Source organism: Microcystis sp. BLCC-F209 (assembly GCF_041928595.1).
Classification (GTDB): Bacteria; Cyanobacteriota; Cyanobacteriia; order Cyanobacteriales; family Microcystaceae; genus Microcystis.
Genome location: NZ_JBHFLL010000021.1, coordinates 1 through 50058 on the forward strand (window position 1 = coordinate 1; position 50058 = coordinate 50058).

At 42.9% G+C, this 50058-nt stretch carries 41 protein-coding genes and 2 pseudogenes; 22 read left to right on the forward strand and 21 right to left on the reverse strand.

Annotation, left to right across the window (positions count from 1 at the left end):
- The 6 genes from ACE1AQ_RS00880 to ACE1AQ_RS00905 all read right to left on the reverse strand — a co-directional run.
- A partial coding sequence (locus ACE1AQ_RS00880; RefSeq protein ID WP_374807672.1) for a WD40 repeat domain-containing protein occupies positions 1–2501 on the reverse strand: 2501 nt, incomplete at its 3' end.
- A gap of 31 nt (positions 2502–2532) precedes the next feature.
- Positions 2533–2937 carry a hypothetical protein gene (locus ACE1AQ_RS00885; RefSeq protein ID WP_374807674.1) on the reverse strand — a complete coding sequence of 135 codons (405 nt, stop codon included), beginning with the start codon at positions 2935–2937 and terminating at the stop codon, positions 2533–2535.
- Positions 2938–3405: 468 nt separating this feature from the next.
- A complete protein-coding gene (locus ACE1AQ_RS00890) occupies positions 3406–6192 on the reverse strand; it encodes a cation-translocating P-type ATPase (protein ID WP_374807675.1) in 2787 nt (928 codons plus the stop codon).
- Between the two features lie 223 nt (positions 6193–6415).
- Positions 6416–7522 carry a response regulator gene (locus ACE1AQ_RS00895; protein ID WP_374807676.1) on the reverse strand — a complete coding sequence of 369 codons (1107 nt, stop codon included), beginning with the start codon at positions 7520–7522 and terminating at the stop codon, positions 6416–6418.
- A 132-nt stretch (positions 7523–7654) separates the two neighbouring features.
- Positions 7655–8065: a hypothetical protein gene (locus ACE1AQ_RS00900; protein ID WP_374807678.1), complete on the reverse strand. Its 411-nt coding sequence runs from the start codon at positions 8063–8065 to the stop codon at positions 7655–7657.
- Between the two features lie 53 nt (positions 8066–8118).
- On the reverse strand, positions 8119–9678 hold the full coding sequence (locus tag ACE1AQ_RS00905) for a hypothetical protein (RefSeq protein WP_374807679.1): 1560 nt from the start codon (positions 9676–9678) through the stop codon (positions 8119–8121).
- A gap of 212 nt (positions 9679–9890) precedes the next feature.
- Here ACE1AQ_RS00905 and ACE1AQ_RS00910 point away from each other — a divergent pair, with 212 nt between their 5' ends.
- Positions 9891–10382: a hypothetical protein gene (locus tag ACE1AQ_RS00910; protein ID WP_008205059.1), complete on the forward strand. Its 492-nt coding sequence runs from the start codon at positions 9891–9893 to the stop codon at positions 10380–10382.
- Here ACE1AQ_RS00910 and ACE1AQ_RS00915 read toward each other — a convergent pair.
- Positions 10379–11413 (reverse strand): M42 family metallopeptidase, encoded by a 1035-nt coding sequence (locus tag ACE1AQ_RS00915; protein WP_374807681.1) that lies wholly within the window; start codon positions 11411–11413, stop codon positions 10379–10381. The two genes, ACE1AQ_RS00910 and ACE1AQ_RS00915, sit on opposite strands and share 4 nt — an antisense overlap.
- Before the next feature lie 89 nt (positions 11414–11502).
- A complete protein-coding gene (locus ACE1AQ_RS00920; RefSeq protein ID WP_008205055.1) occupies positions 11503–12840 on the reverse strand; it encodes an OB-fold nucleic acid binding domain-containing protein in 1338 nt (445 codons plus the stop codon).
- Between the two features lie 780 nt (positions 12841–13620).
- On the opposite strand from ACE1AQ_RS00920, the gene ACE1AQ_RS00925 reads away from it, so the two are divergent.
- From ACE1AQ_RS00925 to ACE1AQ_RS00975, 11 genes and pseudogenes are all read left to right on the forward strand, one after another.
- Positions 13621–13908 carry a hypothetical protein gene (locus tag ACE1AQ_RS00925; RefSeq protein WP_008205053.1) on the forward strand — a complete coding sequence of 96 codons (288 nt, stop codon included), beginning with the start codon at positions 13621–13623 and terminating at the stop codon, positions 13906–13908.
- Positions 13909–15040: 1132 nt separating this feature from the next.
- Positions 15041–15682, forward strand: a pseudogene (locus ACE1AQ_RS00930) (ISNCY family transposase).
- 1171 nt (positions 15683–16853) lie between these two features.
- Positions 16854–17069, forward strand: coding sequence for a gas vesicle structural protein GvpA (gvpA, locus tag ACE1AQ_RS00935; protein ID WP_002735503.1), 216 nt, complete (start codon positions 16854–16856; stop codon positions 17067–17069).
- A 374-nt stretch (positions 17070–17443) separates the two neighbouring features.
- Complete coding sequence (gene gvpA / locus ACE1AQ_RS00940) at positions 17444–17659, forward strand: gas vesicle structural protein GvpA (RefSeq protein WP_002735503.1); 216 nt, start codon at positions 17444–17446, stop codon at positions 17657–17659.
- A gap of 441 nt (positions 17660–18100) precedes the next feature.
- Positions 18101–18739 (forward strand): gas vesicle protein GvpC, encoded by a 639-nt coding sequence (gene gvpC / locus ACE1AQ_RS00945; RefSeq protein ID WP_008204983.1) that lies wholly within the window; start codon positions 18101–18103, stop codon positions 18737–18739.
- 537 nt (positions 18740–19276) lie between these two features.
- Positions 19277–20317: a gas vesicle protein GvpN gene (gene gvpN, locus ACE1AQ_RS00950; protein WP_008204981.1), complete on the forward strand. Its 1041-nt coding sequence runs from the start codon at positions 19277–19279 to the stop codon at positions 20315–20317.
- Between the two features lie 29 nt (positions 20318–20346).
- Complete coding sequence (locus ACE1AQ_RS00955; RefSeq protein ID WP_106909987.1) at positions 20347–20757, forward strand: gas vesicle protein; 411 nt, start codon at positions 20347–20349, stop codon at positions 20755–20757.
- Positions 20714–21025, forward strand: coding sequence for a hypothetical protein (locus tag ACE1AQ_RS00960; protein ID WP_008204895.1), 312 nt, complete (start codon positions 20714–20716; stop codon positions 21023–21025). The genes ACE1AQ_RS00955 and ACE1AQ_RS00960 overlap by 44 nt, the downstream gene beginning before the upstream one ends.
- 375 nt (positions 21026–21400) lie before the next feature.
- Positions 21401–21874 carry a gas vesicle protein K gene (locus ACE1AQ_RS00965; RefSeq protein WP_110544607.1) on the forward strand — a complete coding sequence of 158 codons (474 nt, stop codon included), beginning with the start codon at positions 21401–21403 and terminating at the stop codon, positions 21872–21874.
- 15 nt (positions 21875–21889) lie between these two features.
- Positions 21890–22624, forward strand: a complete 735-nt coding sequence (locus tag ACE1AQ_RS00970) for a GvpL/GvpF family gas vesicle protein (RefSeq protein ID WP_103112399.1) — start codon at positions 21890–21892, stop codon at positions 22622–22624.
- Between the two features lie 14 nt (positions 22625–22638).
- Positions 22639–22899, forward strand: a complete 261-nt coding sequence (locus tag ACE1AQ_RS00975; RefSeq protein WP_008204889.1) for a gas vesicle protein GvpG — start codon at positions 22639–22641, stop codon at positions 22897–22899.
- Between the two features lie 127 nt (positions 22900–23026).
- Here the strand turns inward: ACE1AQ_RS00975 and ACE1AQ_RS00980 are convergent, their stop codons facing one another.
- Positions 23027–23359, reverse strand: a complete 333-nt coding sequence (locus ACE1AQ_RS00980; RefSeq protein ID WP_008204887.1) for a gas vesicle protein — start codon at positions 23357–23359, stop codon at positions 23027–23029.
- 92 nt (positions 23360–23451) lie between these two features.
- Between ACE1AQ_RS00980 and ACE1AQ_RS00985 the strand changes: the two genes are divergently transcribed.
- The 3 genes from ACE1AQ_RS00985 (at position 23452) to ACE1AQ_RS00995 (ending at position 27976) form a co-directional block, all read left to right on the forward strand.
- On the forward strand, positions 23452–24135 hold the full coding sequence (locus ACE1AQ_RS00985; RefSeq protein ID WP_008204885.1) for a GvpL/GvpF family gas vesicle protein: 684 nt from the start codon (positions 23452–23454) through the stop codon (positions 24133–24135).
- Positions 24136–24147: 12 nt separating this feature from the next.
- Positions 24148–26049, forward strand: coding sequence for an ArsA family ATPase (locus tag ACE1AQ_RS00990; RefSeq protein WP_008204882.1), 1902 nt, complete (start codon positions 24148–24150; stop codon positions 26047–26049).
- A gap of 82 nt (positions 26050–26131) precedes the next feature.
- Complete coding sequence (locus tag ACE1AQ_RS00995; protein ID WP_110544596.1) at positions 26132–27976, forward strand: AAA family ATPase; 1845 nt, start codon at positions 26132–26134, stop codon at positions 27974–27976.
- A gap of 126 nt (positions 27977–28102) precedes the next feature.
- Here ACE1AQ_RS00995 and ACE1AQ_RS01000 read toward each other — a convergent pair whose 3' ends face one another.
- Positions 28103–29677: a B12-binding domain-containing radical SAM protein gene (locus ACE1AQ_RS01000; RefSeq protein WP_008204878.1), complete on the reverse strand. Its 1575-nt coding sequence runs from the start codon at positions 29675–29677 to the stop codon at positions 28103–28105.
- A gap of 887 nt (positions 29678–30564) precedes the next feature.
- On the opposite strand from ACE1AQ_RS01000, the gene ACE1AQ_RS01005 reads away from it, so the two are divergent.
- The gene (locus tag ACE1AQ_RS01005; protein ID WP_008204874.1) at positions 30565–31665 is read left to right on the forward strand and encodes an alkene reductase; all 1101 of its coding nucleotides are present in this window, start codon (positions 30565–30567) and stop codon (positions 31663–31665) included.
- A gap of 40 nt (positions 31666–31705) precedes the next feature.
- A pseudogene (locus ACE1AQ_RS01010) lies at positions 31706–31888 on the forward strand (DUF2887 domain-containing protein); the annotation flags it as partial.
- Here ACE1AQ_RS01010 and grrA read toward each other — a convergent pair.
- The 6 genes from grrA to ACE1AQ_RS01040 all read right to left on the reverse strand — a co-directional run bounded on the left by grrA (position 31851) and on the right by ACE1AQ_RS01040 (position 37211).
- Positions 31851–32225, reverse strand: coding sequence for a GrrA/OscA1 family cyclophane-containing rSAM-modified RiPP (gene grrA / locus ACE1AQ_RS01015; RefSeq protein ID WP_008204872.1), 375 nt, complete (start codon positions 32223–32225; stop codon positions 31851–31853). The pseudogene ACE1AQ_RS01010 and the gene grrA sit on opposite strands and share 38 nt — an antisense overlap.
- Positions 32226–32239: 14 nt before the next feature.
- Positions 32240–33139, reverse strand: coding sequence for an extracellular substrate binding-like orphan protein GrrP (gene grrP / locus ACE1AQ_RS01020; protein WP_008204870.1), 900 nt, complete (start codon positions 33137–33139; stop codon positions 32240–32242).
- Between the two features lie 88 nt (positions 33140–33227).
- Positions 33228–34397 (reverse strand): PQQ-dependent sugar dehydrogenase, encoded by a 1170-nt coding sequence (locus ACE1AQ_RS01025; RefSeq protein ID WP_110544609.1) that lies wholly within the window; start codon positions 34395–34397, stop codon positions 33228–33230.
- Positions 34398–34470: 73 nt separating this feature from the next.
- On the reverse strand, positions 34471–35430 hold the full coding sequence (locus ACE1AQ_RS01030; RefSeq protein ID WP_106908760.1) for a NodZ family protein: 960 nt from the start codon (positions 35428–35430) through the stop codon (positions 34471–34473).
- 95 nt (positions 35431–35525) lie between these two features.
- Complete coding sequence (locus ACE1AQ_RS01035) at positions 35526–35813, reverse strand: hypothetical protein (RefSeq protein ID WP_008204865.1); 288 nt, start codon at positions 35811–35813, stop codon at positions 35526–35528.
- A gap of 327 nt (positions 35814–36140) precedes the next feature.
- Positions 36141–37211: a type I restriction endonuclease gene (locus ACE1AQ_RS01040; RefSeq protein ID WP_008204863.1), complete on the reverse strand. Its 1071-nt coding sequence runs from the start codon at positions 37209–37211 to the stop codon at positions 36141–36143.
- Between the two features lie 199 nt (positions 37212–37410).
- On the opposite strand from ACE1AQ_RS01040, the gene ACE1AQ_RS01045 reads away from it, so the two are divergent.
- Positions 37411–37860, forward strand: a complete 450-nt coding sequence (locus tag ACE1AQ_RS01045) for a DUF29 domain-containing protein (protein WP_008204861.1) — start codon at positions 37411–37413, stop codon at positions 37858–37860.
- Between the two features lie 12 nt (positions 37861–37872).
- Positions 37873–38622, forward strand: a complete 750-nt coding sequence (locus ACE1AQ_RS01050; RefSeq protein WP_002784428.1) for an amino acid ABC transporter ATP-binding protein — start codon at positions 37873–37875, stop codon at positions 38620–38622.
- 235 nt (positions 38623–38857) lie between these two features.
- Here ACE1AQ_RS01050 and ACE1AQ_RS01055 read toward each other — a convergent pair whose 3' ends face one another.
- From ACE1AQ_RS01055 to ACE1AQ_RS01070, 4 genes are all read right to left on the reverse strand, one after another.
- The gene (locus ACE1AQ_RS01055; RefSeq protein ID WP_008204855.1) at positions 38858–40423 is read right to left on the reverse strand and encodes a sodium:proton antiporter; all 1566 of its coding nucleotides are present in this window, start codon (positions 40421–40423) and stop codon (positions 38858–38860) included.
- Between the two features lie 167 nt (positions 40424–40590).
- Positions 40591–43893: an efflux RND transporter permease subunit gene (locus ACE1AQ_RS01060; RefSeq protein ID WP_110544598.1), complete on the reverse strand. Its 3303-nt coding sequence runs from the start codon at positions 43891–43893 to the stop codon at positions 40591–40593.
- A 6-nt stretch (positions 43894–43899) separates the two neighbouring features.
- A complete protein-coding gene (locus tag ACE1AQ_RS01065; RefSeq protein ID WP_008204851.1) occupies positions 43900–45099 on the reverse strand; it encodes a hypothetical protein in 1200 nt (399 codons plus the stop codon).
- Between the two features lie 251 nt (positions 45100–45350).
- Positions 45351–46484, reverse strand: coding sequence for a glycosyltransferase (locus ACE1AQ_RS01070; protein ID WP_008204849.1), 1134 nt, complete (start codon positions 46482–46484; stop codon positions 45351–45353).
- Between the two features lie 285 nt (positions 46485–46769).
- Between ACE1AQ_RS01070 and ACE1AQ_RS01075 the strand changes: the two genes are divergently transcribed.
- From ACE1AQ_RS01075 to nblS, 3 genes are all read left to right on the forward strand, one after another.
- On the forward strand, positions 46770–46949 hold the full coding sequence (locus tag ACE1AQ_RS01075; RefSeq protein WP_002800600.1) for a hypothetical protein: 180 nt from the start codon (positions 46770–46772) through the stop codon (positions 46947–46949).
- Positions 46950–47024: 75 nt separating this feature from the next.
- Positions 47025–47372, forward strand: coding sequence for a DUF4359 domain-containing protein (locus ACE1AQ_RS01080; RefSeq protein ID WP_002737573.1), 348 nt, complete (start codon positions 47025–47027; stop codon positions 47370–47372).
- Between the two features lie 115 nt (positions 47373–47487).
- A complete protein-coding gene (gene nblS / locus ACE1AQ_RS01085) occupies positions 47488–49479 on the forward strand; it encodes a two-component system sensor histidine kinase NblS (RefSeq protein WP_008204843.1) in 1992 nt (663 codons plus the stop codon).
- Here the strand turns inward: nblS and ACE1AQ_RS01090 are convergent.
- Positions 49460–49819 (reverse strand): hypothetical protein, encoded by a 360-nt coding sequence (locus tag ACE1AQ_RS01090; RefSeq protein ID WP_110544600.1) that lies wholly within the window; start codon positions 49817–49819, stop codon positions 49460–49462. The two genes, nblS and ACE1AQ_RS01090, sit on opposite strands and share 20 nt — an antisense overlap.
- Positions 49820–50058 lie beyond the last annotated feature (239 nt).

Consider the following 50058-nt stretch of genomic DNA (forward strand, 5'->3'; position numbering starts at 1 on the left):
TTGATAGTGTTGTCCCAACTACCGCTCACCAAAGTCTTGCCGTCGGGACTAAAATTAACGCTTGAGACATAGCCATCATGCCCCTTGAGGGTGCGGATTTCTTTGCCTGTCTTTACATCCCAGAGTTTGATAGTTTTGTCATCACTACCGCTCACCAAAGTCTTGCCGTTAGGACTAAAATTAACGCTTCTGACAGGGCCATCATGCCCCTCGAAGGTGTGGATTTCTTTGCCTGTTTCTACATTCCAGAGTTTGATAGTCTTGTCAACACTACCGCTCACCAAAGTCTTGCCGTCGGGACTAAAATTAACGCTTGAGACATAGCCATCATGCCCCTTGAGGGTGCGGATTTCTTGGCCTGTTTCTACATTCCAGAGTTTGATAGTGTTGTCCCAACTACCGCTCACCAAAGTCTTGCCGTCGGGACTAAAATTAACGCTTGAGACATAGCCATCATGCCCCTTGAGGGTGCGGATTTCTTTGCCTGTCTTTACATTCCAGAGTTTGATAGTGTTGTCATCACTACCGCTCACCAAAGTCTTACCGTCGGGACTAAAATTAACGCTATTGAAACCGCTATCATGCCCCTTGAGGGTGCGGATTTCTTGGCCTGTTTCTACATTCCAGAGTTTGATAGTCCTGTCAACACTACCGCTCACTAATGTCTTACCGTCGGGACTAAAACTAACGCTCCAGACAATGTCATCATGCCCCTCTAAGCGATTGCGTTCACTTTTGCGGTTGAGAAGTTCCTGTAAGGCATTAGTCACCTCCTTGTTGTACGTCTGCTGCTTTTGTAGAATTTTTCCCGCTTTAATCGCTTCGACGAAAGCCTCCAAGTTTTTATGTTCATTCAATAGAGATAAGGAATATCTACCAAGAGACTCAGCTTGATTAAATTCTGCCTGTCTCGTCTTTTGCCAAGCCATCCAACCCAAACTACTACTAACCACCACCGCCACCAAGGAACCCGCCGCAATCCCCCAAGCGGTTCTAATTTCGCGCCGCCTGCGGGCTGCTTCGGCTTGTTTTATCCGTTCTCGCTCTTGGAGACTCTGCCTGATAAAATCCTGTTCACTTTGGCTGATATCTTCTGGGCGTTGCTTCAATTGTTCTTCTGCCTCTGCCAACGCCGCCCCGCGCAACCATGAGCCTTCATCCCCTTGCGTCTTTTGCCATTGCCCCATCGCCCCCCGCAAACGCTCTTGCCAAGCGCGAAAAACCCTGTCTGTATCCATCCAGCCCCGCAATTCCCCCCAATTGCGAATCAGTGCTTCATGCACCACTTCCACCGTCTCCACCTGTGCCTCTTCACTGCGACTGGTGACAACTAAACGCGCATCCGCCAATTGTTTCACCAGCGCCCAATTTACCGCCCCCAATTCCGCTTTTGTCGCCAGCCGCCGCGTATCTTCTGTGCCTTCTCCTGGGCGCACCAATTGGATGAAAATGCGCCGCATCTGTTCCCGTTGCGCCTCACTCAGCTTGTGATATTCTTCATTGGCATGGCGGGCCAAAGCACCCTGCACTTGGCCAATTTCTGTATATGCCAGATGGGTTAACTGTTGGCCCTGTCGCCGCTGCCACAATTCCGTTAAGGCAAACTCTAGTAATGGCAAATTCCCCGGCTCACTCTCCACATCATCGAGGATGCGCTCCACCAGTCCCGCTTCAAATGTCACCCCCAATTTTTGCGCCGGTTTTTCAATAACTTCTGTGAGTTCTTCTCGGTTCATCGGCCCCAATTTCAAGTCGGTATTTTGCAAGACATCAGCAAAGGGACGATAGGAAAGAGCATTCCCCAAGAAATCCGCCCGCATCGTTAATACCAACACCATTCCTACCCTTTCAAAAGGGGATGTAGTTAATTTATCGAGAAAATTACGACGGATTGTTTCATCAGGACAGAGGGTATAAAGTTCCTCAAATTGGTCGGCAATTACCAGCACCCGTTCACTGGGATAATTCTGTTGGATTTGGGCAACAACGTCAGCTAAAGAAATATCGCCATCACGCAAATAATTGGCTAACTGACGCGCTTGGGCGAGGCGTTCTGTCTCATTTAGATTAGTTGTATAAAGGGGAACTAATGCTAAAGCTAGGGCATGAAAAGGGTCAGAACCGGGACGAAAATGGGTAAACTGCCAGTGACTTTCTTGTTGCAATTTTGGGACTAATCCCGCAAAAACCACCGAAGATTTACCACTTCCCGACGCACCTAATAGGGGGATAAAATTACGGGTTTGGGTTGCCTGAAATAGGGTTTTAATAAAGCTTTTGCGCCCAAAAAAGTATTCTGCATCTCCTGGCCCAAAATGAAACAAGCCACGATAGGGACAGGGCAGATTATCATCAGCAACATCGGCAGAATCAGCAGGGGCTATTCTTGCTTCTTCTCGATAATAGTAATTGGTAATCGTGATGGTTGCATTGCCAGTCCCAGAGGCAGCAGCATATTGAGCTTCTGTAATATTTTGTTGAATTTCGCTTGGTTCTGACATATCAACCATCCTGATTAATTAAAATACAGTCTCAGTCATCCTTAGATGTGCCATGCTCGGTGATGCCGCTAATACTAGCATTACCCGTGCCAGAGGCAGCAGCATATTTAACATTACTGATATTTTGGGTGATAATTTGTTGTCCACCGGGTTGTTCTTGGAGCTTGTCTAGTAAATCTTGGGCTAATTTAGTGATTTCATTATCTTTATCAACCCCCGCTTCGACAATTTTATCTTTTAACAAACCTTCAGCTTTCTTGATATCCTCTGGTTTTGCCTCTACCATTGCCTGTGCTAAAGCATCATTAGCAAACTTACGCTTAATCAAGGTTTTCAAACCTTGATATGTATCTTTAACACCTTTTTCCGCCGTATCTTTAGCCGCAGCAACCGCACCGGCAGTCAAGGCGGCGACAATCAGAGAAACTGGTTCCATTGTTTGATACTCCCAATACAATATTGCTGATTCAATCTTAGATCAAAACAATTTTTAATAGTAAGCCAAACCGCAATCAGCTAGAGAACTGGAATTTCACGGCCAAGGCACTAAACCTTAAAATTATTACTATGTAGGATTTGCTGAATAAATGTGAAATGTAGGCAAGGTAGGGGCTTTCTGGCTTTTCTCTGGAAACAGGTGCAAGATTTTGAGAGAATCGTGCTTCAAAACCTTGCGTCTTCATCGGCCCGCGTCCTGTAGGGGCGAAGCATTCGGGCAATAACCTATCGATGAAACCGTAGATTTTCTATCCGAATGCTTCGCCCGTACTTTTTGCCGCAAACCCTATATAAGGATCGTAGCTGAAAAAGCCAAACTACGGTTTTCCCTGTGGATGGGGTTTATCAGTTATCAGATTTGAGTTTTCAATTCACTGTTTACTGAACAATGAAAAAAGCTCCCTGATTATCGCCGATGATACCAACGGGTAAATAATTTTTCTAACTCCACCCAAACGAATAATAAGGTACTAAATCCCAAACAGATTAATAATTCTTCTTTAGTTAAAAATTGAGTACCGAAAAAATCCCGCAGGGCAGGAACATAGATTAACATCAGTTGAAAAATTGTCGTCAGGGTTACTGCTACCCAGAGATAGGGATTAGTCAAAGGATTCATTTCTATGGTAAGATGATCGCTTGATCGCACGGAAATGGCATGACCCATCTGAGCTAAACAGAGAGTAGTAAAAACCATAGTTTTCCATGAACCAGTATTACCAAAAAGCGGATCCAAGCGCACAGCAATTAACATTTGAGTGATATTAATAATCGAAAAAATAATCCCAATTCTCACAATATAACTGCCCAAACCGCGAGCAAAAATACTTTCTTGGGGACTAAAAGGAGGGCGACGCATAATATTAGGAGAAGCGGGTTCCACTGCCAAAGCTAAAGCAGGTAAACCATCAGTAACTAAATTCATCCAGAGAATTTGTAGGGGAGTGAGGGGAGTAACTAAACCCAAAAGAGGCGAAGCAGCGATAGTAATCACTTCCCCGATATTACTGCCGAGAATATATTTAATAAAACTGCGAATATTGTTATAAACCACTCGCCCTTCTTCCGTGGCAGCGACGATAGTGGCAAAATTATCATCGAGGAGAATCATATCACTAGCCTCTTTGGTGACATCGGTTCCGGCGATTCCCATGGCAATGCCGATATCTGCTTGTTTCAGGGCCGGAGCATCATTCACCCCATCTCCGGTCATAGCAACAAATTTACCCTTTTTTTGCAAGGCGCGGACAATAGTTAATTTATGTTCGGGAGAAACACGGGCATAGATGTTAGTTTTGTCAATGATGTTTTCTAGCTGAATTGGTGATAATTTATCTAATTCTTGCCCTGAGATGACTAAAGCTCCCGCTTGGGCAATACCAAGACTTTTAGCCACCGCTAGAGCGGTTAATTGATGATCGCCGGTGATCATGATTGGACGGATTCCCGCTTCTCGACACCTAGCCACGGCGATTTGTACCTCTGGTCGCGGTGCGTCGATCATACCGACCATTCCTAACCAAATTAGCTCATCTTCGCTGATTTCAGTTGATTCTGGCGGATAAATTAGTGTTTTATAGGCTAATCCTAAGACTCGTAAACCCCTGTTAGCCATAGCATTGTTAGCGACTAAGACTTTTTCTTTTTCCCTATCCCCAAAAGGAAGACTTTCTAATCCCGATTGGTAGGAGAGACACTGTTCAAGAATTAATTCCGGGGAACCTTTGGTAAATAGTACGCGATTGACTCCTTGACAAATGACCGACATTCGCTTTCTTTGAGAAGAAAAGGGGATTTCAGCGATTCTAGGGAACTCTTGCTTGGTTAGGGATAAATTTAAGCCCGCTTTCGCCCCTAAAACTAATAAGGCTCCTTCCGTGGGGTCGCCTAAAATGCTATCGTGACCGTTATCGAGGTCTAAACTGGCATCGTTGCAGAGGACACTGGCAATTAAAAGATGATGTAATTCTAGATCGGTTTTGGGATCGATCGCCCGTTGCTCGGTGTCTAAAAATTGTCCTTTTGGGCTATATCCTTCCCCAGTAACTAAAAAACTGCGATTAACTGTCTCTATCTCCCGTACAATCATTTTATTTTCCGTTAGCGTCCCAGTTTTGTCGGAACAGATCACATTAACAGAACCAAGGGTTTCTACTGCCGGCAGTTTGCGAATCAAGGCCTGACGCTTGACCATGCGTTGGGTACCTAGGGCGAGAGTTAGGGTGATAACTGCGGGTAATCCTTCGGGAACGACGGCTACTGCCATACTAAGGGAAACTTCCACTAATTCCTCTAGGGCCGACCAACCGGCATTGATCAGGCCGATGGTAATAGTCAGGGCCACTAGAATGAGAGAACCAGCAACAAGGACATTGCCCAAGTGAGTCATTCTTTTTTGGAGAGGAGTGGGTTCATTGCCGACTGTTGCTAACATTTGAGCGATTTTGCCTAATTCCGTTGTCATCCCCGTATTGGTAACGATGACCTTGGCCCGGCCTTGCAGTACCTCTGTTCCAGTAAAGACAAAATTCAAGCGATCGCCAAGGGGAGTATCCCTGTCTAAGGGGTCAATGGAGGCGGATTTATTAACACTATTTGCCTCTCCTGTCAACGCCGATTCGCGAATTTGCAGGTTAAAAGCTTCGATAATTTGGCCGTCGGCGCTGATTTGGGTTCCCGCTTCAATCAGCATGATGTCTCCGGGGACGAGATTAACCGCATCTATTTCTCTGCGTTGGCCCTCGCGGATAACATTAACTTGGGGAGAGGAAAGTTTTTTTAAAGCGGCCAGAGCTTTTTCGGCGCGACTTTCTTGCAGATAGCCGAGGATGCCATTGAGGATGACAATTGTTAAAATAGCGATCGTATCTTTGAAGGGAACACCAATTTTAGCCAGATGACCGCGCTGCAATGCCAGTAAATCCAGTCCTCCGGAAATTATGGCCACGGCAATTAAGAGGAGGAGCATAATATTGGTAAACTGATCTAGGAGAATTTGCCAATTACTGCGCCCTGGACGTTCTTTTAGTTCATTTTTGCCATAATATTTAATTCTTTGGGCGATTTGCTCCCTATTGAGGCCATTAACAGCCGAACTACCGAGGATAGATAGGGTGGTTTCCACCGGATAGGTATGCCAAGGTTGTTGCAAGTTAAGGCTAGAATGGGCAGAATAGTCGGCATTAGCGGCCATGGCAATTTAAGATAGTTGATCTAGATAGATCTTAGCCCTTTCTTTCCCCGGTCACGGAAAAAAACAAATGTTTAAACTGCCTCTCCCTGCTCATAGACAGTCTTAACGAGTAATGTAGATAAGTAGCTGGTTATAATTAAATTGAAGATAGATCCCCCCTTAATCCCCCCTTGATAAGGGGGGTGTCTGAAAGTTTTTAACATCTACCTACTTAGTCAACAGCTTAGTAGGGTAAAGTAAACCAAAATTGTGAACCTTTTTCATCATTATTCATAATGCCAATTTCACCCCCGTGAGCATGGATAATTTGACGACATAGATATAAACCTAGTCCTAAACTAATCTGATTATTATTGTTGCCTCGTTGATAGCGATCAAATAATTGTTTTCTCTGGGTTTCGCTAATTCCCACCCCATTATCGGCAATAGTACACCAGAGATAATTGCCCTCTAGTCTAGCGGATAAAGTGATAATTATCCCCTGGGGATTGTGTTTAAGGGCATTGGCTAATAAATTCTCAAAAACTCGCCAGAGATGATGAGCATCGGCATTAACTAAGGGTAAATCGGGGGAAAAATTATTAATTAAAGTTGCTTGATTTTCCTTTAATCTTAACTCCCATTCCTGGCCGATCTGTTGACCGATTTCGTAGAGAGATAAAGGCTTTAGTTCTAGGGAAACTCCCCAAAGATCATTTTGTCGGGTTTCGACAAGAGAATCAATTAAAGTTAATTGTCGATCGCAACTGTTGGCCATCTGTTGTAAAATCTTCCGGGATACTTCTTTAGTTTCTCCCTGAGAATTTTTAATTAAATTATTTAAGATCATTAACATCCCGATCACGGGATTGCGGAGATCGTGAGAGACAGCATGAAGATAAATTTCTAAAGTTTCCTCAGTTTTTTGACGTTCTTTGATTTCGTTTTGTAGTTGTTTTTTTTGACGAGAAATAGTTAATTGATTTTCGATGCGGGCCATCACTTCTTCCCCTTGAAAAGGTTTAGAAATATAATCGACACCTCCCACTTGAAAAGCTTTGACTTTATCTAAGACATCATCAAGAGCGCTGATAAAAATCACGGGAATTTCTCTGGTTTTTTGATCAGCTTTTAACTGTTCACAAACTTGATAACCATTGAGATCGGGCATATTAATATCGAGGAGGATCAGGTCGGGAATTAGCGATCGCACTGTATTCAGGGCCATCTGTCCATTAATCGCTTTCCGTACCTGATATCCCTTCTCGGTGAGCATAATCGACAATAGCCGCACATTATTGGGCAAATCATCGACAATTAAGACACTAGGGCGCGGTGTGAGTTGAGTCATGCCGGTTATTTTATAACTCAAACTGTTTGACTAAAGTGTATAAAAAAACAGGGGCTTGCCGAAAAAGTTTTTCCTGGGGGCAGCCTGTCCGGTGGGACAAGCGAGAAAGTCTCCTTACCCTACAGCAATCCCCTAGGGATTGTTGCCCATAAAAAAAGCACGGAATCCCACAACAATCAAGGAAGCGCTCAAGAGAGTTATTAATGTCCAAATTTGGTTACTTTGGGTTCCTTCCACCTTGATCAGTCGATTATCGATACTATCGGCTTTCTCTGTTAAAGTTGCTAGTCCTATCTTCACATCGGTGACATTTTTCTGTAGGTTGTCTAGCTTTTGATCGACATTTTTCTGTAAGGTTTCTAGCTTTTGGTCAAAACTTTTGGCGAGATTATCTAGCTTTTGGTCAAAACTTTTTTCGAGATTGTCTAGCTTTTGGTCAACATCTTTCTGGAAAGTGTCTAGCTTGCGATCAACACTTTTAATACTATCTTTAATTTCCTTGAGGACAGATTCGAGGGAATAGGTAACGTTTTCTGCTGTCATTGCGGTTAACTCCTATCAGTCGAGAGATAATTTCATTATCGATAAAAATCCTCTTAATTCTCCACTTGATTTTTTTCGGGAAATATCGCCTCATCTTCCAATTTATCGCTGATTTCCGGTAGTTTTAGCAATATTCCAGCGAATAACCAATAGTAAATAGAAACGGGATCGACGGAGAGAGGATAATAGTAGGGGTTATAGCTAATAAAAAGTAGGAAAATCCAGATACAGAGACCCCAATGCTTTAAAGCCGCATTTTTCACCTTTAAATAGGACTTAAAGGTGAGAATACAGAGAATTGTCACCAGTGCCATAAAAGCGATAAAACCGACAATACCGATTTCGTAGAGGAGTTTAGCGTAGTAGGTCTCAATTAGTCTTATCCCTTCTTCTCCCACTATATGACGAGAGCCAGTGGTGGCTGTGCCTAAACCAAAACCAAAAAGCTGTACATATCTGAAGATCCACTGGATTTGATTGACTACAAAGTCAATGGGAGATGAATATAGCCAGCGACCGATAAAATTTAGCCCTCTTTCCCGAATAAAGGGAATTAACGTCACCGCAAGCAGGGAAAGCAGCCCCAAGATTCCCAATTTTAATGGTAACTTTTGTTTATTTTTGCTAGTAGCAATAAAAAGAACCAAGTAAAACAAAGGTACTAGCAATAAAGGTAATCTTTGTCCAGAAACCAGAGTCGCAAGGAAGACTAAAACCATTGCTACCCAACTGGCGACGCGCCATCTTTTTTGTGAATCACTAAAACTGGCTGCGTAACTGATGACGCTACTAGATACTAAAAACCAACCCCATTGCCAAGGATCGGAAAATGTGCCGGGGAGACGAATTAAGCCTCGATCGGGATTATACAACACCGAACCCCCGACAAAACATTGAGCTTTCAAGGTGGCTTTGTCGGTAATATCTGGATAAAATTGGGTGTCGGATTTCGGGGCAACAACTTCCAGTTGATTGAGGAATTCATTATCGGGACAGATACCTTGGACGAGTAAGAAGTATTGAACTAGAGCTAAAACGCAACAGACTAAGATCATCACGATTAAAAGCCGATTAACCACGAATAAATCCCGTTTTTCCTTGATTAGATAGTAGCCACAGAGAACCAGGGGAATATAACCGAGGAGGGTTTTTAATCCCACAATTCCCACGTCAATTGCTCCTTCGGGTAGATTGACAAAAAGAAAAGTTATCAAGCTGCTGACAATTAAAATCAAAGCTGTGATGAGAAAAGGCTTGATTTTGGGGCTTAATTGCTTAAAAGTTTTGGTTTTAATTAAAATTGCCGCTAAAGCGGGAAAATAAAAGGCATCCTTGGCGATTTTGTAGAGAGCATAGGATGGCTCTTCACCAATAAAGTTGCCCTTTACCTGAAAAACTCTCGCCACGGCAAAAGTGACGGTACTACTCAGGGGAAGATAGATGATTAGGGCTAATAATCCCAGACGGGGATGGATAAAAGAAGCGACCATGGCAGGAACTGCGAAAATTCCCAACAAGGCGGCTTTTTTGTCCAATACAATCCCTAAAACTAGACTAATTATTATGGTAGAGATCGCTAGTATATTTAGTAAGAGATAGTTTCTCTCTTTCATATTGTGCAGCTTTGAGCAGGTTTAGGAGAAAGTGTACCAGATTTTTGCCGAGATTCTCATTCTCAATGGGGAAGTGGGGAGCTTTTCAGTCATCAGTTTACTGATAACTGAAAAGCTGATCACTGATTCAAGGCTGATGGCCGAGAGTTTCCTTTTGCTTCTTAGCTTTTGCTATACTTATGTAAAATTTTATTGATCTCGATCTTGACTCCGTGGCCGAAAATCTTTCTTTTCAAGACCTTTATCAAGCTGGCATCAGTGCTTTTGAGCGTGGACAATATCGTCTTAGTATCGAGCAATTAAATGCGGCTTTAGCCTTAATTTCCTTAGGCTCCCGAGAAGGGGGTGAGATCCAAATTTGGTTAATTTCTGCCCATCAGGGGTTAGGAGAGGGGGAGAAAGCTAGTGAAATCTGTAAGCAACTTATTACCCATCCTATCTATCAAATTCGCGAACAGGCCAAGCGTCTGCTTTATATTATCGAAGCTCCCCGTCTCAAACGCCCAGATGAGTGGATGACGAAGATTCCCGATTTGGAGAAACTTCCCGACAGTACAGCGCAATTTAAAAAGGGAACAAATAAACAGAAAAAAGAAGAACCCCCCGCACCCATGCAGTTAGAGCATCATAAAAATACTGTTTTTAGCGGACTAGCGATCGCTATTGTTCTATTGATGCTCTGGTTTTTTGCTAAAAATAGCTAAATTAGTTGACAATAGGCTTCTAATATGCTAATGCAGTTAGCTATGGCTCCTAGATGGGCGATTTCATAACCGTGGGTGTTTTGGGTGGGAAAACCTAAGCAAGCGGCCCTAGCTATATGACCAAATTTCATGGCAATGGAGGCATCGCTACCAAAACCACTAATAACGGCTAATTGCAGGGGGATCCCCGCCTTTTCGGCCGCTATTCTCAATTCTTGATTTAATTGCTCATCATAGATACCGTAACCATCCTGAGACAATAACACAGGACTGCTGCCATCCTGAATCGGATATTCAGGAGCGAGGGGACAGATTTCTAGGGCAATTAAAGCATCTAAGCGGTTATTTGCGGTGAAAAATAAGGACCCTAAGGCTCCTACCTCTTCCTTGGCTGAGGCAACCAGATATAGATCCACCGCAGGGTTAATTACTCTGGCCGCTAGTTCTAAAAGAATCGCCACGGAAGCTTTATTATCGAGGGTATAACTGGCAATGTAGTCTTTTAGTCGAAAGGGTTGTTTTCGGTGTTTTCCCACCACGACTCGACTACCGACGCGCACCCCGCAAGCGTCTAATTCTTCTGGAGTCAATTTCGTCTCTATCCATGCGGATTCCCAGGTGACGGGTGTGTTTTCCTGCTGCACTTTTTGCGGGGATTGATGGGAAATATGACGGGAACCAAAGGAGAGAATCCCCGCTCTGGTTTCTTGATCACCGATAATATCTACCACCCCCTCTCCGTAAATCCAAGGAAAAGCTCCCCCAAGTTGGCGAATTTGCAGAGTACCATCGGGATTAATTGCCTTGATAATAGCGCCAATTTCGTCTTTATGACCAGTAATAGCGATTTTTTGGGTCGAATCCCGTCCTTTAATCTTGCCGATGACATTTCCCGCTTGATCTTGCCATGTTTCTAATCCTAACTCTTGAAAGCGTTCTAGTAACAGGCGATCGATTTCCGTCTCCATTCCACTAGGAGAATGATGAAGGACAAGAGTGGCAATATTGTCAAAGAGGTGATCAAAATCCATATTTGTCTTGATTTGTGGGTCGAAAGAGAATTATTATCGAAACTGGAAGCCGAGAAGGTTTTACAGTAACAATAATTGCTAGTTACCATTTAATGATTAATCAGAGGTGCAGAATTAGCCAGAAAACCCGCAACTTTTAGAGACTCTAGCACCGAATTGTCGTCCTCTACCCAATAGTTTTGTCCTAAACGCACAAATTGACGCTGAGTTCCCGCACCGATGCTGGCAATAACGGGAACTTTTGCCTTTTGTTTGTCTCCCGATTGCAGAATACTTTTAAGAAGATTTTGACGATTTTGGTTGACGACATCTTGCAGGGATAAGTTAACCATCACCATTTTAATGGTTTCGATCGGTTCCGCATCTTCGATAATTAATTGTACCCGATCATCTCGGCGATCAACTTTTCCCCACACCATTAAAGTTGCTTCCTCCACTAATAATTTTTGCAGACGTTCGTAGCTATCGGAAAAAACCACCGCTTCCGACTGTCCCGAGGCATCTTCTAGGGTTAAAAAGGCCATAGGAGTCCCCTTTTTGGTCATAATTTTCTTGACAGCATTTAATAAGACAATGGCACTGACTTTTTTTCTGGTTTTGTGTTCTTCTAAGTCAGCTAAATTGATGGGAGATAGGACTTGAGCCGCTCTTTGTAAAGCTTTTAAAGGATGTTCGGAAACATAAAAACCCAAATGCTCTTTTTCCAGTCTTAACTTTTCCTGTAGGGAAAAATCTTCCACTGCGGTGGCACTGGGAGACTGTTCAAACTCCGATTCTTGTTTATTTTCTATGCTCCCTCCTAGCATATCAAAAATATTCATTTGACCACTTTCTTTCTCTTTGGTGCGTTTTTGCGCCCAAGCAACTACTAATTCTAAATCTTCAATTAATTGATGGCGATTCGGTTGAATTTTATCAAAAGCACCAGAATAAATTAGCGTTTCTAAAGCTCTTTTATTGATCACTCGTAAATCAACACGCTCGCAAAAATCTCCTAGGGAAGTAAACTTTCCTCCCGTTGCTTCCCGCGCTTTTAAAATAGCCTCGATCGCATTTTCGCCCAGATTTCTAACTGCGGACAAACCAAAGAGAATTTTGCGCCCAATCGGGGTAAAATGTTTTTGCGATCGATTGATGTCGGGAGGTTCGACATCGATATTCATTTTCTGACAGTTTTCTCGATACTTTTCCACCTTATCCTGATTATCGCTACTAGCAGTTAGTAACGCTGTCATATATTCCACAGGATAATTAGCTTTTAAATAAGCGGTTTGATAGGTGACGTAAGCGTAAGCGGTAGAGTGAGATTTATTAAAACAATTGGAGGCAATTAACCCGTTGCCCAGCAAAAAATTATGATCTTTCTCCACACCAATATCATAAACTGGTTTCCTTCCCAGGGATTGACGACCGATAATTTTAACCATATTAGTAACCCAACTCTCCAGAGATTTTGACAACGGTGCTAATAGAAATATAGCATTTATTTGTTCCCTCATGCTCCCCAGGGCAAAAAAATTACCATATTGATAACTAAAGTGTATATTCTACTGACAATAGATTAGGATCAAATTAAACAAGAGCATCGAAAATTCGGGTCGAAAACACCGCCGTTTGGCTCTTCTGGTTTTTGTGTGGAAGTAAGAAGAATAGGGATAATTTGGGTGCATCTCAATTTGGTTGAAATATCTATAGGACATTTTGGGCGCACGCGGTGCGCCCCTACCATTGGCGCATTATTGTAGGGGCGAATTGCCTTCGCCCTCTTTGAATAACTGCTGCTGCTCACCTATAGGTGACGGAAAGTCATAAATAGGAGATGCAGCCGATAATTTTCGGGAAATACAGTCTTTAAAGCCTTGTGGCCAGACTACTAGGAATGATAAACACTGATTATCACACAAAGTCGAGGAGAGCCGCCGTTTTAGGTTGGATTTACTATTAAATAGTAGCGCATTTAAACGATCTGCTTCGAGAGTGGTAGTGCCAGTAAAAATATTTTGGACCCAGGGCCTGGGGTGTCGGTGTCAGTCTGTAGAGCCACTATGCAAAGCGGGACAAAATGCAGCAGTGGAGATAGCCAAGAAACCTGGCCACTGACGGCAAGGACTTATATCGCACCTTGACCAGAGGTCAGCAATGGGTGGTTCAGGGATTGTGTTATAATTCTGGCCAGGCCATCAAGGGATTTGAAAAGGAGTAACACCATGAGTCTATCTTCAGAAGCCTATCGCCAAGCCCTCGTGCGGGATGGAGAACGGCGCTATCAGGAATGGCACCAAAATTATCACAACCAATGCCGTCAATCAACGGCTGAATACCAAGCTCGTTCGGCCCAACAACGCCCAACAAACCAACAACGTCCAACAAAGCCTTGGATTTCCTCGGAAGCCTACCGCCAACTTTTGGTCAAAGATGGGGAGCGGCGCTTTGCGGAATGGCATGGCCAGTTTTTAGACTATCAACGACAATTTCTGGCCAGTCAATCCACCTAAACGGATGTCAACGAATCCGCATGACAGCAATCTCTGAAAATAGTGGCCAGAGTCCACGAAAAAATAGCTAATACCATTTTTCTTTATTCGGGGCAGGCATCCTACTCCCCCCCACCCCCCCTTGCCCCCCCGAAGTCGGGGGGTTGGGCGTGAGGGTAATTAACCGTCTCTGGCATTACTTTTGAAAAACGATATAACACCAGACAAGATTTACTACATAACATCTCAAGAAAGCTCGTTGATGAAAACGAAATCATAGTAGCAGAGAGCCTTTGTGAAAAAGGATTAGCGCCTACCAAATTAGCTAAATCAATACATGATGCTGGTTGGGGAATGTTGCTAAATTTCTTAAGCTGCAAGCTAGATAGAGAAGAAAGATTCTTTGACGTTAAGTAAGCTAAGACGTATTTAGGGTTTGCTGAATAAATGTGAAATGTCGGCAAGGTAAGGGTTTTGTGGCTTTACGAGCGAAACAGGTGCAAGATTTTGAGAGAATCGTGCTTCAAAACCTTGCGTCTTCATCGGCCCGCATCCTGTAGGGGCGAAGCATTCGGATAGAAAATCTACGGTTTCACCGATAGGTTATTGCCCGAATGCTTCGCCCGTACTTTTTCAGCCAGCCCTATTTAAAGCTCTTATTCTTGGATTGGCCGAATCTCCTCCAATCAGGGTGAGGGCATCTCAAACGCTATTGACAATTGGCCAATTTTGTGATAGGCGTGGGCATCTCAAGTGATACCAGTCAATCAGAATAGTTACGAAATCTTAACATTTGGTCGATTTTTGCTTAACAATTGAGATGAGAAATTCTACTCAAATATGCCTGAATCGCCCTCTGGGTAAGCAACTCACACGAAGTTCATTTTGTCAAGGGTTGTTAAGATGCGCTTACTTTCCCCTGTTGCTTATCTGGTATGAACTGTGTAAAATACCTATTACTCTCGGTTCCCAGATCACCATAGGTGGTGTTTTAATAACTGATAAAACTACCCGCAGTGATATTGGTTCAACTTATGTCACGACAGGCAGTGGACAGCTTAATCCAAAAACACTATGTGTGGAAAATGAGCGAACCGTCAGTTATTAATAAAAATCCCTGCTTCCAATCATTTCTTAAACCTCTGCCTTGATGATGAATTTTCTGATCAATATTTTTTTGTGGCTCGTGTCCGGCTTACTTAAATATCAGCCTAGCAGAGAACAAAATCTCCGCCCTAGTTCCCCTGTATATACTTGTCCTAGTTGTGGTTCTCACCATACTATCAAGAACGGTTCTACTCATAATGGGAAACCCAAACGTCAAGAGCAAGAATGTAGTCAACCGTTTGTGAGCAATCCCACTAATAAAACTATCTCTCCCGATACCAAACAATTAATCCCTCAACTCTTGCTCGAACGAATTTCCTGAGGAGGAATTGTGAGAGTAACAGGGGTAAGTTGCTCATGGTTACAAAATTATGTCAACAATAAACTGGCGGCTGTTCTGCGTCAAGTAAAGGTTTCGGACAAACCAAAAGGTAAATTGCTCATAAAATGTGATCAGATGTGGTATTTTCTTTTTTCTAAGACGATAAAGGTGTATATTTGGCTGGCAATTGATAGAAAGACAAGAGAAATTATTGGTGGCTATTTAGCAGATAGGAGTCGCCAATCAGCCCAAAAACTTTGGGCAGGTTTACCCGGTGTTGACCGACAATGTGCTGTTGCTTACACTCATTTTTGGGAGTCATATAAGACAGTAATTCGGGAGCATCTCATTTATGCAAGTGAGTAATTATACTTGTCCCTAAAACTGGTTTCTAGTAAGGCTTTCAAAATAGTTTGACATAAAACCTGATTTAGGGGTTACAGAGGTGAGATGCTCCCCAGTAATTCCGAGTAAACGTCATCGAGCGGTAGGAAAAGAAACTGGTCAAACTAATCCCATTGAAAGACTTAATAATACCTTTCGACCAAGGGTTTCTCTGTTGGTGAGAGAGATTCTATCTTTCTCTAGAAAAATGTAGAATCACGTTGGGGCCGCTTGGTATTTTATCCATGGCTACAATGCACAGTAAAGCAAAGCATTAAGGCTCCATCACCACTACCGAATCACCACCCAGAAAAGTCAAAAGGTAAATTAGTCAGAGAGTGTGATGAAATGTAGTCATTGGTTTTTTTAAGACGATAAAGGTTTATATTTGGCTGGCAATTGATGGAAAGACAAGGGAAATTATTGGTGGCTATTTAGCAGATAGGGGTCGCCAATCAGCCCAAAAACTTTGGGGCTAGTTTACCCGGTGCTGACCGATAATGTCCTGTTACTTACACTGATTTTTGGAAGTTATATAAGACAGTAATTCTGAGTAAACATGATCGAGTGCTAGGAAAAGAAACTGATCAAACTAATCCCATTGTAAAGACTTAATAACACCTTTCGACCAAGGATTTCTCTGTTGGTGAGAGAGAATCTATCTTTCTCTAAAAAAACGGAGAATCACCTTGGCGCTGCTTGGTATTTTATCCATGACAACAATGCACAGCAAGGCAAAGCATTAAGCCTCCATCACTACTACACTAACCACAACCAGAAATTTTTGTAAAGTAAAAATTGTACCAAATTTATAAGATCACATTTTATTCTCTTTTCAACTTCAATCTAATTCAATCTAAAAATCGAGAAAAAAGCAAAACCGTCCATCATACCATAAAAAAATTATGCAATAGGTCTAATGTATCGGACTTATCTGAGAAATCACTACACACTTCTTAACGAAAAAAACTGAGAATTACTACATACTTCTTAACGAAAAACATCTAACTTAGGTATTGACAACGACAAAACAAGGGTGTTATCTTTGAAAGTGCGGAAGTGATGAAGGCAGAAAACCCAAATAGATTTCTGAATCCTCCATGACATCAGCACTGTACAAACTCTATGAAAACAACAAAAAGGTACACCTACCATGGCAGTTGAAAAAACTAACTCTTCCTCTAGCTTGGCTGAAGTTATTGACCGTATTCTTGACAAAGGTATCGTTATTGATGCCTGGGCTCGCGTATCTCTGGTGGGCATCGAATTATTAGCGATTGAAGCTCGTGTAGTTATCGCTTCGGTTGAAACCTACCTCAAATATGCTGAGGCCGTTGGTCTGACTCAATCTGCGGCGGTTCCTGCTTAAGGATCGATCACAGATTCTCCCATCTGCTGAGTGAAAACCCAACCAGGTTTTCCAGATTCTCGGATTTTTTTTGATCCCTATTGAGTTTAGTTACCCGTCTCTTGGGGCGCAATAGTCTGTAATTGACAGGCTTGGCACGGCAACGGATAGCGGAAACAAGGCTAGACACAGACAAATTATTTTTGTCACCGTGTTTTTAGCCCTTGCTGCTACGTTTACCGCCTATCACCGGAATGTAAGGCTCGCTGTTTTTTGCGATAGAAACCCATTCTTTGGCTAGGAGGCCACGCCCCTTGGTCTGGTGTAGTTTGCTATCTCAACTTTTGGATCAGCACTGTACACTTTCTATACAAACAAAAAAAGGTATATCTACCATGGCAGTTGAAAAAACCAACTCTTCCTCTAGCTTGGCTGAAGTTATTGATCGTATCCTCGACAAAGGTATCGTTATTGATGCCTGGGCTCGCGTATCTCTGGTGGGTATCGAATTATTAGCGATTGAAGCTCGTGTAGTTATCGCTTCGGTTGAAACCTACCTCAAATATGCTGAAGCTGTTGGTCTGACCCAATCTGCAGCGGTTCCTGCTTAAGGATTGATCCCAGATTCTCCTATCTGCTGAGTTAAAACCCTACTGGGTTTTCCAGATTCTCGGCTTTTCTTTAAATCCCTATTGAGTCTAGTTACCCCTCTCTTGGGGCGCAATGGTCTATGATTGACAAGGTTGGCACGGCAACGGATAGCAAAAACAAAGCTAGACCCATACAAGTTATTTTTGTAACCGTGATTTTGACCTTTGTAGCTAGGTTTACCGCCTATCGCCAGAATGTAAGGCTGACTATTTTTCTGAGTAGAAAGCCATTTTGGGGGTGGGAGGTTGCGCCCCTCAGTCTGGGGTGGTCCCCTACCTCAACTTTGGGATGATAAGAAAAGTCGAAATCTGCTGTCTCTCCCCCCAGTCTCCGTGAAGGTTTTTCTAACGGGTGATTGGGTCAAATCCATTCCATAGTATTTAGTAATTGAGGACAACCCCATGCCTGCTCTCATGGAACAGTTCCGCCAGGATCGTTTATCGATTGCTGAAGAAGTAGCTAAACTCTCGCGAGAAGTACAATCTTTTCTGTTGGATGTCAAAACTGAAAGACAAAAACAAGCGCAAGAACAGGCAACTGCTTTGCGCCAATCTTTCCAAAAAGTTCAACAGGAAAGCCACTTGTTTTTAACAGCTACCCAAAAACAGCGTTTAGCTCAAGCGGAAAAGCAAAAAGAGGATTTACGTCAATTTCAAGAACAACGTTTAGCGGAAGCCAAACGGCTAGACAACGATTTACGTCAACAGCGTCTAGATCGAGCCAAACAGCTGAAAGAGGATTTAAGTCAATTCCAAGAACAACGTTTAGCAGCAGCAAAACAGCTGGAGAACGACTTACGTCAACAGCATCTAGATCGAGCTAAACAGCTGAAAGAGGATTTAAGTCAATTCCAAGAACAGCGTTTAGCGGCAGCGAAACAGCTAGAGGACGACTTACGCCAACTTCATCTAGATCGAGCTAAACAGGTGAAGGATGATTTAAGTCAATTTCAAGAACGACGTTTAGCTGAAGCGAAACAGCTAAAAGACGAATTGCGTCAATTTCGTCAAGATTTGTCTATCTACGTTTTTGGCAAATAAATCTCTAGGTTAATTCCAACCCACTTAACCCTAGGGCTAGAGTAAAAACCCTCTAGTCCCTTTTCCTGGCTAAACTAGAGGACTATCTGAGAATACAACAATAAGCCTTTGGTTTTAAACCTGCCATGCTGATCCTGCTTTTTTAAGTTTCTAGACTCAACGTAGGGGTGGTCGGTTCCTGTATGGGCGACTCTAGGGTTCTGGTAAATTAAGAAGTATTATAGAACTTCGCTTAATTTATAGTTAATGTTGTCATTATTAGTCTTTTATTGACAAAGGAGGTAAGTGAAAAGGACTGCATCTGCCCAGAGCTTGTCAAGGTTCTAGAGCTAATTGATGACAGTTCCTAATCTTTTGCGATATTATGTAGGTAAGCCTTAAAAGCCAAAGACGATTAAACTTGCCGTAAAATTCGGGTAACACGAGCGTCCTTGCCGACTCGGTTATGAAAGGTAAACCTGAACCAGCAGTTGTTAGCTCGAGAATATCCGTCCGCTTCAGGCGGGGATTATCAATGGTATTTACTAGATTTCGACTATGACATTTACTGAAACTCAAACAAGAAGAGCCGTCCTCTGCCTTCGCCCCGGTCAATTTGTTGTTACGCCTTCGATTGATCACATTGCCACTCGCGCCCTACGTTATCTAAACTCTGGTTTTTCCATTCATCTATGTGGTCCAGCAGGAACGGGAAAAACCACCTTGGCAATGCATCTGGCCAATTGTTTGGCCAGACCTGTAATGCTCATCTTTGGCGATGATGACTTTACCAGTTCCGATTTAATTGGTAGCCAGTCTGGTTATACCCATAAAAAGCTGACGGATAACTATATCCACAGCGTTCTCAAAGTTGAAGACGAGCTAAAACACAATTGGGTGGATTCTCGCTTAACAATGGCCTGTCGAGAGGGTTTTACCCTAGTTTATGATGAGTTCAATCGTTCTCGACCTGAGGTCAACAACGTTTTACTCTCTGCCTTGGAAGAAAAAATTCTCACCCTGCCGCCCACTAGCCATCAACCCGATTACCTACAAGTCAATTCTCAATTTCGGGCAATTTTCACCTCCAACCCAGAAGAATATTGTGGGGTTCATGCTACCCAAGATGCTTTAATGGATCGGTTGGTAACCATTAATATGCCTGAACCAGACCAACTGACTCAGACTGAAATTCTTGCCCAAAAAACGGGGATTGGTCGAGAAGATGCCTTATTTATTGTCAACCTCGTCAAAACCTTTCGGGTGAAAACTGAGGCTGAAAAAACCTCAGGTTTGCGCTCTTGTTTAATGATTGCTAAAGTCTGTGCCTCTCACGATATTGTGGCTAGTCCCTCTGATGCGGATTTCCGTGATATCTGCGCCGATGTTCTTTTGTCCCGCACGAATTTATCTATTGATAAGTCAAGAGCAATTTTATGGGAAATCCTCGACGACAATCCGGTAGAATCCTTATCCGTTCTAGAGGAAACGGAGCCTTCCGAAGACCAAGCGTCAACTTCTGAGCCTTCGACGGGAAATCAATCGTTCAAAGCCATTCAATCTTTACTGCGAGGCAACTTGCCCCAGCGGAAAGACTAATTTTATACTCTTATTGAGTGAAACCAACCGTGACTTCTTCCACTTTTGCTGGCTCGCTCAAAACCCAATCAAACAACGCCCTGAAAACAGCAACTCAAGGTTCGGGTTTAGCGGATATCCTCGAGCGAGTTTTAGATAAGGGAATTGTGATTGCTGGCGATATTTCCGTTTCGATCGCCTCCACTGAACTTATAAATATCCGCATTCGTTTGTTAATTGCCTCTGTTGATAAAGCCAGGGAAATGGGAATCAACTGGTGGGAAGGAGACCCCTACCTCCATAGCCAATCCCAAGCTTTACTGGCAGAAAATCGGCAGCTTTCACTCCGACTCCAAACCCTAGAAACTGAGCTTGAAACCTTAAAATCCTTAACCCAATTGAGTGCAACGGAGAGCCATGATACCAGTCCGAACGATGAAGCACATTCCTCAGATGCGTGAAATTCCTCACTTGAATCCTCAAAGGGTAGGAAATTTACACGAGTTGACGATTGCCCCCCTTGATAAAGCCAGAGAAACGGCGATTAACGGCTTGCAAGGTTATCCCTACCTCCCCAGCCAATGCCAAGCTTTATTCGCAGAAAACCTGGAACTTTCACGCCGACTGCAAACCTTAAGATCCTTAGGAAAATTGAGTGCAATGGAGAGCCGTGATAGCAGTCAGAACGATCAGTCACATTCTCCATATACAGTGAAATTTCTCAATTGAATCCTCAAACGGTAAAGAAGTTTACACGGTTAATGATTGCCTCTGTTGATAGAGCAAGGGAGATGGCAATTAATGGGTGGGAAAGCGACTCCTATCCCTATAGCCAATCCCAAGCTTTATTAACAGAAACCCCGGCAGCTAAACTTTAAGCCTTAAAATCCCTACCCCAATCGGGGGCAATGGAGAGCCATGATACCAGTCAACAATGATCAAGCACATTCCTCCTGTCGGCGAAGTTCCTTACTCGAATCTTCCCAAGGCAGAGGAAATTTGACATGGTTTAATTACATCATTTTTTCCCTCGGATAAAACTTCTTGGCCCGGCTCCCCACTGGGGACTCACTGTTAAAAACTGAAACTTTACCAATTCCAACCATGACCCTTGCTTGCACACCTTACGATTCTGATAATCAAGCCTTGCTGACCAGTCCAGAAAGTAGTAGCCAAGCCGGTTTAGCCCCTTTACTGTTAACTGTTGTGGAACTGGTACGCCAACTGCTCGAAGCCCAAATCATTCGCCGGATGGAAAAAGGGGTTCTCAGTGAGTCTGATTTAGATAGAGCCGCAGAAAGTATCCAAAAATTGCAAGAACAAGTTCTCTATTTGTGTGAAATTTTTGAGGTCGAGCCAGAAGAGTTAAATGTCCACCTAGGAGAGTTTGGAACTCTTTTACCGGAAGCAGGGAGTTATTACCCAGGAAAGGAGGGTATTAAGCCTTCTGTGTTAGAATTAGTGGATAGACTCCTCAATACGGGAGTTGTTGTGGAAGGAAATGTTGATCTGGGTTTAGCTCAACTAGATTTAATTCATCTAAAGCTTCGTTTGGTTTTGACTTCTCAGCCGCTTTAATTTGGGAGAATACTGATGACAGTGGGTCTTTATTTATATGGAATATTTCCCGAACCTGTTCCTGACGGACTGGTTTTGCAGGGTATTGATAATGAGCCAGTTCACAGTGAGATGATTGATGGTTTTAGTTTTCTCTACTCCGCTGCTCATAAAGAGAAGTATTTGGCATCCCGTCGCTATTTAATTTGCCATGAAAAAGTATTAGAAACTGTCATGGAAGCAGGGTTTACAACGTTGTTGCCCCTGCGGTTTGGCTTAGTTATCAAAACCTGGGAATCTGTCACCGAACAACTAATTACTCCCTATAAAACCCAACTGAAAGAATTATTTGCTAAACTGTCAGGACAACGAGAGGTTAGCATTAAGATTTTTTGGGATAATAAGTGGGAATTACAAGCGGCTTTGGAGTCTAATCCTAAGTTAAAACAAGAACGGGATGCGATGATGGGGAAAAACTTAAATATGGAAGAAATTATCCATATAGGTCAACTCATTGAAGCCACTGTATTGCAACGGAAACAAGACATTATTCAAGTCTTTAGAGAGCAATTAAATCATCGCGCCCAAGAGGTGATTGAAAGCGATCCAATGACGGATGACATGATTTACAATGCAGCTTATTTAATTCCCTGGGAGCAAGAGCCGGAATTTAGCCAAAACGTTGAAGCGATCGATCAGCAATTTGGTGATCGCCTAAGAATTCGCTATAACAATTTAACCGCACCCTATACCTTTGCCCAACTTGTCTAAGGAGATTATCAGTTATGTTTCTCGATCTTTTACTTCTTCCTGTTACCGGTCCTATTGGGGGTCTGATCTGGATTGGGGAAAAAATTCAAGAGCGTGCAGATATAGAATATGATGAGGCGGAAAATTTGCACAAATTATTATTATCCTTACAACTATCTTACGATATGGGCAATATTTCTGAGGAAGAGTTTGAAATTCGGGAAGAAGAACTGTTATTAAAAATTCAAGCCTTAGAAGAAGAGGCAGCAGCAGACCAATCTGAATCTTCTCTCTAAACTGGCAATCTTTCCCACCCTACAAGTCAGGAACAAAATCACAAGTTGTAGCAGCACTTAGTAAGGGCGGCTTTGACAGGCTCAAGAACTCGTTGAACCTCGGTCAGAACTAGCCCTTGATCAAGACTTAATATTCTAGGTAAAAAGCTTGGAAATTACTAGAATTATTAGAGGATTGAGCAACAGTTTTGGGGGAATCAGGTTTTTTAGCTACACTAGGAGGATTGACTGTACGCATATTTTGAATACTTTGTTCTGTGATCTCAATTTGATCTGTCACAAACGTCAGACGACTTTTTAACTGCTGAATCTGCCGCTCCATCATTTCTAATTTTTCTTGGATACGTTGTTTTTCAGTAATTAACTTATAAAGCTCAAGTTGCTGATCTGCTTCAGATTGCTTCCGAGGCATAGTGCTAATTTTAGATCTAATTGGTCTGGGTGGACGAGTGGTTGTCATAACAATCCCTGAATAACTTAGAGTATTCTAGCATATCAACGGCCCAATATAAAAATTCGTAAAAAATCGTAAATTTTCTTTCGATCAACCTTATGAAATTGTACAATCTATATACTTACGCTTTTTTGAAAACCCCAATAGAAAGCCTAAAATTACCCGTTGGAATGGCTAACCCGTTGTTACTGATAACCGGCGGAGACCTCTCGGCCGTAGTCGAACCTGAAGTTAGTTTAGACACTTTACAAAATGATGATGAACGCTTGATTCAATCGGTTTTATGTCATGATCGAGTCATCTGTGAATTATTTCAACAAACCACTATTTTACCCTTACGTTTTGGCACATCTTTTTTAGAGACAGAAAATTTACTGACTCATCTTTGTTCCCATGCCCAAGAATATCAAGAAAAAATTGAAGAACTTGAGGGAAAAGGAGAATATCTTTTAAAATGTATTCCCCGTAAGCTAGAGGAGCCTGTACTCTCTTCTGAAAGCAGGGGCAGACAATATTTTTTAGCCAAAAAACAGCTTTATGAAGCCCAACAAGATTTTTATACTTTGCAAGGTTCAGAATGGCAAATTATCGTGGATTTAGTGAGCCAAAGCTATCCGTCAACGAGGATTATTAATGCTCCAGGGACAGAATCACGAATTTATCTTTTAGTTGATTTTCAAGAAGAACCTTTACTAATCGAGCAAGTCTTGCATTGGCAGAAAGCCTGCCCCCGTTGGGAATTACAATTAGGACAAGTTTCTCCCCCCTATCACTTTACTTAACTTGATTTCTCTATGACTAACTTTAACTTGGTAAATAACTCTCTAAGTTGCTATGACACTCGACATTTAGTTATGTTTAGTGGCAAAGGAGGAGTGGGAAAAACCACCCTTTCCTGTGGATTTGCTCGCCGTTGGGCTAAATTATTTCCCGAGGAACAAATCCTATTAATCTCAACCGATCCTGCTCATTCTTTAGGGGATGTATTGCAAACAGAAGTTAGCGATGAGGCATTACCTGTAAAAGACTTACCTAACTTAAAAGTTAGGGCATTAGATGCGGAAAAATTGCTCTTAGAATTTAAAGAAAAATACGGAAAATTTTTAGAAACTTTAGTAGAACGGGGCAGTTTTGTTGAAGGAGAAGATTTAACTCCTGTTTGGGATTTAGACTGGCCAGGTTTAGATGAAATTATGGGTCTATTAGAAATTCAGCGATTACTTATTGACAATGTTGTAGATCGAATTGTTGTTGATATGGCTCCCTCTGGTCATACCTTAAATTTATTGGAAATTAAAGACTTTTTAGAGATTATTCTCAATTCTTTAGAGTTGTTTCAAGAAAAACATCGTGTTATTTCGCAAACTTTTTCAAAAACCTACAATGCCGATGATGTGGATGACTTTTTAGTCAAAACACAAGCAGAATTAACCGAAGGCAAACGAATCCTACAAGATCTGGATTTTACCCTTTGTTTAATTGTGGCAATTGCCGAACCGATGAGTTTATTAGAAACCGAACGATTACTCAATAGTTTGCATCACTTAAATATTCCCTGCGGCAGATTATTTATTAATCGCATTCTAACGGATCCTAATCAAAATTTAGATCGCTACAGTGAGCAACAGCAACTCCTCGATAAATTCCTAAAAATTCCAGGTCAAGAGACAATTTTCACCCTGCCCCAACAGGCAAAAGAACCCCTAGGAGGTGAAGCATTAGATCAGATCATGAGTCAAATTGAAATTATCGAAAAAGTAGAATTTATGGCCCCGCCTCCTATTCAATGGCCGCAAAAAATTCTGCCGAGTTTTAGTGATTTTATTGACGACAAACGCCAACTCATTATCATTGGTGGCAAGGGAGGGGTGGGAAAAACCACCGTTGCCGCAGCTATTGGTTGGGCGTTAGCTAATCGTCATCCCGAGCAAAAAATTAGAATTATTTCTATTGATCCTGCTCATTCTTTGGGAGATGCCTTTGGGACAAAGTTAGGACATCAATCCACACAATTAACTGCTAATTTAAGTGGTCAAGAAGTTGATGCTAATATCATTTTAGAAAAATTTCGGGATGATTATTTATGGGAACTGGCAGAAATGATTAGTGGTGAAGGTAAGGAAGAAGGGAACATCAAACTAGCTTATACTCCAGAAGCTTGGCGACAAATTGTCGCTCAATCTCTGCCAGGAATTGATGAAATGTTGTCCCTAGTAAAAGTAATGGAGTTATTAGACCAGAAACAACAAGATTTGATTATTTTAGATACGGCTCCTACCGGTCATCTCCTGCGATTTTTGGAAATGCCAACGGCTTTAGGAGATTGGTTAAGTTGGATTTTTAAGCTTTGGATGAAGTATCAAGATGTCTTAGGGCGTGTAGATTTAATGGGACGATTGCGAATCTTAAGACAACAGGTGATGTCTGCCCAGAAAAAACTCAAAGACCCCCAACATACAGAATTTATTGGAGTTTTGCAAGCCCAAGATGCCATCGTTGCCGAACAACTGCGATTGACAGCATCTTTGCAAAAAAAGGGAGTCTATCAACGTTACGTCGTGCAGAATCGTTATCATGCTAATGAGGAAATTGATCGGGATTTATTCCCAGATCAAACTTTGATCCGCTTACCCAGTTTACCTCGGTCTGTAGAACCGCTAGCCCGGGTCAAAGCCGCGGCAGATCTGTTATTTTAAAGGTAATTAGTCTTTAAAGTCGGACTTCTTAACCCCATCTATCACCCAGTCCCCATCCTTCACTTGACTCAGGAGAAATTTTATGGTAGAACTATTCAAAGGCTTTGAGCAATTAGTCGAACTGGCTAAAACCTTAGAGGAAAAACTGGAAAAAGGGGAAATTAAAACCGAAGTGCAGTTTAACTCTCGTCCCTTGAGTAACATCCCCCGTGCTGGCGGTATTCCCCGTTCAGGGGGAGTTTCTCGCCCGAGCAATGCTGGTGGGGATGATTTTGAGGTGAATCGCAATCGCGATACCCCCACCGATTCAGGGGTTGAAGACAGTGTGACACCACCCGAAGGACCGACCACGGCTTCCCTGAAAGATGTTGGTGGCTTGACGGAAGTGATTAAAGAACTCAAGGAACTAATTGCCATTCCTCTGAAACGCCCCGACTTATTGGCCAAGTTAGGACTTGAACCCACTCGCGGCGTTCTCTTAGTCGGCCCCCCTGGAACCGGTAAAACCCTGACTGCCCGTGCTTTGGCCGAAGAACTCGGTGTTAACTATATTGCCTTAGTCGGACCAGAGGTGATCAGCAAATATTATGGGGAGGCTGAGCAAAAACTGCGGGGAATTTTTGAGAAAGCCAGTAAGAATGCGCCTTGTATCGTTTTTATTGACGAAATTGATAGCATGGCACCCGACCGCAGTAAAGTTGAAGGGGAAGTCGAAAAAAGACTGGTGGCCCAATTGCTCGGTTTAATGGATGGCTTTGCCCAAAGCCAGGGGGTGATTGTTCTAGCGGCGACAAACCGTCCCGACCATCTTGACCCCGCCCTCCGTCGCCCCGGACGGTTTGACCGAGAAGTCCTCTTTCGGGTGCCTGACCGCAAGGGCCGTTTAGAAATCCTGCAAATTCTCACCCGTTCCATGCCACTAGATGAATCAGTTTCCTTAGATCTGATTGCCGATAATGCGGTGGGATTTGTCGGGTCAGATTTAAAAGCCGTTTGCCAGAAAGCGGCCTATAGTGCTTTGCGGCGCCAGGTTCCTACGATTGACTCGCGAATTCCAGAAACAATGACGGTAGTCCAAGCCGACTTTTTGCAAGCCCTTAAAGAAGTTAAACCGGCGGTATTGCGCTCTGTGGAGGTGGAATCTCCCCATGTGGCCTGGGACAATATTGGCGGACTTGAACAGATTAAACAAACCCTACAGGAGTCTGTGGAAGGGGCATTACTCCATCCGCAATTATATACGCAAACCAAAGCCCAAGCTCCCAAAGGTATTTTACTTTGGGGTCCCCCTGGAACGGGAAAAACCTTATTGGCCAAAGCGGTTGCATCTCAGGCGCGAGCTAATTTTATTAGTATTAATGGACCTGAGCTTTTGAGTAAATGGGTGGGGGCGAGTGAACAGGCGGTGCGTGAGTTGTTTGCCAAAGCTCGTCAGGCAGCCCCTTGTGTGGTTTTTATTGATGAAATTGATACTTTGGCACCGGCAAGAGGTCGTTATAGTGGGGATTCAGGCGTGAGTGACCGGGTTGTGGGACAAATCCTCACGGAGTTAGATGGGTTGCAAACGGGGGCAACGATTTTAGTGATTGGAGCCACTAATCGCCCAGATGCCTTAGATCCAGCCTTATTGCGAGCGGGACGTTTGGATTTACAGTTAAAAGTTGATTTACCGAATGCCTCTAGTCGTTTAGCAATTCTGGGGGTCCATAATGATGAACGTCCTTTAGAGGATGTGGATTTAGGCCATTGGGCCGAGGCAACCGAAGGCTGGAATGGCGCAGATTTAGCGTTATTATGTAACCAAGCGGCACTGATGGCAATTCGTCGTTATCGTCATCAGGGAATGACTGACCCAACTGAGATTCGCATTACAACGGCTGATTTTAATCATGCTTACCAACTGTTGATTGAACAGCGTGCCAATTGATTTTTTTTCCCCCTTACTTTAAGTAAGGGGGGAGAATCTCAACTCAGGAAAACCATCCTAAAAAGGAAAATTTGCCAAAATCTCTGCGATCAAATGAGCCACCACCCATATTGGTATAAGTTTAGTTTATGCCGCTATCGGTGGATTTAAAGGGCCAGCTTCTGTCATCCTTGCTTTCTGTTGCTTCAAATCGGCTAGTTGTTTTAGCAATTGTTCTCTTACTTCATAGCGATAGGCAAAAAAATGCTCACCTATCCCTAGGGTCGCTAGATACTCTTCTAGCAGACGGGGCTTGACCCAAGCAATCACCGCCAGTTGCCACCAGAAACGGAACCGCGTCGGTCGGACAATCCCCTGCCGCCAGAGCAAGGAACGGAACAATTGCCACTGTTGCCAATCTAATTTACGGTTCGATTTGCCGCGCCATCCCCCCATCATCATGAAATGGTTGAAGGTTCGTTTCAGGTAGTTAACAGGCTCGTAGATTTCCCAGAAAGCATCGATGTATTCTTCGGTAATCTCTTCCACCGGGCGAGTTGGCTCAAAGTTCATCATCGCTCCCTGATGGAAAGTACCCATGCCATCCACCAGACGACCTTCCCGTTGCAGGCGATTCCACAGGGCAGTATTTTGCAGTGCCTGGAGCAGGCTAAACTGCCCCTGGGGAATACTCGCCTCCATAATAAAATCTTTGATCCGCTGCCCTGCGCCAGATTTCTCATTGTCAAAACCGATAATGAAGCCAGACATAATCTGCAGCCCCATGCGGGTAATTTTGTGACAGGATTCGATCAGGGATTGGCGGGTGTTTTGAACCTTGTTAATGCCCATTAAGCTATCGGTATCTGGTGTCTCAATCCCCATAAACACCAGCACAAAGCCGGCCTTGACCATTAACTCAATCAGTTCGCTGTCTTCGGCCAGATTAAGGGAAGCTTCCGTAATCAGTTTAAAGGGATACTGGTGTTGTTCCATCCAGGGGATCAACTCCCGCAGAAACACCTTGGCATTCCGCTTATTGCCAATGAAGTTGTCATCGACAACAAAAATGTAGCGCCTCCAGCCCAGTTGGTATAACGTCTCCAACTCAGCCAACATTTGTTCTGGGGTTTTGGTGCGAGGTTTGCGGCCATAGAGGTTGATGATGTCACAAAATTCGCATTGAAAGGGGCAACCGCGAGAAAACTGCACGGTAATCGCCAGATAGGCATCCAGATCTAGTAGATCATAGCGGGCGATCGGTGTCATGGTGACATCGGGTTTCTCACTGGCTCTAAAGACACCACTCGGTTCACCCCGCTCCAGGGCCGCCAGGAACAGCGGGATTGTCAGTTCTCCTTCATCCAGAATCAGGTAATCTGCTCCAGCTTTTTGGGCAACTTCTGGATAGGAGGTGGGGTAAGGCCCGCCCACCGCCACTTTTTTACCCAACTGCAACCCTTTGGCAATCAATTCTTGAAAGTCCTTTTTCTGAATGATCATGGCGGAGATGATGACCAAATCGCACCACTCCCAATCGGAAGCCGTTTCTAATCGGACATTGCGATCAACAAACCGGATTTCCCAATCCGATGGCAATAGGGCTGCCACCGTAATCAAACCCAGGGGCGGATTGGTTGATCTTAAACCGGCTAGATCTAAAGTCTCTTGATAGGACCAAAAGGAGTTGGGCATCAGCGGCCACAGTAATAGGGCTTTCATTCAGGTGTCTCCAATGAAGAAGCTAGATGCTTTACATACTAGCCACAAAGCCCAAGTCGATCAAGACTTTTTTTTTACTCATAAATTAGTTCTAAATAAATTGTGAAAAAATAGCTATTTTTTGGAGATTAGCACAATTGAATGCACGATGCTTGCTAAAAACCCGTGTTTTACCATTTTTATCAACGCAATGTAGAGGCTGTTTGCCTCTTTTGGGTATTTTTGGGTAGGTTTGCTAAAAAATCCTGATTCTGACAAACCCTCTTAAAATTCGCAAGCTCCGAATAGTAGAGGTTTCAGTCCCTAGTCAGTCTGTTTTATCGGTAAAACACGAGTTACTAGACATCTCGACCATGACTATTTATGGTCAGGTAAACATAAGCGTAGTTAGACAATTTTATACCGACATGGACAAAAAATTTTCTCCTATTAATTTTCGTCTTTATGACAAGCGGCAGGGAAAAACCAAGAAGGATGACTTGAGAGAAATGGTCAAGGAGGTGATGGAATGGGGGTAGTTCCCTCATACATAATTTGGGATAGATCGATCTGTAGTATTATTTGGCCGATTGGATAGTTTAGGTTCCTATCTCTTGAGATTTAAGCAATATTTATGATCCCAAAATTACCAAGAAATTTATCATAAATCAACTATAAAAAATATAGTTTATGTCTCTTTAATTTTCGACAATAAATAAATTAAATAACTGGTAATTATAGTCAAATTTATGACCAAAATCAATTATATTCAGCTATTTGTCCGATTAATTCTCCTCCCTTAGGAGAGGGACAATCTCGCAGATAGACAGTCAATCATCTTCGGGTGCGATTGTCTGGTTTTAACTAATTGCGGTAAAATTAACCTAAATTCTCTATCGGCAAATTCGATGACTGCCTTCACTACTTCCCTAGCTCTTTTAAGTCAATTTAAATTGGGAGATTTAAACTTAGAAAATCGTCTTGTGCTTGCTCCCATGACGCGAGCGCGAGCCGGAGAAAAACGTCTGGCCAATGAGATAATGGCCGAGTATTACCGGCAAAGGGCCAGCGCGGGATTAATGATTACGGAAGCGACGGTAATTTCTCCCCAAGCTAACGGTTGGCAAAATACCCCCGGTATCTACACCGATGAACAAGCGCAAGCATGGCAAATGGTGACAAAAATCGCCCAAAGAAAAGGAACACCACTTTTTTGTCAATTGTGGCACTGTGGTCGCGCTTCTCATCCTAGTTTTCAGGAAAATCGGGCTTTACCCGTTGCCCCTTCCGCAATTAGGATTAAGGGGGAGTCGTACACACCCATAGGTAAACAGCCCTACGAGACCCCTAGAGCCTTAGAAACCGAGGAAATCCCCACAATTGTCGCCGATTACCGCCAAGCCGCTCAGAGGGCAAAATTAGCGGGGTTTGATGGCATAGAAATCCATGGGGCTAATGGTTATTTAATCGATACTTTTCTACAATCGGCCACTAATCAGCGTCAGGATAAATACGGTGGCAGTTTAGAAAATCGCTATCGTTTTTTACAGGAAGTAGTCGAGGCAATTTTAACTGTTTTTCCCAGTCATCGGGTGGGGGTGCGTCTGTCTCCCAATGGGGTTTATAATGACATGGGTTCCGAGGATTTTCGAGAAACTTTTCTCTATGTTGCCCAAAGATTAAATGAGTACAATTTAGCTTATTTGCATCTGCTAGATGGCTTGGCTTTTGGTTTTCATGAAAAGGGTCAACCGATGCTTTTATCCGAGTTTCGGGCTGTTTTTAATAGTGCTTTAATCGGCAATTGTGGTTATACAAAAGAAACTGCTGAAGCCGCTATTAAGTTAGGAGATGCGGATTTAATTGCTTTCGGTCGCCCCTATATCAGTAATCCCGATTTGGTGGAAAGATTCGCCAATAATTGGCCCCTTAATCCCGATGCTGAGATGAAAGATTGGTATTCTTTTGACAAGGAAGGTTATATCGATTTTCCCAGTTATAAACCCTAGTTAGATATGTGCAATCAATTGTGTCTAGCTACTTATCCATAATAACTACCGCTTTGACTCAGTGGAAGTCAAACAACTTCCCTTTCGCCTTGATGGAGTCTTTCAGCCTCAAAATAATAACCCGAGATTTCATCGTCAAACCGGGGTGGGGACGAGGATAAAGTTATCCCCTCACCCAACCTTACTTACCAACGATTTAAGAAACCGCCACCATTACCCCAGCGCGGTCGGGAATTAAAGAAACCACCACCGTCAGACCAACCATTGCGCCAAGGCCGCGCATTAACGAAACTACCACCGCGACCATCTACCCAACCACCGGCACGACTATTCCCCCAACCGCGATTGCCACCATCTCCCCAGCCTAAAGCTTGTAAACTAGGGTCGGCAGTACCTTCTGGCAGTTGGTTAACTCGTTCGCGTACAGCGCTAGATAGACGACTTAAACGCGCTTCAATGGGATTAGCCTCCTCTGAGGCAGCCTGGGCAGTGCTAGTCAGACCGAAGGCAGATAAAGCGAGAAGAAAGCCGACTAAACCGGTTTTATTGCTGATATTCACCTGAATTTCTGCTCCTATTTGGCTTCTTGGGGATTAATTTGGGCGTGTTCGATAACTTTGAAGGCAAAAAACCCCTTTAATAATTCTGGGGGGATGGGAACCATGCCTTGACTACCGAACCAGCGATCGATTTGACTAACGGTGGCCGTATCATTGGTGATGTAATCCTGCATCATTTTAACAATGGCATAGTTGACATCATCCAAAAAAGTAGAGTTATTTTCAGGAACCATGCAAGCAATGCCAAAATTAGCTAGAGCTTCTTCGGGGACGATTTCGTAAGCTTGAGGGTTATCTCTGAGGATTGTTCCCGCTAAAGAAATGCTATCCCCCGCTATTGCGTCAATTTTACCAGTTTTTAAAGCTTCGATCGCTTCTTCTACGGTGCTGTAGGTAGTAACAATTGTTGCCTGCGGTTGTACTAATTTAATCACATCCACGGCCGCAGAAGTGGGAACCAAGGCGATGCGTTTACCGATTAGGGATTGAGGAGTGGAGAGATTGCTACCCTTTTTGGCTAAAATCCTAATCCCAGAAATGCTGTAACTGATGGAAAAATCGACCACTTTCGCCCTTTCCCAAGTAAAAGCCGTACTACAGGCGATATCGATGTCCCCGCTACGAATGAGATTAATTTTCTCTCCGGGTTGGTTCGCTTCCACCATTTGCAGGGTGACGGGACGACCGAGACGAGTTTGCAATCGTTTTCTAATTCGTTCCAACACATCCATAGAATAGCCGACTAATTCCCCCTTATCATTGATGTAGGAGTAGGGAATCGCATCAAAACGGGTTCCTACGGTCAAAAATCCCGTGCGAGCCACTTTTTCCACCACTGTTTCCGCTAAACTTGCACTGGCGAGGAACATAGGTAATATGCAACCCAGTCCCACTAACTGTAAAATTTTCTTCATAAATCGAGTGCTTGCTCCCGTACAAACATAACTATACTAGAATTCACTAAAAAATCTTCAGGGCTTCCATAATAATTTCTGTGAACTTTTACAAATTAGATGGCGGTTCAAGGCGAATTAATTGACCGTTACCTTCATCGGTGAGCAGGTATAAAAATCCGTCGGGACTTTGACGCACATCCCGCACCCTCTGACCGATGGGAATCGCTTCTTGATTGATAATTTCACCCGATTTATCCACTGACAGACGGCGAATATCCCTGGAAACTAAACCACCGGCGAATAAATTTCCCTGCCAATTAGGAAAGCGATTACCGGTATAAAAGACCAATCCCGAAGGAGCGATCGCAGTTGTCCAAATTGTTTTCGGATCAATCAGACCGGGTCGAGATTCTTCGCGGGAAACCGGGGTATTAGTGCCGTACTCTTGACTAGCAGAAACCACTGGCCAACCATAATTTTTACCTTTTTCAATTAAATTTAATTCATCCCCTCCTTTCGCTCCGTGTTCTGTTGCCCAGACTCTTCTAGTCATCGGATCAAAGCTGATTCCTTGAATATTCCGATGGCCATAACTCCAAATTTTAGAACCCGCAAAAGGATTATCTTTCGGTATAGAACCATCGTCATTGATGCGGATAATTTTACCTAAATGACTTTGCAGATTTTGGGACTGTTTTCTAATTAAATCTCCCGCTAATTGTAGGGGAGGATTACCCCCGTCCCCAATCGCTACCAATAAAGTGCCATCCGGTAGCCATAATAACCGCGAACCGAAGTGTTGAGAGCCGGTTTTTGCCTGGGAAACTTCAAAAATAACCTGCAAATCTCGCAAACTTGTACCATCATAAACCGCACGAGCGACGCGGGTACGATTAGCCTCCTGGTCTCCGTGGGCATAAGTTAGATAAATCCAGCGATTTTGGGCAAATTGGGGATGAATTGCCACATCGAGCAATCCTCCTTGTCCGACGGCAAAAACTTCGGGAACTCCAGCGATGGCTTTTGGTTCTAATTTGCCCTCTCTAACCACTCTTAAACGACCGGGACGCTCTGTGATGAGGATTTCCCGGTTAGGTAGCCAAACCATCGACCAGGGATGCTCTAAACCCTCGATTACGGTCACTTTTTGCCATTGATTTCTCTGGGAATTATTCGCCGAAGTTAATACATTTGCACCTTGACAACTGGAGATAATTATGGTAATTAAAACGCTAGATACTAAAGGCGAGAAAAGGCGATTGAAAGAATTAAGCATTAGTTGGTAACTCCCCAAGTTTGCCATGGCATAGACATCATTAAGGTTGGTTCGGGTTAATTGCTCGTACAAACTATTTTGCAATACCTCTAATTTTCGCTTTGACTTTTTCAATGAATGAAGAAGAATTAACATCGTGGAGATGTTGTTTACTGGCTTTACTTAGGATTGATGCCACTAAACCAAAGGAGGACTGAGAAGAAAAAATCAAATCATTACAACTGGCTAACAAATACATATCCATTAATGCTTCTATGCCATTTTGAACGCGATCAGGACATTGATCCCAGTTCTGGTGCATTCTTTCTCCCGATGGTGGAAACCATTTTGGTGTGGTGATAATATTTGGGAACTCCTCTTGAAATTTTTCAACAACTTCTTGAGAATCTGTCGCCAAGAAAATGCTGTTAAATTTATTGTTTTTGTTGATTTTTTTAGTATTAGTAATTAGCTTATCTAAAGGAATCTTCATGTCTGTATATCTAACATGAACGCCTAGGGTATTCACTCCAAAGTAAGATGATCGGAAATCTTCGATAGACTGAACAATTTCAGGTTTCAGGCTTAGATGAGAGTTTAATACCTGTTTGATAATAGTACGATCATCCATTTTTGCCAAGTAATCGAACTTCCCATGAAAGAGTTGTCTCATCTGGTTGATTTTATGAGTATAGGCACAGAAAACCAGAATCTCACTCTCATAATTTGTTCTAGATAATTCAACCGACATAGATTGATCCGAAATCCTTAAATCTTTTCTTAGTCCACCAAAAGATTGATCTAACTTATCAATCCATATCTCAGGATAGACAGACTTGGTATCAGGTATAGATTCTACTGAAACGGTCTTTGGACAGTTAAAAAATAGAGGGAAGGAGTTGATATCGTCATGACAATAAGTATTATCCCGCCAATCAATAACTAACTGGCGATTACTAATTTCACTATAGATTATTGCACCACAGGCGGCCAGAATTCGGTTTCCCATGCCAGAGGAACCTTTACAAATCAGAAATTTTCTAGAGCTATTCATATTTTCTATTAAGTATCTACTAAACTATAAACCTAGGCGACGGCGAGCTCTTTTCAAACTAAAGGGGGAGTGAGCCATAAATAGCTTCACAAATTCTAGGCGACGCAGATAGAATCTGTTGGGTTAAACCCTTTAAAACGGATCTTCTCGACTTTGTGTGATAATTTTTGCTTATGTAAGGTTAAATGCTTACTGGGCAATACTTTTAGGACTATTTTGTGGAAGAAACTATCAGTATAAACCTCGTTTCCACACAGAAACCAGAAGATACTTAAAACTTCCTTGAGTAGGTCGGAACGAGTAAAAACTGTTAAAATAACTGGCGGCAAAGAACTAGGTAAAGGCACCTCATCAAGAGACATTGGTAAACTTGTTAAATTCATAGACTACCGCAAAACAAAAATTTTAACATCTGCACAAATCATGCCCAATATGGTAACACCTTAATTTGACTGTGTCAAGCTTGATCACACTTAGATAACTCCCAGCTAGAATTTTTTGACCTTAACTGGAGAGAAAACTTTTATTATAATGTTCTATCTCCTGTCTCCTTTTCATGACCACTTACTTAACCGTAACTTTCTATCCCTAGATAAAATTTTGCATAGTTAGCGATTACTAAAAATTATATCATTGAAAACCCCTATCGGTCATTAAAGGGATAAGGAATAATTATTTTAGATACTTTATGTTTTTTCTCACCTGCTTCTCTAAGTATCTTGAGTCAGATAGCGGATGCGAGATTTCAGAAATTCAGCGACTCCATAAATTTCATCAAGACTGTCTATATTCGTGGTTGCTTTTTTACCAGTTTCAAAGTTATCGGGAATACTGATTGATTTCTTGCCAGTTTTTTCATTGAAGCACAGACGACAGACTGTTTTAGTTGGTTTTCCATCTAAGTTGATACCAAAATAACTTCTAGTGTCTTTGTATTGAATCCGTGCGGTATTGATTTCTTCCCGTAGAATTGATTTAATAATGTAAAATACTTCCAGTTTTTCGGGATTAATTTCAGGTTCCTCTGTTTCTTCTGGTGGAGTATCTTCTGCTGGTGTATCAGGAGGATTTTGTCCAGTTTTTTTGATGATATCATTGATATACTCTTTGAGAGAATGCTTAATAATTTCTGTGAATTTTTCAACAACCAATGCAGTTCTCACTCCAGAATACACATGACTAACAAAAAACTTAACAAATTCGGGGGAAGGATCATTTAATTGCTGGGCAATCACTTTTTTAACTTCTTTGGTGTACAATAAATTGCGAGCAGCCTCTTTTATTTTGCCAGAATTGAAGTCAGATGTGCTAGTGCTAGATTTAGAAAAACGTTTTAATTCGTTAACAGAAGAGTCGTCAAAGTCGAGAATGTTAAACTCAAAAAATGGCTTATTGTCCATGATATTATCCTTGACGATATCCGTATAAAACCGATAGATAATCCCATTAGTTAAAACTCCAAAGTTAGCTCCAGTTGCATTAAAATATCGATGCAGTTGGGAACTATGTTTAGGATGCTCAAGATTTTGATGACAGCTTTTACATTCCATCAAAATAATCGGTTGATTGTCCAAACAAATAGCATAATCTACTTTTTCTCCTTTTAATCCAGTTAAATCGGCACTATATTCGGGGTGAACTTCCATGGGATTGAACACATCGTAACCCCATGCTTGCAAAAAAGGCATAATAAAAGCTGTTTTGGTTGCCTGTTCGTTTTGGATTTGAGAACGAGAGGTTTCAACTTTTTGAGCAATTTCTTTGAGTTTATCGATTTCCATGATAGCCTCATTATCTAGGATGTGTGGGTTCTCAGCCTAACCATAATTTAACCTTTTTTTTACATCAGGGTCAAGCATTTTTTACTGTCATCATCATTGATTCACAAATATTTACACTAATCCAGTGCCATCCGGATATTTTGTGCTATCATTTCTAGGAACGGGTTATTTTTCTTATGTCGCCATTTGATCAAAGATAATGCTTGCTTTAGAACAGCTTTATGAACGGGAGTATGATCGCTGGTTAAGCGAGACGATCGAGTTATTAAAAAATCGTCAGTTCGATCGGGTAGATTACGAACATTTAATCGAGGAGTTGGCAGCTTTGGGACGAAGCGAAAAAACTGCTGTTAAAAGTTTAAGTTTACAAATAATAATCCATCTCCTAATTTATCAATTTTGGACAACAGAAAAAGAAAGAAATAGTAATCATTGGGCGGCAGAGATTATCCCTGTTCGAGTACAATTAGAAGATAAGCTCACCACCAATTTAAGCAAATTTCTAGAACTAGAGTTAGAGAATATCTATGAAAATGCCCGCTTAATTGCCGAAAAAAAGACAGGATTAAAAAATTTACCGATAATTTGTCCCTACTCTCTGACACAAATTCTTGAGAAACAGTGGTTTCCCGATACAGATAATCAATAAACTCTCAAAAATATGGACTCTCACAACAGTGAACCGATTATAATTGCCGAAGCTGTGGAAAAATGGTATGATAACCGCTTTCATGCTTTGCGGGGAGTCAATCTCACTGTGAATAAACAGGAAGTGGTCGTGATTATGGGTCCGTCTGGTTCGGGAAAATCCACCTTTATCCGCACTTTTAACGGGTTAGAATCCTATCAAAAAGGCCGCATTATTATTGACGGAATAACTGTGTCCCACAACCTCAAAAATATCGAGGCAATCCGTCAGGAAGTTGGCATGGTTTTTCAACAATTTAACCTATTTCCCCATCTGACGGTATTAGATAATGTCACCCTCGGGCCGATGTGGGTGCGCGGTTGGAAAAAAGCGCAAGCGGAGGAAATAGCGAGAAAACTCCTCGAAAAAGTTGGTATTCTCGAACAAGCGCTTAAATATCCCCCTCAGTTATCGGGAGGACAACAGCAGCGGGTGGCGATCGTTCGCGCTTTGGCCATGCAGCCGAAGGTGATGTTATTCGATGAACCCACCTCAGCTTTAGACCCAGAAATGGTGCGAGAAGTCTTGGAAACGATGCAAAGTTTAGCCAAATCGGGGATGACCATGGTTTGTGTCACCCACGAGGTAGGATTTGCGCGAGAAGTGGCCGATCGAGTGGTATTTATGGATCAGGGTTTAATTTTGGAAATTGCCCCCCCAGCAGAATTTTTTAATAATCCTCAATCCGATCGAACTCAGCAATTTTTAGCAAAAATTCTTTGATTTTCCATGACTTGCTCTGCAAAATTAAGTTATCGAGCAGCTATCGAGTCAAAATATCGGCTCTTTTGGATTTGGTGGGTAAAATGTATTCTAAGATACAGTCCTGCTGGCGAGGGAGTGGAAGGAACCACAGAGACACAGAGGACACAAAGATCGATCGAGCCTATGTGAGTTAAACTCATCACACAAAGAATAAGATATCCGAAGATTTTGGATTTTTGCCAGAAATCTATGATTAAACCATCTCTTTTTCTTTTTCTACCTCGACTAAAAGGGGAACGAGATTTTCATTTAAACGACCGGCTCGAATTAGTTCTGCGTAGGTATTAGCTTCGATATCAAGTAAAGTATCTTGAAATTGTTCGGCCACCACGTCTTTTAATTGTGGGTTTTCCTGTAGTAATTTTTGCAACTGATCGCCCAAGGACTTTAATTGTCCTTCCACCAGAGTTTTTTTGTCGCGATAAAATTCGGGATCGATATCGGGAAAACGTTCTGGTTGTTGCAGATAATTAGACACCCTAGTTAAAGCAATCTGACGAGCAATTAAGGCCGAATATTCGCTCCGAATCGGTTGATCACCAATAAGATTGAGGGCATTTAACAGCCATTGTATAGATAATCCTTGCACCAATAAAGTAAATAAAACCACCCCAAAAACCACGTCAATAATTTCTTGACGGTAGGGGATAGAGGTAGGAACACTTAACGCTAGGGCGATCGAAACCGAACCGCGCAATCCTCCCCACCATAACACCGTTCTTTCCTTGAAACTGATCCTATTACCCGTAATTAGGTTACTAATTCCCCCTAGTCCAAAAATTGAGAACAGACGGGAAACCACCATAGCGGCGATCGCTATTAAAATCCCGGTTAAGTGACTGCCGAGACTCTCAAAACGAGTTTGATCACCGATCAGTAAAAAGATGATGGAATTGACAAAAAAGGCGATAAATTCCCAAAATTCGCTAACTACCAGGCGCGTGCGGGGACTCATACCAATGCGCGAACCGAGATTACCGAGAATAATCCCGACAATTACCACCCCAATCACACCGGATCCGCCTAATTTTTCCGTGACGAGATAGGTTCCATAGGCAGAAACTAGGGTGAGAGACTGTTCCACAAAAGGCAGATCGAAGCGTTGGGTAAGGTAGGAAATGCCGAAACCGATCACGCAACCCACACCGATGCCAATCCCCACAAAGGTGCAGAAACGAGCGATCGTCACGGGGACGGAAAAGGTATCGACTCCCAAGGGAATCCCCACCAAGAGGACAAAAGCCACCACAGCGACCCCATCATTAAAGAGACTTTCCCCTTCCATCAGGATCGTCAGTTTTTTACTGGCCCCCAATTCTTTAAATAGGGCAATCACAGAGACGGGATCGGTGGCAGCTAGGGCAGCACCCAACAGAAAAGCGATCGATAGGGGTAAATTGGCAAAAATATGTAGGGGATAGGCGACTCCCAAAACGGAGATAATCACCCCGATAACGGCAAAAAGGACGATAGTAACCCAATATTCCTTTAATTTAGCCCAAGGAATATTCCAAGCGGCTTCAAAAAGGAGGGGAGGCAGAAAAATTTCCAGAATTAATTCCGGGGAAAGATTAACTAGACGCAAATCTAAAAAAGCTAAACCCATACCGACAATAACTAACAGCAGGGTGTAGGGAATTTTGCGGAGGAAGGCAACGGTTCTCGATAAAGTGGCGACACTCAAGGAAATGGTCAAAACTAGCAGGAATTGCTCTAAATTATGAGCGATCGCCTCGTTAGCAGTAGATTCTAGACTCATTATTTTCAGTTATCAGTTATCAGTTATCAGTTATCAGTTATCAGTTATCAGTTATCAGTTATCAGTTATCAGTATTAAGTGGCAATTGCGGGGCTTTCTTTTTTCTTTTCAGTGATTACTGTTTACTGATTACTGATTAATGATCACTGAAAAAGTCTCCTAACACCCTAGTCATTCGGGGACTGAGGAGAGATTTTCAAAGAGGAAATGACCCCTTCTTCTATGGGGGTTTCTGATGTATTTCTTTCGCCACCGAGAGAAGGAGTTTTACTATTGCCAGAACCGCCACTTTTCGGGGGTTTCGAGGAGAGGAATCGGGCCTCGAACTGTTTGATCAGCACATACAACACCGGGACGAGAAATAAACTCAACACCGTGGAAATCAGATAACCGCCTAGGATTGCAGTTCCCAGGGACCAACGACTCATCGCCCCGGCACCGGAAGCGATAACCAAGGGCAAGAAACCGACTAAACCGGAAATAGCCGTCATCAGAATCGGTCTTAAGCGTTCCGTCGAGGCCCGGGCTGCCGCATCGGGAATACTTAAACCCAAAGTACGGGACTGGTTAGCGAATTCCACGATTAAAATCGCATTTTTAGCCGCTAAACCGATCAACATGACCAAAGCCACCTGAGCATAGATATTATTATTCACCGTCGGGAAGAGACTACCCACTTGTAGGAAATTCGCCCGCAACAGTAAGGCCCCCATGGCACCTAGGATCGCTAGGGGAACCGTAATCATGATGATAATCGGGTCGATATAGCTTTCGTACTGGGCTGCAAGGACGAGGAAAACCACGATAAAGGCTAATCCGAAGATAATTGGGGCAGCCCCGGCGGAAGTTTTTTCTTGGAAAGCCGTACCCGTCCAAGCGTAACCGAAACCGGGCTGCAGGACTTTCCGACAAACATCTTCCATCACTGCGATCGCCTGTCCCGTGCTAAAACCGGGGGCGGGACTACCCTGAACGTTAATCGAGGGATAGAGGTTAAAGTTAGTGATAATCGGTGGATAGGTGAAGCGTTTGACGCTAACCAAACCCGATAGGGGAATATTGGCCCCGGTACGGGAACGGACGTAAAGACGGTTAATATCTTCGGGATTAGAACGATAATCCGCTTCTGCTTGGGCAAAGACTCGATACAAGCGATCGCCTAAGACGAATTGGTTAACGAAGTTGGAACCGAGATAGGTTTGCAGGGTACCGAAAACGGCCTGCATATCGACGTTTTGGGCCTGTAGCTGGTTGCGATTGATGGAAAGTTCCAGCATCGGCGTGTCGGTGGTAAATTGGGTGAAAATTCCCGATAATTCCGGTCTTGTTCGGGCCTCGGCCATGACGTTATTAGCGTTGGCAATCAAAGCGTCCATGGGAAAAGAAGCGCGGTTTTGGATAAATAACTCGAAACCGCCAGTAGAACTTAATCCATCCACGGGGGGCGCATTAACGGCGAAAGCGCGAGCATCTGGGACTTTAGTGGCTAATTGTTGGTTAATTTTCCGCAGAACCCCGAAAACTGACTTATCTTCCCCGGGCCGTTCCGACCATTCTTTTAACTTGACAAAAAATAGTCCTTGGTTGCTACCACTTCCGGCAAAACTAAAGCCCGCCATACCGACAAAGTGTTCGATTTCTTCGATACCGTCGAGAATTTCTTCGTTAATCTGACGGATAACCTGGTCGGTGTAGCGCAGGGAAACCCCGGGGGGTGCTTGCACCAAAACGAAGGCATAACCTTGGTCTTCTTCGGGGATAAAACCCTGGGGAGTGGTGTTGTAACTCCAAGCTGTGAGAAAGAGGGCGGCGATAAAGAAGGGTAAAACCAGAAAGCGAACTCGGATCAGAAATTCGATCGAGCGTCGATAACCTTCTTTAACTGCGTTGAAACCCCGATTAAAGCCCTCGAAAAACAGTCCCAAGGGTCCGCGGGTGCGTTGGGGCGCTTTCATGATAATCGCCGACATGGTGGGGGAAAAACTGAGGGCGTTAAAGGTGGAGATGATAATTGAAGCGGAGATGATGACGGCAAATTGTCGATAAACGATCCCCACCGTACCGGGGAAGAAGGTGACGGGAATAAAAACCGCTAGTAGTACAAGAGAACTAGCGATCACCGCCGAGGTTAACTCGCCCATGGCATCGAGGGCAGCTTGCAATGGCCGCATTCCCTGCCGTAATTTTTCCGATACCGCTTCTACGATCACGATGCCGTCGTCCACCACTAAACCGGTGGCCAGAATGACGGCAAACAAGGAGAGGTTATTGAGAGAATAGCCTAAAGCCAGGGCGACGGCCATGGTTCCGATCAAAGATACGGGAATAGCGATCGCCGGAATGATCGTGGTGCGCCAATCCTGAAGGAAGATAAAAATGACGAGAATAACCAGTAAAATCGCCTCCACCAAAGTGCCAACGGCTTCTTCCAGGGAAGCGGCGACAAAGGCGGTATTATCGAGGGTAATGGCGATATTTAACCCCGGGGGAAAACTCGGTTCTAGTTCCGCCATTTTTTCTTTTACCAGTTTGGCAGTATTCCAAGCGTTGGAACCGGGCAACTGATAGACGATATAGACGACGGCGGGGGATTTGTCGAAATAGGCGGCGGTACTGTAGTTTTCCGCTCCGATTTCTGCGCGTCCCACGTCTTTAATTCGGATTAAATCGCCATTTTCCCCGACTTTGACGACGATATTTTCTGCTTCCTCCCCGGTGGCCACCCTACCAACGGCGCGAATCGCGATCTGGAATTGCTGATCATCGGGACTGGGATCACCGCCAATTGTCCCCGCACCCACCTGAATATTCTGTTCTCGGATTGCCTGTACTACTTGTTCCGCCGATACACCCCTAGCGGCTAAAGCATCGGGATTAAGCCAAAAACGCAGGGCGTATTCCCTCTCCCCGATGATGGTCGTACTACCAACACCCTCGATCCGGCGAATCTCGGCATCGATGACCCGATCGACAAAGTTACTTAAAAAGACCGTATCGTAGGGATAATTGCCCTTTTCGTCCGGTTTGGCGGAAATCCCGTAGGCAAGGGTAACGCTGGGGGATTGGGTATTAGTTGTCACCCCCTGCCGGTTCACTTCTTCCGGTAAACTGGCGGCCGCGGTACTGACACGGTTTTGTACCAAGACTTGGGCAATGTTACGATCCATTTCCACCGGGAAAAAGACATTCACCGTACTTTGTCCGGTGTTGGTACTCTGGGACTGCATATAAACAATCTGTTCTGTCCCGTTAATCTGGCGATCGAGTACCGTGGTAACGTTATCCTGTACGGTTTTGGCATCGGTTCCCAAATAGTTGGCATTTACCGCTACCTGAATAAATGCCAACTGGGGCAGTTTTTCTAGGGGTAAAAAGGGAACAGCGATCGCTCCGATCAAAACGATTAAAATCGAGCAAACTGTGGTCAGAACGGGTCTTTTAATGAAAGTATCGGCAATACTGAGGATCATAGGGCGTTACTGGTTCATCTTTTCTAGGATAGTTGCGGCGGTGGGAGATTTACGAGTCAGATAATTAAATATTAATAGTTTAAAGATGGTATCTAGGATAACGGGAACAGTGGCCACAAACAAGCTAATGAATGTAATATTCTCGCGCCAACCAAAGTGCCGGAACAAAGTTTCTAAGATTACCGTCCAACCCTCCGCCGAGTGAAACCCGACAAATATATCGGTAAAGAGAATAAAAATAAAGGCTTTGGTGATATCATTTAAGCTGAGAAAATAACGACTAACATAAGCTCGCGTAATTGCCAATTGTTGACGACCAAAAATTAAGATCGAAATAAAGGCTATTAATCCCGTGAGATCCGATAGTAAGTTTTTCCAACCATCTTGACTTTCATAACCAGCTTCTCTGAATAATTCTTGCACCTGTTCCCGAAAGGTTTCTTCTGATTCATTCCCTACTTTTGCTACTCCTAAGACGTGCTTGATTTCTTCAATTTCTTGAAGTCTAGCAAATTCCCTGAGATATTTTTCGCCAATTTCTTGAGAAATATAAACTTCTGATATTTTCGCTCTATCCACACCAAAATAGTTTAAAACAGGGCTAAAAATAAAGTTCCTACTAATAACCTGCACCAAGAGAGGAACTAAAATAATAATCAGGATAAAACGAATAGCAATCCGTTGCTGTTGTCGCAAGGTACGGAGTTGTTTAATAACGGTTTGTTCGTATTCGGGGGTTAATTCTTGCTGGAAGTTAAAAAATTTATTACCAGTTGCAGGAGAAATTATCTGGTTATCTTTATCCCTGGGTTTATCATCGGTGAGATTGGTATTAGGCAGATTTGGGGTTTGATTATTCGGTAATGGGGGCAGCAATTCCCCTAAGTCTAGGCGATATTTACCGATAATATCCTCGATCGCCTTTAAAGTCTCTAGGATGTTATTATTTTCTGGGTTAGTTTGCGGATTGATAAAATTACCCAGACGCACTTGAGTTAAATCGAGACGTATCTGTAATAATTCTCGCTCTAGGGTACTTTGAAAGTAATCATAAACACTTTTTCCTCCCACGGCAGCCGGGGAAATTTTTTGTCCCCCAAAATGTTTATCTTCGATCGCTTTAATTTTCAGCGCTCTCTGATAAGCTGATTCTAAGGCCACTAAAGAGCGTCTTTCTACCCATTGATTAACTCGATTCCAAGGCACGGCTATAATCCTCGCTTTTCTGTCATCACAATCACCACGGTAAGCTATCAGCGTTGGCTAGATATCTACTTTCGAGAAATATCCATAATATTATTACATTTTGAGCGCAGGTGATGCACTCCCACCATTGAGGAAATACAACGTTTCTCATCAAAATAAATTGTAGCCTAATTTGTTATCGACGACCGATGACTGACTCCCTAAAACGAAAACCTCCTAGCTCTCCCTTAAGATAAAGGCTATCATTAAATTTAGCAATAAATTTTAGAGATTGAATGTTCCTCGACAAATAAACTATAGTTACTTTGAAAGATTTCAGGAGTAAATCTATTAGCCTGTTGCCGACAATTTTCTGGAGCAATTTTATCAGCGTGATCAACAAAATATTTAACTGCTTCTACCAAAGATTGGGGATTTTGTTCCCCAAAAAGTAATCCTGTTCCCTGGGGAGAATTTTCCCGCAGATCTCGCACGGTTTCTAAAGCACCTCCGGCAGCAAATGCAATCACGGGAGTACCACAAGCTTGCGCTTCCACTAAAGCAATACCAAAATCCTCACAAGCAGCATAAATAAACGCTTTTGCTTTCGACATATATTCTGCTACCATTCGATCGGACACTGCCCCTAAAATCTGAATGTTATCCCTTGCTAAATGTCGGATTAAAGCCATCTGGGGACCATCTCCAATAACCACTAGGGGTAATCCCAATTGATTAAATGCCTCCACAATTAAAGGGACTTTTTTATAACTAACCAAACGAGAGACTACTAAATAAAAATCTTCTTTTTTCTCTTGGTAGGGAAAACGCTCAATTTGTACGGGAGGATAAATAACTTTTGCCTCCCGTCGATAACAGCGCCAAATTCGTCTAGCGGTGTGGTGGGAATTAGCCAGAAAATAGTCCACACGATTAGCAGAAATCACATCCCACTGACGCAAACCATGCAAAAGATAACGGGTGAAAATACCGGGTAATCCCTGTCCTAACTTACTATTAGCCAGATAGTCAAAAGTTAAATCCCAAGCATAACGCATCGGAGTGTGACAATAACAAATGTGCACCTGATCCGGTCGAATTAACACCCCTTTAGCCACACAATGGGAGGAGGATAAAATCATATCATAATCCTCTAAATTTAACTGCTCGATCGCTAGGGGAAGAAAAGGTAAGTATTTTTGTACGCCATTTCTCGCTTTCGGGAAATTTTGCAGAAAAGTTGTCCCGATCGAGCGACCATAGAGATAACTATCGGGATTAGTGGACTCAAAATCGATCAAAGCGTATAAATCCGCCTCTAGACATTGTAAAATCTCCCTAACCACTAATTCCGATCCCCCCGTCGCCTTTGGGGTTAACCACTCGTGAACCAGAGCGTACTTCATAGGATAATCAATAATCTCAGCCGTAATTATAGCAGTAAGGGATCAATAGTTCACTTTCTGGTTTTCTCTTCCCCAAAATTACCGATACCTATCCGATCAAGGTAAAAAACACCAGAAAGAAATTATTAAAATTTTCCAGAAAAATTGCAAAGTTTAGTAAAAATTACTAGCAAGATCAGATGATCGAGTTCATAATGGGGATCAAGGAAAAAATAGACTTAAACCGATTGGGATCAAGAAAAACTAGCTTGATATACAGAAGATAACTAATTAATGAGGTTTGCTATGATCACCCTGCAACAAGTGCGCTGTCCTAATTGTGGAAATTTTGCCGAAAGACAGCATATTTTAGAACACCATCTCGTTAGCACCGCCTGTTCTCACTGTGATTATCTGTTAATTAGCTGCAGTCTCACAGGAAATGTACTAGAGTGCTATGCACCCGGTATTGGTTTAAGAAATTAACACTGCCCCCTAGCCGGATCGAAAATGTCTTGTCAAAATTAGAGTGAGAAGACAAAATCAAGGAGCTAAGTAGCTATGGGGGGTAATTTCTTCAAGGGAGCGATCGCCCTGGGGGTAATAGCGGGGATTATGGGATTTACCAATCCCCCCCAAGAACTTTACAGCGAATACGCCGCCGAAAAACTCCTCGCTCATGCCGACAAAATTGCTTGCGAGAAAATCAGTCTCTGTGACTCGATCGATTCCTTGCCAGTGGCAGCCAGAAATGTGATCAAAAATCAAATCTTAAAACCAGCGATCGAAACCTCTAGTCAACGGCAAAATTTAGGTGTGTTCAGTATTTACACCACAGAAGTACCGGGGGTGGCTAAAATTAGAACTATTGGCGCTTTTGGGCATTTCTTAACTTTCTCGGAGACTTAGGCTTTGATTAGTGCCGGTTTAACGGCTACCAGCTTAATAATGAGTTAAGATGATCGTGTTAACCCGCGATTTGAGCGATAGAGTCGTCAAGAATACAGATTAATGCTGCCTAACCGTGTTTAATTTTCTGCCCATTCTCCGAAAAGCGATCGCCCGTTGGTGGTCCGAATTCACCCTCCAAACTAAATTAATGGCTGCGGCTACTTTAGCCGTTTCTTTGTTGATGAGTGGTTTAACCTTTTGGGCGGTTAACACGATCCAGCAGGATGTGCGTCTCAATGATACCCGTTTTGGCCGGGATTTAGGGCTGTTATTAGCCGCTAATGTCTCCCCCCTCATTGCTGAGGACAATTTAACCGATTTAGCCCGTTTTTCAGCCCGTTTTTATAGTAGTACCTCCAGTGTTCGTTATTTAATCTACGCTAACGAGGAGGGTGAAATATTTTTCGGTATTCCCTATTCTACCGCCGAAGTTAAGAACTCCCTGACGATCGAGCGTCGCATTCAATTACCAGAAAATTATGGCGAAAATGGGGAAACTCCCCTCATCCGTCAGCATAAAACCCCCGACGGTGAAGTCACCGATGTCTTTGTTCCCTTAAATCATGAAGGCAAATATTTGGGAGTGTTAGCGATCGGGATCAATCCTAACGCTATTGTGGTGGCTTCTTCTAATCTAACCCGTGATGTTACTATTGCCGTTTTTGTCTCGATTTGGGCTATGGTGATTCTCGGGGCAGTTTTTAATGCTTTGACTATCACCAAACCGATCAAGGAGTTATTAGTCGGGGTAAAAAATATTGCAGCGGGAAATTTTAAGCAGCGCGTTGATTTACCCCTGGGAGGAGAGTTAGGGGAATTAATTCTCAGTTTTAATGAAATGGCGGAAAAATTGGAGCGATACGAGGAACAAAATATCGAAGAAATGACCGCCGAAAAAGCGAAACTAGATACGTTAATGTCCACTATTGCTGATGGAGCAATTCTCTTAGATACTAACTTTCAATTATTATTAATTAATCCAGCAGCTCGGGAAATATTTGGCTGGGAAGATCGGGAAATTATCGGTAAAAATGTTTTACATCTTTTTCCCTCGGAATTAACAGTTAAACTAACTAAACCCCTCTATCAAATTGCGGCGGGAGAACCACTCCAGAATGAAGAAACCGCTAATCAAAATCAGAAAAATGCTGTTATTAATCAGGAAAATAATAACTATGCCCCAGCGGAATTTAGATTATCTTTAACTTACCCGAAACCCTGCACAATTCGCATTTTGTTAACTCAGGTATTCGATCAGTATCGGGAGAATGTCCGGGGAATTGCCATGACGCTACAGGATATCACCAGAGAAACAGAATTAAATGAGGCAAAAAGTCAATTTATTAGCAATGTTTCCCATGAGTTAAGAACACCTTTATTTAACATCAAATCTTTTATTGAAACCCTGACAGAATTTGGTGAGGATCTCAGCGATACAGAAAAAAGAGAGTTTTTAGAAACCGCGAATCATGAAACCGATCGCTTAACTCGTTTAGTTAATGATGTTCTCGATCTTTCTCGGTTAGAATCCTCGCGTAACTATAACTTAGATGCGCTCGATATCGGACAATTAATCGAACAAACCCTAAGAACCTATCAACTCAATGCTAGGGATAAAGGACTAGAATTAAGCTCGGAAATTGAAGCCAATTTACTACCAATTTTAGGCCATTATGATCTACTCTTACAGGTATTAACTAATCTAGTTGGTAACTCCCTAAAATTTACTCCTGCCGGCGGTAAAGTGGTGATCCGTGCCTATAAAATAAGCAGAGATAATCCCCAAGAAACTCTCAAAATTCGCGTAGAAGTATCCGATACTGGTATTGGCATCGATGCCGAGGATCAAAGTGCCATATTCGATCGCTTCTATCGGGTAGAAAATCGCGTTCATACCCTAGAAGGGACGGGATTAGGATTATCGATAGTTAAAAATATTATTGAAAAACACTATAGTCAAATTAATCTGATTAGTGAAGTGGGAATTGGCACAACTTTCTGGTTCGATCTAGACCTATATCAAGGCTTGATCGCCAGCAAAAAAATTAACGACGTGAGTTTATAAAAGCCAAAGCAATACTGGCCAAAATCAGGGTTAATAATAGCAATAATCCCTTATTTCTGAGACACCAATTTTTCAACATCCTAGGCAGCGGGAGAGGAGGAATTTTTTCGGCTACTATTTGGCTATTTTTGTATAAAGTGCAACTGGTAGCGTAGGGACGTTGGGGAAAATTACAGCTATCATCGCCATGATAAAGACAGGTTTCACATAAAAACTCACCCGTGACGGCTTGATGTAGGGTCATACCGGGATGACCATAGGCCTTGAAAATATTAGCACAGTAGGGACATTGTAAGGCTTGACTATCGACCTTGTGCTGACAACGAGGACAGGTAATCATGATCGCTAAATTTTCCCTTTGAGGATTGTCATTGCTAAGGTAGATCCCCCCGCCTATCGGCACCCCCCTTATCAAGGGTAGATCCCCCCGCCTATCGGCACCCCCCTTATCAAGCTATCCCTTATAGGGATCTTTCTTAACAATTTTTGCAGTAAGCACTCCAACCCTTATCCTGACTTGATTTCAGTTTTTTCTTTGTCAGTAAGGGTGTCAACAAGGAATATTACAAATTGTTAACC

Coding starts and splice junctions, on each gene's coding strand:
- ACE1AQ_RS01060 (WP_110544598.1), bottom strand. CDS start 43,893: ATGATCCTCAGTATTGCCGATACTTTCATTAAAAGACCCGTTCTGACC.
- ACE1AQ_RS00915 (WP_374807681.1), bottom strand. CDS start 11,413: ATGGATTTTGATCACCTCTTTGACAATATTGCCACTCTTGTCCTTCAT.
- ACE1AQ_RS01040 (WP_008204863.1), bottom strand. CDS start 37,211: ATGGAAATCGATAAACTCAAAGAAATTGCTCAAAAAGTTGAAACCTCT.
- ACE1AQ_RS00995 (WP_110544596.1), top strand. CDS start 26,132: ATGGTAGAACTATTCAAAGGCTTTGAGCAATTAGTCGAACTGGCTAAA.
- ACE1AQ_RS00970 (WP_103112399.1), top strand. CDS start 21,890: ATGACAGTGGGTCTTTATTTATATGGAATATTTCCCGAACCTGTTCCT.
- ACE1AQ_RS00985 (WP_008204885.1), top strand. CDS start 23,452: ATGAAATTGTACAATCTATATACTTACGCTTTTTTGAAAACCCCAATA.
- ACE1AQ_RS01050 (WP_002784428.1), top strand. CDS start 37,873: ATGGACTCTCACAACAGTGAACCGATTATAATTGCCGAAGCTGTGGAA.
- ACE1AQ_RS01045 (WP_008204861.1), top strand. CDS start 37,411: ATGCTTGCTTTAGAACAGCTTTATGAACGGGAGTATGATCGCTGGTTA.
- ACE1AQ_RS00925 (WP_008205053.1), top strand. CDS start 13,621: ATGAGTCTATCTTCAGAAGCCTATCGCCAAGCCCTCGTGCGGGATGGA.
- ACE1AQ_RS00960 (WP_008204895.1), top strand. CDS start 20,714: ATGATACCAGTCCGAACGATGAAGCACATTCCTCAGATGCGTGAAATT.
- ACE1AQ_RS00890 (WP_374807675.1), bottom strand. CDS start 6,192: ATGGCCGCTAATGCCGACTATTCTGCCCATTCTAGCCTTAACTTGCAA.
- ACE1AQ_RS00905 (WP_374807679.1), bottom strand. CDS start 9,678: ATGAAAGAGAGAAACTATCTCTTACTAAATATACTAGCGATCTCTACC.
- ACE1AQ_RS00980 (WP_008204887.1), bottom strand. CDS start 23,359: ATGACAACCACTCGTCCACCCAGACCAATTAGATCTAAAATTAGCACT.
- ACE1AQ_RS00990 (WP_008204882.1), top strand. CDS start 24,148: ATGACTAACTTTAACTTGGTAAATAACTCTCTAAGTTGCTATGACACT.
- ACE1AQ_RS01055 (WP_008204855.1), bottom strand. CDS start 40,423: ATGAGTCTAGAATCTACTGCTAACGAGGCGATCGCTCATAATTTAGAG.
- ACE1AQ_RS01075 (WP_002800600.1), top strand. CDS start 46,770: ATGATCACCCTGCAACAAGTGCGCTGTCCTAATTGTGGAAATTTTGCC.
- gvpN (WP_008204981.1), top strand. CDS start 19,277: ATGACATTTACTGAAACTCAAACAAGAAGAGCCGTCCTCTGCCTTCGC.
- ACE1AQ_RS01005 (WP_008204874.1), top strand. CDS start 30,565: ATGACTGCCTTCACTACTTCCCTAGCTCTTTTAAGTCAATTTAAATTG.
- ACE1AQ_RS01070 (WP_008204849.1), bottom strand. CDS start 46,484: ATGAAGTACGCTCTGGTTCACGAGTGGTTAACCCCAAAGGCGACGGGG.
- gvpC (WP_008204983.1), top strand. CDS start 18,101: ATGCCTGCTCTCATGGAACAGTTCCGCCAGGATCGTTTATCGATTGCT.
- ACE1AQ_RS00975 (WP_008204889.1), top strand. CDS start 22,639: ATGTTTCTCGATCTTTTACTTCTTCCTGTTACCGGTCCTATTGGGGGT.
- ACE1AQ_RS00900 (WP_374807678.1), bottom strand. CDS start 8,065: ATGACAGCAGAAAACGTTACCTATTCCCTCGAATCTGTCCTCAAGGAA.
- ACE1AQ_RS01030 (WP_106908760.1), bottom strand. CDS start 35,430: ATGAATAGCTCTAGAAAATTTCTGATTTGTAAAGGTTCCTCTGGCATG.
- ACE1AQ_RS00885 (WP_374807674.1), bottom strand. CDS start 2,937: ATGGAACCAGTTTCTCTGATTGTCGCCGCCTTGACTGCCGGTGCGGTT.
- grrP (WP_008204870.1), bottom strand. CDS start 33,139: ATGAAGAAAATTTTACAGTTAGTGGGACTGGGTTGCATATTACCTATG.
- ACE1AQ_RS01035 (WP_008204865.1), bottom strand. CDS start 35,813: ATGAATTTAACAAGTTTACCAATGTCTCTTGATGAGGTGCCTTTACCT.
- gvpA (WP_002735503.1), top strand. CDS start 17,444: ATGGCAGTTGAAAAAACCAACTCTTCCTCTAGCTTGGCTGAAGTTATT.
- ACE1AQ_RS01025 (WP_110544609.1), bottom strand. CDS start 34,397: ATGCTTAATTCTTTCAATCGCCTTTTCTCGCCTTTAGTATCTAGCGTT.
- ACE1AQ_RS01000 (WP_008204878.1), bottom strand. CDS start 29,677: ATGAAAGCCCTATTACTGTGGCCGCTGATGCCCAACTCCTTTTGGTCC.
- ACE1AQ_RS00965 (WP_110544607.1), top strand. CDS start 21,401: ATGACCCTTGCTTGCACACCTTACGATTCTGATAATCAAGCCTTGCTG.
- ACE1AQ_RS00920 (WP_008205055.1), bottom strand. CDS start 12,840: ATGGTTAAAATTATCGGTCGTCAATCCCTGGGAAGGAAACCAGTTTAT.
- ACE1AQ_RS00895 (WP_374807676.1), bottom strand. CDS start 7,522: ATGACTCAACTCACACCGCGCCCTAGTGTCTTAATTGTCGATGATTTG.
- ACE1AQ_RS01080 (WP_002737573.1), top strand. CDS start 47,025: ATGGGGGGTAATTTCTTCAAGGGAGCGATCGCCCTGGGGGTAATAGCG.
- ACE1AQ_RS01090 (WP_110544600.1), bottom strand. CDS start 49,819: ATGATTACCTGTCCTCGTTGTCAGCACAAGGTCGATAGTCAAGCCTTA.
- gvpA (WP_002735503.1), top strand. CDS start 16,854: ATGGCAGTTGAAAAAACTAACTCTTCCTCTAGCTTGGCTGAAGTTATT.